The sequence below is a fragment of the Candidatus Clostridium eludens genome (genome assembly GCF_045310515.1).
Classification (GTDB): Bacteria; Bacillota; Clostridia; order Clostridiales; family Clostridiaceae; genus Clostridium_B; species Clostridium_B eludens.
In genome coordinates this window covers 1-57,671 of record NZ_JBJHZX010000019.1, presented here as the reverse complement: position 1 = coordinate 57,671, position 57,671 = coordinate 1, and the positions used below count along the sequence as shown (strand labels likewise).

The 57,671-nt window shown below is 32.4% G+C and carries 51 protein-coding genes; 48 read left to right on the top strand and 3 right to left on the bottom strand.

The genetic code is table 11. The features are described from left to right. The first annotated feature begins 761 nt into the window (after nucleotides 1-761). The gene (locus ACJDU8_RS13590) at nucleotides 762-1,505 is read left to right on the top strand and encodes an ATP-binding protein (RefSeq protein WP_406792729.1); all 744 of its coding nucleotides are present in this window, start codon (nucleotides 762-764) and stop codon (nucleotides 1,503-1,505) included. A 135-nt stretch (nucleotides 1,506-1,640) separates the two neighbouring features. Here the strand turns inward: ACJDU8_RS13590 and iadA are convergent, their stop codons facing one another. Next, nucleotides 1,641-2,807 (bottom strand): beta-aspartyl-peptidase, encoded by a 1,167-nt coding sequence (iadA, locus tag ACJDU8_RS13585; RefSeq protein WP_406792692.1) that lies wholly within the window; start codon nucleotides 2,805-2,807, stop codon nucleotides 1,641-1,643. Between the two features lie 91 nt (nucleotides 2,808-2,898). Further along, nucleotides 2,899-3,885 carry a biotin--[acetyl-CoA-carboxylase] ligase gene (locus ACJDU8_RS13580; RefSeq protein WP_406792691.1) on the bottom strand — a complete coding sequence of 329 codons (987 nt, stop codon included), beginning with the start codon at nucleotides 3,883-3,885 and terminating at the stop codon, nucleotides 2,899-2,901. A gap of 199 nt (nucleotides 3,886-4,084) precedes the next feature. Here ACJDU8_RS13580 and ACJDU8_RS13575 point away from each other — a divergent pair, with 199 nt between their 5' ends. The 39 genes from ACJDU8_RS13575 (at nucleotide 4,085) to carB (ending at nucleotide 51,174) form a co-directional block, all read left to right on the top strand. Next, entirely contained in the window at nucleotides 4,085-5,413 is a 1,329-nt protein-coding gene (locus tag ACJDU8_RS13575) for an alkaline phosphatase family protein (RefSeq protein WP_406792690.1), read from the top strand. A gap of 167 nt (nucleotides 5,414-5,580) precedes the next feature. Continuing rightward, nucleotides 5,581-6,450 (top strand): pyridoxal 5'-phosphate synthase lyase subunit PdxS, encoded by an 870-nt coding sequence (pdxS, locus tag ACJDU8_RS13570; protein WP_406792689.1) that lies wholly within the window; start codon nucleotides 5,581-5,583, stop codon nucleotides 6,448-6,450. 2 nt (nucleotides 6,451-6,452) lie between these two features. Next, a complete protein-coding gene (gene pdxT / locus ACJDU8_RS13565) occupies nucleotides 6,453-7,019 on the top strand; it encodes a pyridoxal 5'-phosphate synthase glutaminase subunit PdxT (RefSeq protein ID WP_406792688.1) in 567 nt (188 codons plus the stop codon). Nucleotides 7,020-7,265: 246 nt separating this feature from the next. After that, nucleotides 7,266-9,497, top strand: coding sequence for a methyl-accepting chemotaxis protein (locus ACJDU8_RS13560; protein ID WP_406792687.1), 2,232 nt, complete (start codon nucleotides 7,266-7,268; stop codon nucleotides 9,495-9,497). Between the two features lie 105 nt (nucleotides 9,498-9,602). Continuing rightward, nucleotides 9,603-9,824, top strand: coding sequence for a helix-turn-helix domain-containing protein (locus ACJDU8_RS13555; RefSeq protein ID WP_012102757.1), 222 nt, complete (start codon nucleotides 9,603-9,605; stop codon nucleotides 9,822-9,824). Between the two features lie 153 nt (nucleotides 9,825-9,977). Continuing rightward, nucleotides 9,978-10,904 (top strand): ribonuclease Z, encoded by a 927-nt coding sequence (locus tag ACJDU8_RS13550; RefSeq protein ID WP_406792686.1) that lies wholly within the window; start codon nucleotides 9,978-9,980, stop codon nucleotides 10,902-10,904. 161 nt (nucleotides 10,905-11,065) lie between these two features. Then, nucleotides 11,066-12,244 carry a PDDEXK nuclease domain-containing protein gene (locus ACJDU8_RS13545; protein WP_406792685.1) on the top strand — a complete coding sequence of 393 codons (1,179 nt, stop codon included), beginning with the start codon at nucleotides 11,066-11,068 and terminating at the stop codon, nucleotides 12,242-12,244. A 167-nt stretch (nucleotides 12,245-12,411) separates the two neighbouring features. Further along, on the top strand, nucleotides 12,412-13,866 hold the full coding sequence (locus ACJDU8_RS13540) for an MDR family MFS transporter (RefSeq protein WP_406792684.1): 1,455 nt from the start codon (nucleotides 12,412-12,414) through the stop codon (nucleotides 13,864-13,866). A 39-nt stretch (nucleotides 13,867-13,905) separates the two neighbouring features. After that, nucleotides 13,906-14,034, top strand: coding sequence for a hypothetical protein (locus ACJDU8_RS13535; protein ID WP_406792683.1), 129 nt, complete (start codon nucleotides 13,906-13,908; stop codon nucleotides 14,032-14,034). 26 nt (nucleotides 14,035-14,060) lie between these two features. Continuing rightward, nucleotides 14,061-15,293: an NAD(P)-dependent malic enzyme gene (locus ACJDU8_RS13530; protein ID WP_406792682.1), complete on the top strand. Its 1,233-nt coding sequence runs from the start codon at nucleotides 14,061-14,063 to the stop codon at nucleotides 15,291-15,293. Between the two features lie 105 nt (nucleotides 15,294-15,398). Then, nucleotides 15,399-16,613 (top strand): PucR family transcriptional regulator, encoded by a 1,215-nt coding sequence (locus ACJDU8_RS13525; RefSeq protein WP_406792681.1) that lies wholly within the window; start codon nucleotides 15,399-15,401, stop codon nucleotides 16,611-16,613. Nucleotides 16,614-16,829: 216 nt separating this feature from the next. After that, nucleotides 16,830-17,411, top strand: coding sequence for a flavodoxin family protein (locus ACJDU8_RS13520; RefSeq protein WP_406792680.1), 582 nt, complete (start codon nucleotides 16,830-16,832; stop codon nucleotides 17,409-17,411). A 131-nt stretch (nucleotides 17,412-17,542) separates the two neighbouring features. Beyond that, nucleotides 17,543-18,043, top strand: coding sequence for a MarR family transcriptional regulator (locus tag ACJDU8_RS13515; protein ID WP_406792679.1), 501 nt, complete (start codon nucleotides 17,543-17,545; stop codon nucleotides 18,041-18,043). Between the two features lie 281 nt (nucleotides 18,044-18,324). Then, nucleotides 18,325-19,758, top strand: a complete 1,434-nt coding sequence (locus ACJDU8_RS13510; protein WP_406792678.1) for an MFS transporter — start codon at nucleotides 18,325-18,327, stop codon at nucleotides 19,756-19,758. A 324-nt stretch (nucleotides 19,759-20,082) separates the two neighbouring features. Then, nucleotides 20,083-21,231, top strand: coding sequence for an iron-containing alcohol dehydrogenase (locus ACJDU8_RS13505; RefSeq protein ID WP_406792677.1), 1,149 nt, complete (start codon nucleotides 20,083-20,085; stop codon nucleotides 21,229-21,231). A gap of 59 nt (nucleotides 21,232-21,290) precedes the next feature. Continuing rightward, a complete protein-coding gene (locus ACJDU8_RS13500; RefSeq protein ID WP_406792676.1) occupies nucleotides 21,291-22,649 on the top strand; it encodes an aminotransferase class III-fold pyridoxal phosphate-dependent enzyme in 1,359 nt (452 codons plus the stop codon). A gap of 115 nt (nucleotides 22,650-22,764) precedes the next feature. After that, the gene (locus ACJDU8_RS13495) at nucleotides 22,765-24,009 is read left to right on the top strand and encodes a Zn-dependent hydrolase (protein ID WP_406792675.1); all 1,245 of its coding nucleotides are present in this window, start codon (nucleotides 22,765-22,767) and stop codon (nucleotides 24,007-24,009) included. Between the two features lie 47 nt (nucleotides 24,010-24,056). Next, nucleotides 24,057-25,544, top strand: a complete 1,488-nt coding sequence (locus tag ACJDU8_RS13490) for an NCS1 family nucleobase:cation symporter-1 (RefSeq protein WP_406792674.1) — start codon at nucleotides 24,057-24,059, stop codon at nucleotides 25,542-25,544. A gap of 68 nt (nucleotides 25,545-25,612) precedes the next feature. Next, nucleotides 25,613-26,980, top strand: a complete 1,368-nt coding sequence (gene hydA, locus ACJDU8_RS13485) for a dihydropyrimidinase (RefSeq protein WP_406792673.1) — start codon at nucleotides 25,613-25,615, stop codon at nucleotides 26,978-26,980. A 32-nt stretch (nucleotides 26,981-27,012) separates the two neighbouring features. Further along, nucleotides 27,013-27,321, top strand: coding sequence for a hypothetical protein (locus tag ACJDU8_RS13480; RefSeq protein WP_406792672.1), 309 nt, complete (start codon nucleotides 27,013-27,015; stop codon nucleotides 27,319-27,321). Between the two features lie 208 nt (nucleotides 27,322-27,529). Then, nucleotides 27,530-28,735: an NAD-dependent dihydropyrimidine dehydrogenase subunit PreA gene (preA, locus tag ACJDU8_RS13475; protein WP_406792671.1), complete on the top strand. Its 1,206-nt coding sequence runs from the start codon at nucleotides 27,530-27,532 to the stop codon at nucleotides 28,733-28,735. Between the two features lie 309 nt (nucleotides 28,736-29,044). Continuing rightward, on the top strand, nucleotides 29,045-29,632 hold the full coding sequence (locus ACJDU8_RS13470) for a protein kinase (RefSeq protein WP_406792670.1): 588 nt from the start codon (nucleotides 29,045-29,047) through the stop codon (nucleotides 29,630-29,632). Between the two features lie 119 nt (nucleotides 29,633-29,751). Then, nucleotides 29,752-30,585 (top strand): 5'-methylthioadenosine/S-adenosylhomocysteine nucleosidase family protein, encoded by an 834-nt coding sequence (locus ACJDU8_RS13465; protein ID WP_406792669.1) that lies wholly within the window; start codon nucleotides 29,752-29,754, stop codon nucleotides 30,583-30,585. Beyond that, the gene (locus ACJDU8_RS13460) at nucleotides 30,551-31,564 is read left to right on the top strand and encodes an SPL family radical SAM protein (protein ID WP_406792668.1); all 1,014 of its coding nucleotides are present in this window, start codon (nucleotides 30,551-30,553) and stop codon (nucleotides 31,562-31,564) included. Before ACJDU8_RS13465 ends, ACJDU8_RS13460 begins: the two co-directional genes overlap by 35 nt. A gap of 23 nt (nucleotides 31,565-31,587) precedes the next feature. Further along, nucleotides 31,588-32,283 carry an SDR family oxidoreductase gene (locus ACJDU8_RS13455; RefSeq protein ID WP_406792667.1) on the top strand — a complete coding sequence of 232 codons (696 nt, stop codon included), beginning with the start codon at nucleotides 31,588-31,590 and terminating at the stop codon, nucleotides 32,281-32,283. Nucleotides 32,284-32,417: 134 nt separating this feature from the next. Then, nucleotides 32,418-32,789, top strand: a complete 372-nt coding sequence (locus ACJDU8_RS13450) for a four-helix bundle copper-binding protein (RefSeq protein ID WP_406792666.1) — start codon at nucleotides 32,418-32,420, stop codon at nucleotides 32,787-32,789. 147 nt (nucleotides 32,790-32,936) lie between these two features. Next, nucleotides 32,937-33,929, top strand: coding sequence for an ABC transporter substrate-binding protein (locus ACJDU8_RS13445; RefSeq protein ID WP_406792665.1), 993 nt, complete (start codon nucleotides 32,937-32,939; stop codon nucleotides 33,927-33,929). Continuing rightward, nucleotides 33,892-34,635, top strand: a complete 744-nt coding sequence (locus tag ACJDU8_RS13440) for an ABC transporter permease (protein WP_406792664.1) — start codon at nucleotides 33,892-33,894, stop codon at nucleotides 34,633-34,635. The genes ACJDU8_RS13445 and ACJDU8_RS13440 overlap by 38 nt, the downstream gene beginning before the upstream one ends. Nucleotides 34,636-34,747: 112 nt before the next feature. Next, nucleotides 34,748-35,362, top strand: coding sequence for an ATP-binding cassette domain-containing protein (locus ACJDU8_RS13435; RefSeq protein WP_406792663.1), 615 nt, complete (start codon nucleotides 34,748-34,750; stop codon nucleotides 35,360-35,362). Nucleotides 35,363-35,593: 231 nt separating this feature from the next. Then, the gene (locus ACJDU8_RS13430) at nucleotides 35,594-36,877 is read left to right on the top strand and encodes an MFS transporter (RefSeq protein WP_406792662.1); all 1,284 of its coding nucleotides are present in this window, start codon (nucleotides 35,594-35,596) and stop codon (nucleotides 36,875-36,877) included. Nucleotides 36,878-37,078: 201 nt separating this feature from the next. Continuing rightward, entirely contained in the window at nucleotides 37,079-38,986 is a 1,908-nt protein-coding gene (locus ACJDU8_RS13425) for an acyl-CoA dehydrogenase family protein (RefSeq protein WP_406792661.1), read from the top strand. A 294-nt stretch (nucleotides 38,987-39,280) separates the two neighbouring features. Beyond that, nucleotides 39,281-40,480, top strand: a complete 1,200-nt coding sequence (locus tag ACJDU8_RS13420; protein WP_406792660.1) for an FprA family A-type flavoprotein — start codon at nucleotides 39,281-39,283, stop codon at nucleotides 40,478-40,480. A 190-nt stretch (nucleotides 40,481-40,670) separates the two neighbouring features. Continuing rightward, entirely contained in the window at nucleotides 40,671-41,423 is a 753-nt protein-coding gene (locus tag ACJDU8_RS13415; RefSeq protein ID WP_406792659.1) for a hypothetical protein, read from the top strand. Between the two features lie 216 nt (nucleotides 41,424-41,639). Then, nucleotides 41,640-43,799: a DNA helicase RecQ gene (gene recQ, locus ACJDU8_RS13410; protein WP_406792658.1), complete on the top strand. Its 2,160-nt coding sequence runs from the start codon at nucleotides 41,640-41,642 to the stop codon at nucleotides 43,797-43,799. Beyond that, nucleotides 43,796-44,719 carry a fumarylacetoacetate hydrolase family protein gene (locus ACJDU8_RS13405; RefSeq protein ID WP_406792657.1) on the top strand — a complete coding sequence of 308 codons (924 nt, stop codon included), beginning with the start codon at nucleotides 43,796-43,798 and terminating at the stop codon, nucleotides 44,717-44,719. The genes recQ and ACJDU8_RS13405 overlap by 4 nt, the downstream gene beginning before the upstream one ends. Before the next feature lie 307 nt (nucleotides 44,720-45,026). Next, a complete protein-coding gene (locus tag ACJDU8_RS13400) occupies nucleotides 45,027-45,827 on the top strand; it encodes an ABC transporter substrate-binding protein (RefSeq protein ID WP_406792656.1) in 801 nt (266 codons plus the stop codon). A 17-nt stretch (nucleotides 45,828-45,844) separates the two neighbouring features. Beyond that, nucleotides 45,845-46,855, top strand: coding sequence for an ornithine carbamoyltransferase (argF, locus tag ACJDU8_RS13395; protein WP_406792655.1), 1,011 nt, complete (start codon nucleotides 45,845-45,847; stop codon nucleotides 46,853-46,855). 14 nt (nucleotides 46,856-46,869) lie between these two features. After that, complete coding sequence (carA, locus tag ACJDU8_RS13390) at nucleotides 46,870-47,934, top strand: glutamine-hydrolyzing carbamoyl-phosphate synthase small subunit (protein WP_406792654.1); 1,065 nt, start codon at nucleotides 46,870-46,872, stop codon at nucleotides 47,932-47,934. A gap of 21 nt (nucleotides 47,935-47,955) precedes the next feature. Then, nucleotides 47,956-51,174: a carbamoyl-phosphate synthase (glutamine-hydrolyzing) large subunit gene (carB, locus tag ACJDU8_RS13385; protein WP_406792653.1), complete on the top strand. Its 3,219-nt coding sequence runs from the start codon at nucleotides 47,956-47,958 to the stop codon at nucleotides 51,172-51,174. A gap of 135 nt (nucleotides 51,175-51,309) precedes the next feature. Here the strand turns inward: carB and ACJDU8_RS13380 are convergent, their stop codons facing one another. Continuing rightward, nucleotides 51,310-51,471, bottom strand: coding sequence for a hypothetical protein (locus tag ACJDU8_RS13380; protein ID WP_406792652.1), 162 nt, complete (start codon nucleotides 51,469-51,471; stop codon nucleotides 51,310-51,312). A gap of 240 nt (nucleotides 51,472-51,711) precedes the next feature. On the opposite strand from ACJDU8_RS13380, the gene ACJDU8_RS13375 reads away from it, so the two are divergent. The 8 genes from ACJDU8_RS13375 (at nucleotide 51,712) to ACJDU8_RS13340 (ending at nucleotide 57,597) form a co-directional block, all read left to right on the top strand. After that, nucleotides 51,712-52,110, top strand: coding sequence for a helix-turn-helix domain-containing protein (locus ACJDU8_RS13375; RefSeq protein WP_406792651.1), 399 nt, complete (start codon nucleotides 51,712-51,714; stop codon nucleotides 52,108-52,110). Nucleotides 52,111-52,300: 190 nt separating this feature from the next. Continuing rightward, nucleotides 52,301-53,197 (top strand): M15 family metallopeptidase, encoded by an 897-nt coding sequence (locus ACJDU8_RS13370; RefSeq protein WP_406792650.1) that lies wholly within the window; start codon nucleotides 52,301-52,303, stop codon nucleotides 53,195-53,197. Between the two features lie 150 nt (nucleotides 53,198-53,347). Beyond that, nucleotides 53,348-54,445, top strand: a complete 1,098-nt coding sequence (locus ACJDU8_RS13365) for an amidase domain-containing protein (protein ID WP_406792649.1) — start codon at nucleotides 53,348-53,350, stop codon at nucleotides 54,443-54,445. Nucleotides 54,446-54,633: 188 nt separating this feature from the next. Then, nucleotides 54,634-55,086: an MBL fold metallo-hydrolase gene (locus ACJDU8_RS13360; RefSeq protein ID WP_406792648.1), complete on the top strand. Its 453-nt coding sequence runs from the start codon at nucleotides 54,634-54,636 to the stop codon at nucleotides 55,084-55,086. A 180-nt stretch (nucleotides 55,087-55,266) separates the two neighbouring features. Next, a complete protein-coding gene (locus ACJDU8_RS13355) occupies nucleotides 55,267-55,635 on the top strand; it encodes a GntR family transcriptional regulator (protein WP_406792647.1) in 369 nt (122 codons plus the stop codon). Nucleotide 55,636: 1 nt separating this feature from the next. Beyond that, complete coding sequence (locus tag ACJDU8_RS13350) at nucleotides 55,637-56,338, top strand: ABC transporter ATP-binding protein (protein ID WP_406792646.1); 702 nt, start codon at nucleotides 55,637-55,639, stop codon at nucleotides 56,336-56,338. Then, nucleotides 56,331-57,116: a hypothetical protein gene (locus tag ACJDU8_RS13345; protein ID WP_406792645.1), complete on the top strand. Its 786-nt coding sequence runs from the start codon at nucleotides 56,331-56,333 to the stop codon at nucleotides 57,114-57,116. Before ACJDU8_RS13350 ends, ACJDU8_RS13345 begins: the two co-directional genes overlap by 8 nt. Nucleotides 57,117-57,369: 253 nt before the next feature. Further along, the gene (locus ACJDU8_RS13340) at nucleotides 57,370-57,597 is read left to right on the top strand and encodes an alpha/beta fold hydrolase (protein WP_406792644.1); all 228 of its coding nucleotides are present in this window, start codon (nucleotides 57,370-57,372) and stop codon (nucleotides 57,595-57,597) included. The last annotated feature ends 74 nt before the right edge of the window (nucleotides 57,598-57,671 follow it).

Genomic DNA, 57,671 nt, shown 5'->3' with positions numbered 1-57,671 from the left:
ACTATTTTGTAAAAAATTATATGGGTATTGATAGCTTCACTATATAGTAAAAAATAAAAGTAACATTTATACCACTGATTAATATTATATAAGTATAGAACACATGATGAAAAAAAAGAGTACCTAAATAAATTATTTTGAAGATGACAAGGAGGGATCTTTATGTCAAGATGTGGTCGTAGATTTGATGGTGGTTGCGGATTAGGACATGGAAAAGAAGTAGTAGTTATAATAATACTCTTATTATTATGTTGTGGCATTAATTGCTAAAGAAGATGTTTTAAAATGACCAAGGAAGTAAAAAAAAGATTTAGTAAAGATACGTATGCTTTTTATTAAATAGTTTTTGTGATTTACTAATTGATCTTATAGGCTTAATTAAGGCAATAAGATACAGAACAGATGATAGATTAGGTAACTTAAAATAGTATATATTTAAGATAACAAGGAGGGATCTTTATGTCACGTAGATGTGATGTTGGTTGCGGTGGATTCGGACGCGGAAAAGAAGTGGTAATAATAATAATATTATTATTATTATGCTGTGGATGCGGATGCGGTTCTTGGTAATCAATAAATTATTAAAGGGAAACGAAAAAATTTTTCGTTTCCCTTTTTTAAAATAATAGAGTTCTTTCACCATCTTCAATTATCTAATATCATATTTTAAAATTTAATTATTGTATATGGTAACATAGGATACAGATATTACACTTATATTTTATTATAATAGATATATCAAAACAAGGGAGGAAAATATGATGATAAGAAAAATTGTTGATATAAATGAAAAAAAATGTAACGGGTGTGGACTGTGTGCTGATGCATGTCATGAAAATGCCATTGAATTAGTAAATGGAAAAGCCCGACTTATAAGTGATGAATACTGTGATGGTTTAGGGGATTGTCTTCCAGAGTGTCCTACTGGAGCTATAACTATAATTGAAAGGGAAAGTAAAGCTTATGATGAAGAATTAGTTATGAAGAAAATTGGAGAAATAAAAAAATCAAAAGAACAGGATGTAATGGCTTGCGGATGTCCTGGTACAGCTGCAAAAAAAATAGAGAGGATTCCTAGTGAAAGTAAAGACAAATCTAAACATATAGAGGACATAACATCTAATTTTAAGGTTACATCCCAATTAACTCAATGGCCTGTTCAGTTAAAACTTATAAATAGCAATGCACATTATCTTAAGGAAGCAAATTTACTTGTAGCAGCTGACTGCACTGCTTATGCATATGGAAACTTTCATAAAGACTTTATAAAAGATCATATTACAGTAATAGGATGTCCTAAATTAGATGATATTAAATATTACGAGGATAAATTTATAGAAATTATAAAAAATAACCAGCTAAAGAGCATAACTGTAGTTAGAATGGAAGTACCATGCTGCGGTGGTATTGTAAATGCAGTTAAAAATGCCATGTTAAAAACACAAACTATACTTCCATATAGAGAAGTCATAATATCTACAGAAGGAGATATTTTGAATAGTTAAAGTCTCCATTTATGAATCTTCAAATAAATAATGAGTCAATAGTGTTACTATTGTTGACTTGTTATTTATTTGGAGATATCTAAACTTTGAATTTAGGATTTTTTCAACAAAGTAAACAAAAATCATCCTTAACTATTAACTTTTTTCAAAGGTTCCATAGGCTAAAGGTTTATAATTTTGAACCATAATTTTTCCTTTGCTTATAACAGTGTTAATATTTAATTTGTTATCTAATAAAATTAAGTCAGCGTCACAGCCTTCGGCTATTCTGCCTTTATGATTAAACTTTAAAAATTTTGCAGGAGATGAAGTTAGAGGTATAAGAGCTAGTTCCATAGGTATTCCCATTTCAATGGATTCTCTTATTGAATTAATATTTGTATAGGGCATACCTGCAGTTAATTTAGTTAAAGTGCCTTTATGGTCAAAGAAGGGCATACTGCCGCCTGCATCAGAACTCATAGTTACATTATAGGGAGAAATATGTTCTTTTAATATTTTATTATAGAGCTGGGATGCGCTTACAGCCTGGTCTCCTTCATTTTTAATTCCTGTAGTTATATCTACAAAGCCACCCATTTTCAAATATTCTATAGATTGTTTAGATAGTAAGCTATTTCTGTTAAGGTGTGTAGGCAGTAAATTTTCATAGGGTATATCTGAATTTTCTATTAGATCAAACACAGGAGTTAAGCCATTTTTTCCATCACCTAGGTGCATATGCAATACTCCACATTTGCCTGAAATAAGTCCTCCTACCCGGGTTTCACAGGCTAAATGCATTAAATCCTGTTCAGAAGGATGACTGCCTCTGTGGTCTGAAAGAGCTATTTCGCCGGCTCCTATTATTTTATCTATAAGTATAATATCTCCTCTTACACTATCTGTAAGAGTTCTGGTAGGTACGGCATAACATCCTGTCCAACAGTATGTAGATACGCCTTCTATTTCAAGAGCTCTTGATTTTGCCAATAAGGAACCCATATTTCTTGTGATTCCATCTGTACCTAAAAGACCTACACAAGTTGTAATTCCATTTAAGGTGAAGTCTGTAAGATTCAACTCGGGAGTACGAGTATTAAATCCTCCTTCACCTCCAGCTCCGTTTATATGTATGTGAAGGTCAATTATACCTGGAGTTGCTTTTAAGCCGTCGCCTTCTATTATTTGAATTTCGGGGAAATTACTGTGTGGAATGTCTATATTTTTAGATATATATGCTATTTTATCAAAACATATCAATATGTTTTTTTCCCCTAAAGATTCGGGAGCAAATATTTCTACATTTTTTATTAAAATCATGATTAACACATCCTGAGTATATTTTAATACTATAGTTTGCTATTTTCATATAATTTAAACATAAAATAATAAAATTTTAAAATTAAAAAGTTTATATATATCCGTTTAATCCTCGTATAGAAATTTCTCCAGATATTAAATTTTCAAGGGATCCATCTTCATGCTGCACAATTAAACCACCATTGTCATCTAAATCTAAAGCTTTTGCCAATGTTTCAGTTCCTCTTTTTATTATTTTTATATTCTTTCCTATAACTGCAGAATTAGACTTGCATATATCTATAGAAGATTTAATGGTTTGCTTTTGGTGAAATTCTTCATATAAATATTCAAATTTATTTATTAAGGCGCCTACAAAAGATTTTCTGTCCAGGGTAGATGTTGTCTCTATTTTTATGGATGTAGCTTTGTTTAATATATCTTCTTCAAAATCATCACGGGTTAAATTAGCATTTATGCCTATTCCTACAATTACATAATGTACTTTATTTAGTTCTGCATTCATTTCAGTTAAAATGCCGCATATTTTTTTCCCATTAAGTATTATATCGTTAGGCCATTTTATTTTTGCTTGTATGTTAAAAGCATTTAAGCTTTCTATTACAGCGGCAGCAGCTATTTGAGTTATTTTTGGAATTTTCATGGGATTTAAGTCTGGCCTTAGAATTATAGACAGCCATATGCCCTTGTATTTAGGAGAACACCATACTCTGCCAAGTCTTCCTCTGCCTCCTGTTTGTTCTTCGGATATGACTACAGTGCCATGGTCCTCGCCTTTATCAGCCAATTCTTTTGCTTTATTGTTTGTAGAATCTATGCTCTCCAGGTAGATAATTTTTTTGCCTATATGGCTTGTTTTTAAATAGTTTTTAATTTCTTCAAAAGACAGCGTATCTGGAGAATATAGTAGTTTATACCCCTTTTTAGAAGAGGAATCTATGATATAACCTTCTTCCTTTAGATTTTTTATATATTTCCATATGGCAGTACGGCTTACCCCCAATTTATCACTTATTAATTGACCGGATACAAATGTATTGGAATTTTCTTTTAATATATGAAGTACTTCATATTTCATATAAAAACCACCTTCTCAAGTTATTTAATGGTATTATAACACAGTTAAACACTTCTTAGCGGTGTTATGATATCATTAATTATAATATATTGTAATGCTATATTTAATTATTTTTACATGAAGTCAATATTAACATAAAGTTATACAAATATAATATATTAAAGGATTTACTAAGTTTATTATACAGGAGGTAGATTATATGCAGCGAACATCGAAATATTTATATATTATTTCATTAGATGGATTATCCTCTTTGGATTTTGAATATATTAGCAATTTGCCCAATTTTAAAAGTTTTTTAGCTACAGCATCCTATTGTAAAAATGTTTATAGTGTGTATCCTACCCTAACTTATCCGGCTCATGTATCTATTGTCACGGGAAAATATCCTAAAAATCACGGAATAATAAACAATACTTTGCTGCAGCCTAATAGAAAGTGTCCAGATTGGTACTGGTATAGAAATGAAATAAAAGGAGATACTTTTTATGATCTGGCTATAGAAAATGGCATGAAAGTGGCAGCATTACTCTGGCCCGTAACAGCTAGATCTAAAATACAGTATAATATGCCTGAAATTTTTGCCAATAGACTCTGGCAGAGCCAGGTGATAGTTTCATTATTAAATGGGGCTCCTTTATTTCAGTATGAGCTCAATAGGAAATTTGGCTATTTGAGAGATGGCATAAAGCAGCCTAACCTTGATAATTTTATTCATAAATCATTGTTGCATACTATAAAAAATAAACATGTGGATTTAACTTTGGCACATTATAGCGATTTAGACAGTATGAGGCATAAATATGGTTTTAATTCAGAAGAGGCAACACTTGCATTAAAAAGGCATGATAAAAGAATAGGAGAAATAGTACAGGCACTCAAGGAAAAAGGTATATACGAAGAAAGTACCATTATTATTTTAGGTGATCACAGTAGCTTGGATACAAATAAAGTAATTAATCTTAATGTACTTTTAAAAGACAGAGGATATATTAAAGTTAATGCAAAAGGAAAAATATCGGATTACAAGGCTATAACAAAAAGTTGTGATGGATGTGTGTATGTATATGTGAAAAATAATGATTCTAAAGTATTAAAAGAAATTAGAGAATTAATTGAAGATTTTAATGTAGTATATGAGGGTATAGAAGCAATTTATTCAAGAGAAGAAGCTTTGGAGCTTGGTGCGGATGAACAATGTTCCCTGATGCTGGAGGCCAAACTTCCTTATTATTTTCAAGATAAAATTTATGGAGAATTAATAGAGGAAATTGATAAAGAGAATTTGCAAGGAGAAGATGGGTACAAGTTATGTAATCATGGATATTCTCCTTTTAAACCTAATTATACTACCGTGTTTATGGCCTCAGGCAAAGGAATAAAAAAGGGAGTAATTATACAGCAGATGAATTTGGTTGATGAAGCACCAACTATTGCTAAGTTATTAGGATTAGAACTGAAAAATACAGATGGAAAGGTCTTGGAACATCTATTGGAGGGAAATTATATAAAGCAGGCTATTTACTAATAGTAATGCTAAAAAAAGCTTATCAGCTGTGTGATAAGCTTTTTTAGTTTGAGAAAATTCGCTTAACCTTAAAATGTATCGATACATTTGGAAAATATAATATATTAAATATAATATAACTATCTGTTCTAAAATTATTTAATAAATATTATAGGGGGAAAAATAGTATGGACAAATATGAAATAAATAAAAATTTAGCTCAAATGTTAAAAGGTGGAGTCATAATGGATGTGGTAAATAAAGAACAAGCCATTATTGCTGAAAAGGCAGGGGCTTGTGCTGTTATGGCTCTTGAGAGAGTACCCTCAGATATAAGAAAACAGGGGGGAGTTGCAAGAATGTCCGATCCTAAAATGATAAAAGAAATAAAAAAGGCTGTATCTATACCAGTTATGGCAAAAGTTAGAATAGGACATTTTGTAGAAGCCCAGGTATTACAGCAATTAAATATAGATTTTATAGATGAAAGTGAGGTTTTAACTCCGGCAGATAACTTTTATCACATAAATAAATGGGATTTTGAAGTGCCTTTTGTATGCGGAGCCAGGAATTTGGGAGAAGCACTTAGAAGAATTGGGGAAGGAGCAGCTATGATAAGAACTAAAGGAGAAGCTGGCACTGGAAATGTGGTTGAAGCTGTAACTCATATGAGAACCATGGTAGATGAAATGGGAAAAGTTAAAAGTGCAAAGGCTGAGGAACTCATGACCTTAGCAAAAGAATTTCAGGCACCGTATGATTTAATAAAATACGTATGGGAAAGTGGAAAACTTCCTGTAGTAAACTTTGCAGCAGGTGGAATTGCAACTCCTGCAGATGCAGCACTTATGATGCAGCTGGGAGCTGAAGGCGTATTTGTAGGTTCGGGAATATTTAAATCTGAAAATCCAGAAAAAAGAGCCCATGCTATCGTACTTGCCACAACCTATTACAATGATCCTAAGGTAATACAGGAAGTTTCAGAAGATATTGGAGATGCAATGCCTGGAATTGAGATTGAAAACTTAAAAGAGAAATATGCAGGACGGGGCTGGTAGATATGAGAATTGGAGTACTGTCATTCCAAGGGGGAGTAATAGAACATATTCATCATATTGAATCACTTAAAGCTATTCCTGTAGAAGTAAAGAATAAATATGAGTTAGATAATATTGATGGTATTATACTTCCTGGTGGAGAGAGTACTACTATGGGTAAACTTTTAATAGATACAGATATGCTTAGGCCTTTAAGAGAAAAAATACTTAAGGGACTGCCTGTCTGGGGAACTTGTGCCGGTATGATATTACTTGCAAATTCTATAGAGAATTCAGATAAAAGTTATCTCAAGGTCATAGATATTAAGGTAAGGAGAAATGCATATGGAAGCCAAATAGATAGTTTTTATTGTGACACCTTAATTCCAGAAGTATCACCTTCTAAGGTACCTTTAGTTTTTATAAGAGCTCCTTTTATTACGTACTTGGGCAGCAGTGTAAAGAGTTTATGTAGTGTAAAAGGCAATATAGTTGCTGCAAGGTATAAAAATATTGTTGTGACTTCATTTCATCCTGAGCTTACAGAGGATTTAAATTTTCATAAATATTTTTTATCTATGTGCAGATAACAAAAGACTTAGGCATTTACTTAAAGCCTAAGTCTTTAATATCTTATTATGAAGTTTCATAGTATAAAATATCAATTCAAGTTAAATATAGGTTAAGTTTAAGTTAAGTTTAGAATAAGAATCCAATTTCTTAACCATAAGTTAAAATTCATGTATTAAAATTGTCATAGTAGATAATGCCATTTAAGGTATCTTTGGCTTATTTGCTTTCATATACCTAAGAGTAAACGTATTGGAGGAGTTGGAGTGTTTAAAATAAAGTATTCTAAATTGTTAAACTTACTTGATAAAATCAAGATGAAAATTAGTAAATTTAATTTGCCATTTAGAAATAAGATAAAAGTTAGTAAATTTAATCTTCCATTTAGAAATAAGATAAAAATCAGTAAATTAAATCTGCCATTTGGGAATAAGATAAGAATTGGCAAATTTAATTTGTCATTTCCAAAAATAAAAAAATTTAATTTATTATTTTTGAATAGTGTAGTTGTGAAAATAATTGCCCAAATAGGGATATTAGTTATATTAATTTGTGGTGTTCTTGGGGTGATAGCTTGTTATAGTTCTTACAGAACAATGGAAAAAAGCATAGATTCTTCACTTAGAGATAGAGCAGTGGAATCATCCAAGCTGATAGCATCTATGTTAAAACAGGAGTCTAGGGTTATGACTGAAATAGCAGACAGGGAAGAGATAAAATCCATGGTTCCCGACCTTCAAATTCCTGTTCTGGCAAAAAGGGCACAGGAATTGAATTATGCAAGCCTTAATGTAATGGACTTAAATGGTTTAGCTTATATGCAAAGCGGAGGAAAAACACAGATAAATTTAGACAGCAGTGATTCAAAGTATCTTAAAAGTGCGTTAAATGGAAATGTAGAAATTGAAGGACCTTACTTTAATGTTAACGGAGATCAGATAATTGCGGTGGCAGTTCCTATAAAAAATGATAATAATAAAGTTGTTGGAGTATTATTTTCAAATATAAGTATGGTGGAATTGAATAAACTTGTTCAAAGTATGAAAATTGGACAGAGCGGATATTGTTTTATAATTGATAAAGATGGAACTAAAGTAGTTCATAAAAATCTGACTTTGGTTCTAAATAAAGATAATACCATAAAAAATGCCCAAAAAGATAAATCCCTTACTGCTCTTGCAGATCTAGAAAAAAATATGATAAATGGCAAAAGCGGATCAGGCTATTATAGTGAAGACGGAAAAGGTATGTTTATGGCATATTCGCCTATACCCAATTCAAATTGGTCTTTAGGTCTTACAATAGATCAAAAAGAAATATTTAGTGAAGTACAGGTACTTAAATATAAGATAATCTCTATGACTGTTGTATTTATACTAATAGGATTGTTCATAGGATTGTTTATAGCTGGAACTATAAAGAAACCTTTATTAAAAATAAGAAAATATGCACTGGAGTTATCTAAGTTTAATTTAGGATATAGAATTAAAATTAAAGAAAAGGATGAATTTGGAGATACAGCAGCAGCATTAAACTATGCAATGGATGATATAGCAGGTATTATAGAGCAGGTAGAAAAGCAAAGCAGCCAAACTTTGGAATCTACTAATAATGTGAATGAAATGTTTGAAAAATCCAACGTAGAGTTAAGAATGGTGTCGGATAAATCTTCTCAAATATCCTCTAATATGGAAAAAACATTGTTCTCAGTGGAGGAAGTAAATAAAAAAATTTTGAAAGTAAAAGATAAAATACAAAATGTGGTAGAAGAAGCTGATGAAGGCTTAGTTCTTACAGAAAATATAAAGAAAAAAGCGGCATATATTAAAAAAAATACGGAAAATTCCAAGTATAGTTTAGAAAGCTATTATGTTAAATCCAGTAAAGAATTAAGAAGAGCACTAGAATCAGTAAAGGTTGTAAGTACTGTTTCTGAAATGGCTGAAAAAATAAGAAATATATCAAAACGTACAAATTTATTAGCATTGAATGCCCGTATTGAAGCTGTAAGAGCAGGGGAATACGGCAAAGGATTTATGGTAGTGGCAGAAGAGGTGAGAAAACTTGCAGTACAGTCTTCCGATATGGTAAACAGTATACAGGAAAATGTAAAAGATATTCTAATATCAGTGGTAGAGTTATCAGATTCAGCGGAAGGAATATTAAAAATGATAGAGAACAATATTTTATCAGATTATGAGAAAGTTATAAAAATCAGTAATGAATATGAAGAAGACGGAATGCGATTTAAATTGGTGATACAAAGATTTTCTGAACTTACAGAAAATATAAATCAGTCATCTATGGAAATTAATGAAATAATGTGTTCAATAGTAGATTCTGTAAACCAGTGTACAAATGCATCCATAGATATTTCAGATAACATAGGCGAAATAGAAAATGAGAATAAATCTATATCAATTTATACCATGGAAAATGAATCAAGAGCTAAAGAACTATTACATATTTTAAATAATTTAATGCTAAAAAACAAATAATGGAATGTGAGAACATAGCTAAAAATGAAATTTGACTACAAATTTTTATGAGAAAGTAGTATAATAAAATTTATAAAAGTTAATATTAAATTAGGGGGTTTTCTTATGTTAAACGGAAAAAAAATTCGTGATATAAGGGTAAGCTTAGGATATACTACTCAGGATATTCAAAATATTACTAGAAATACCAAATTTAAGACTTCGATTTCAAAATCTTATTTAGAAGAATTGGAGAGAGGAGATAAGAAAAATCCAAGCCTTGAAAAAGTTGCTGTAATTGCAAAAATACTTGGCTGTAAGATTGATGATTTAATATTAAGCGCATAAACTTTTTAATTACTTAATTTTTATAAAATTGTATTTATGAATATTAATTGAAGTTGTAACATATAAGACTTTATATTATTGGAATGTAAGCTGCAGGTATTTCTGCAGCTTTAATTATTGAATATCAAGTTAAAGAAAGGAAACCATAGATTTATGTTAGATGTGTGTTTATTAGGATGTGGAGGAAGTATGCCTGTGCCTGACAGGAATCTGACTTCAATGATAGCTTCTTATAAAGGAAGAAAATTGCTTATAGATTGCGGTGAAGGTACCCAGGTTAGTTTAAAAATATTGGGATGGAAAATTGGGAATATAGATGTAATTTTATTTACACATTTTCATGCAGATCATATAGCAGGGCTTCCAGGATTATTGCTTACCATAGCCAATTCAGGCAGATTAGAACCTATTACCATAATAGGGCCTGCTGGACTAGGTCAGGTTGTTACAGGACTTAGGGTAATAGCTCCAGCACTTCCCTACGATATAAATTTAATTGAATTTCATGGAAGTGGTCAGTGTTCTCAAAAAGTAGGGCATTTTAATATAAATGTAGTGTCTGTGGATCATGGAATACCTTGCTTTGCATATTCCATAGTTATAGAAAGAAACAGAAAGTTTCATAAGGAGAAGGCCTTAAAAAATAAAGTACCATTGGCGTTTTGGAGTAAGCTTCAAAAAGGAGAAGAAGTAAAACAGGGTGATAGTTTGTATACTCCTGATATGGTACTTGGACATAGTCGTAAAGGATTAAAAATATCCTATTGCACAGATTCAAGGCCTACTGAAGAACTAATGGGGTTTGTAAAAGAATCTGATGTATTCATATGTGAAGGCATGTATGGAGATGGTGAAGATATCTCTAAGGCTATTCGATATAAGCATATGATCTTTTCAGAAGCAGCAACTATTGCTAAAAAGGCAATGGTAGAGCAATTATGGCTCACTCATTTTAGTCCTTCTATGCCTGAGCCAGAATTATACTTAGAAAATGCTAAAAATATATTTGAAAATACTATAATAGGTCAGGACAGATACGTAAAAAGCATTAATTTTAAAGAAGAGGATGTTACGTCCTAATTTTGTTACAATATTTCATATGAGCATATTTCTATTTTAAAATGACTAAATACTCATAATTTTAGTAGAAATATTGTAGATTTTACCTTATAATATTATTATGGAGTTACTAAAGTCAAAATGATCTATATAAACAAATATCGGTTATGAGGTGGTTTTACATGTTGGAATATCATAATAATAATGATATAGGGGCACTTCTTGAAAACTTGAATATGGATATAATTCTTTCTAAAAACAAGACATATACAAATATAAGTGAGAATATGTTTAGATTATACTGGGAAATTGGAAACTTAATTTTAGCAAGGGAACACAGTGGATGTGGAGTTGAATTTATAAATATTTTATCAGATTATCTTAAGCTTAAGTTTCCTGGAAACCTGAGTTTTACAGAAAAAAATTTAAAGAATATGACTGTATTTGCAAGAGAATATGAGTCAAAAGATTTTGTGGATAAGACAGCTTCTAAAGTAAGTTGGTCCTGTAACATGATTATCTTAAATAAAATAAAAGATATAGATAAACGAACAGAATGTATAAATAAGATTCTTGAAAAAGGTTGGACAACTGAGGAGCTGATTAACAATATAGATGTAGAATATGGCATGGCAGGGGAAGAGGACGAGATTTCAAAAGCAGACATCTATTATGAGGATTTACAATCTATTGAGAATAAAAGTATTATTACAGGAGAAGATGATTTTATTAAAGATAGTGAAGTAAGAGAAAACCATAGTGTAGATTCAAATGGTTCTTACTTTGTACAGGATGTGGTGATAGAAGAAAATGGTGATAAACCATCTAAAGATGAAATTAAAAATTATTTTCGTGTATTAAAAGATGAATATTTAGTAGATTTTATGGAAATTTCAGATGAAGTAAAGGAAAAATATTTTCAAGGACAGTTTATGAAAAATGTGACGGAATTTTTTTTGGAGCTAAATAGAGGTTTTGCATTAGTGGGGAAAAAATATCACATAGAACTTTCAGGTGGAGATTATTATGTGGATTTGCTCTTTTATAATTTAAAACTAAAGTGTTATTTAATTGTTGAATTTAAGATAGGAAAGTTCAGACCTGAGTATCTTGGAATTCTAACTTTTCATCTTTCTATAGTAGATGACTCAATTAAGAATGATGAGGACAACCCGTCTATAGGTATAATTCTTTGTAAAGATGGAGAAAAATTAATTGTACAGTATGCCTTTAAAGATCAGGGGGATCCTGGAAATGGAGAGTATGGACTTCATGGAGATATTCCAGAACAATTTAAAGAAATACTTCCTACAGTGCAGGAAATAGGTTCCGGAATTAAAATGAAGCTGAAAGTAGAGTGAATTATTGGACGGTAAAATTATTTTAGAGTACATAACACGTATTTACATGAAACTATTTGTTTTCTAACATCTAAAGTACAAAGCTTCAGGCTCATAAGAGAACCTGAAGTTTTTTAGGGAGCACTTTTTGTGTTTAAGGTATGTATGGAAAGGAAGTGAAATTTAATATGGAATTAGAAAAGAGGAACATAGTTATAGCTAGCATGGTGGCTATGTTTCTTGCGGCTGTGGAAGGAACTGTTGTAATTACGGCTGTGCCTACTATAGTAAAAAATCTAAATGGATTTTATCTTATGAGTTGGGTGTTCTCTACATATTTGCTTACATCAACTGTGACCACACCTATATATGGTAAATTAGCAGATTTATATGGAAGAAAAAATACTCTGACTTTAGGCATAGTAATATTTTTAGCAGGAAGTTTTTTATGCGGATTATCTCAAAATATGTATTTTCTTATAATGTCCCGTGCTATCCAGGGAATAGGAGCAGGTTCAATATTTACCTTGACATATACTATAATAGGAGATGTATTCTCTGTTTCTGGAAGGGCTAAAGTTCAAGGCTGGCTAAGTACAGTATGGGGAGCTGCAAGTTTAATAGGACCTTTTTTGGGAGGGTTTTTAATAGATACTCTGTCCTGGCACTGGATTTTTTTTATAAACATACCTTTTGGAATAATATCTGTGATACTTATTCAAAAAAATCTTAAAGAAAATTTTGAAAAGAGAGATGTACATATAGATTATCTAGGAATAATAATTTTAACTATTTCTATTGTACTTTTATTATATGGATTTTTAGCTGGAGGGAATAAAGAAAGTGTATTTTTTGTACTTATATGTGTTTTAGTATCTTTTATTTTTCTTAGTATCTTTTATTTTGTGGAAAAAAGAGCAAAAGAACCTATTATACCTTTTGAAATATTTACCAAAGCCAATGTTATAGTGAATACAATAAGTTTTCTACAGTCGGCTGTATTAATTGCAATAGATGTATATATAGTTTTGTATATGCAAAATGTACTGGGGTTTGGTGCTACTATTTCTGGACTTTGTATGGCACCTATGTCCCTTGCGTGGCTTATGTCTTCAATATTTTTAGGCAAGTATATAACTAAATATAGTAAAAAAAATATAGTTTTAGTAAGTTCCTTTATAGTATTGCTGGGGAGTGTGTTATTACCTGCTCTTAATATGAATTCTTCATTAATTTTGGTAATACTTTCTGTATTAATACTAGGTTTTGGATTTGGAGGTAATACTACTACCCAGACAATAGTTATACAAACTTCAGTAGATTATTTTATGAGAGGAGTAGCGGTGGCATCTAATACACTTCTCAGGAATTTAGGTCAGACCATAGGAATAAGTGTATTTGGAAGTATATTTAACTTAAGTATAATAAGATACTTTCAAAATTTGGGTATTAACGGTATAGAGCCTAGTAATTTGTACAATACGCAGGTTTTAAATAATAATATTTCGGCTGAACTTGTAAAAGAGTCTTTAAATTCAGGATTACACCTATTATTCTTATGTTTTATTATAGTAAATATAGTTTCACTGATACTTTGTTTATTTTTGCCTAAAAGGTTTAAGGGAGAGCAGCTGGATGTATAGTCAATTCACAGTGTGCAATTTAAGGATGCAGCTGCCACTTTGAAGAAGTCAGTGGCGTTAGTAATGATAGGGTTTTATATAAAAGTATCTATGACATGGATTAAAAATAATGATATACTAACTTTTATAGCAATAAGACATTTAGACTATTTCATATGTCTAAATTAAATAAATTTTAGGAGGACATTTTATATATGGATGATTTGAAGGAAAGGGCCTTAAAATTTCACAGTGAAAATGAAGGCAAAATTGCACTAGAATGTAAAGTGCCTGTAAAAAACAAGGATGATTTAACTCTTGCATATACACCAGGAGTTGCAGAACCTTGTTTGGAAATTAAAAAAGATGAAGGAAGAATATATGAATATACTTCCAAAGGCAATTGGGTGGCTGTAGTTACAAACGGAACAGCAGTACTTGGACTAGGAGATATAGGAGCGGCAGCAGGGCTTCCTGTTATGGAAGGAAAGTGTGTATTATTTAAAGCTTTTGCAGGGGTAGATGCTTTTCCTATATGTTTGGATACAAGAAATGTACATAAAGTTATAGAAGCTGTGAAACTTATGGAACCAACATTTGGAGGAGTAAATTTAGAGGATATAAAGGCTCCGGAGTGTTTTGAGATCGAATCAAAATTAAAGGAAATAAGTAACATTCCTATATTTCACGACGATCAACACGGTACTGCAGTAGTTTCCTTAGCTTGTATTATAAATGCACTTAAAATTGTCAATAAAAAATTTCAGGATATAAAGGTAGTGGTAAATGGTGCAGGTGCAGCAGGTACTGCTATTACAAAGTTGCTTTTAAAGATGAAAGTAAAAGATATAATACTTTGCGATAGTAAGGGCACATTATATAAAGGCAGAACCCTGGGAATGAATAAATATAAAGAAGAAATGGCAGATGTAACTAATAAATCCCTTATAAAAGGAGAATTAAAGGAAGCATTAAAAGGGGCGGATGTATTTTTAGGAGTATCTAAAGCTAATTGTGTCAGTGAGGAAATGGTGAAATCAATGAATGAAAATGCAGTAATAATGGCAATGGCCAATCCAAATCCTGAGATATTGCCAGAGGCGGCTTTAAAAGCTGGAGCCAAAATTGTATGTACTGGAAGATCTGATTTTCCAAATCAAGTTAACAATGTATTGGCTTTTCCTGGAATATTTAGAGGAGCCTTAGATGTTCGAGCTTCACAGATAAATGATGAAATGAAGGTAGCTGCAGCTTATGCCATAGCAGAGTTAGTAGGGGAAGATAAACTTTCTCCACAGTATGTTATACCAGAGGCTTTTGATCTTAGAATAGCTCCTAAGGTAGCGGCTGCAGTAGCTAAAGCCGCTATTGATACAGGGGTTGCTAGAAACATAAATATTACTCCAGAACAAGTTGAGCAGCATACTAAAAATCTTTTAGGAATATAATAGGAATATAGTTTTAGCAAAAATTTTAGCTTGACATTAGGGACAACTGCTAACTTTAGTTGTCCCTTAGATTCTTAAATTTATTTTTTGTGGAGAGTGAGAGGTATGTTTGTAACTTGTAAAAACATATTGAATCTACCAGGGCTTGAAAAAATGCAAGTTGTAGCAGGAAGGGAAGGCCTAAACAAAGTAATTAGATGGGTTCATGTTGCTGAAATTCCAGATGTGTCTAATTGGGTAAAGGGTGGAGAGCTTCTATTTATCACGGGAGTAGCCATAAAGGATGATACAGAGGCGCTATTAAAATTTGTAAAGGATATCAATATGAGGAAATTATCAGGGCTTGTTATAAATATAGGACCTTATATCAAAAAAACACCTAAAGAAGTTATAGATTTTGCAGATAGCGTAGATTTTCCTGTATTTGAACTGCCTTTTGAAGTGAAGTTAATAGATGTAACCCAAAATATTTGCAGGACTATTTTTACAGAAAAATTGCAAAAAGAATCCATGAACAATTTTATGAGAGAAATAATTTTTGAAGATATAAATATTACTGAGGAAATATTAAACAGGGCTACTTTGTATGGATATAATGAAAATAAGAACTATTGTGCCATAGTAGTGGATATTGATGCTTTTAGTTCCTATTTAAAGAAAAATAAATTATATGATGAAGATGTAATTTTAAATATAAAAAATCGTATTCAGGAAGTTATTGAATATGTAATGTATAAAAATAATAAAAAATGTCTTTATGCTATGCAAAGTGATGCTTTTTTTTTCATGGTTCCTATAGAAAAAAATAATAATAATATAGAGTATATTGCGGAATGTGTAAAAAAACAAATAAATACCAGGATGGATTTTATTACAGTTAGTATAGGCATAGGGGGAATTTGTGGAGATTTAAAAAGTTTTAACAAAGTTATTTTAGAGGCAAGAAAAGCTTTGGAGATGGCAAAGCTTTATGGAAAAAATAATTGTATTATAAATTATAGTAACCTGGGCATATTTAGATTATTTTTTGAGATAAATAATTATGATGAAATGAAAAAATTATTTGATGAAAACTTGTTGAAATTAAAAGAATATGATGAAAAAAATTCTTCGAACTTATTAGAAACTTTAATTGTATATTTAAAAGAAAATAGGAATTTAGGTAAAACTGCAGAAATACTATATATTCATAGAAACACCATAAAATATAGAGTAAAAAGAATAGAAGAAATATTAAATTGTGACTTAAAAGATGAAGAAGTAATATTTAATATTAAGCTTTGTATAAGGATAGGATTGTTCCTAAAGTTAATCAAGTGATTTTTAGGTTTAGGAAAAAATAAAGGGGCTGTATCAAAACGCTGAAACATCAGCGTATGATACAGCCTTGCTTTATTATTGACAAGGAAACAATAAGATGATAGAATAATTATGTTGACAAGGAAACATAATTATTTTTTCGAGAGGTGAAAATTTAAAATGAACACACAATGTACAGAACAAACCGTAAACACACCAGACGTGAATGGAGGAAAGATGAAAGTCATGGGATTTATTGCAAGTCCGCGGAAAGAAGGCAATACCGCCTGGATAGTAAACGAAATACTGGAAGGTGCGAAAGAACAGGGCGCTGAAATTCAATCCTGGTATTTCAGCGATCTGGATATAAAACCGTGCCAGAGTTGTTACGGCTGCAAACAGGGCCATGGAGGTTGTATTATCAACGACGACATGCAGAAACTTTATGATGCCATTGAGCATAACGATGCCATTGTTCTCGGCTCGCCGGTTTACATGGGGCAGATGAGTGCCCAGGCGAAGATATTCACCGACAGGTTGTTTGCACGATTCTCTCCGCGATTCTCTCCGCATTTCAAAGAAGAAAATGCCGCGAAAAAAAAGCTGGTTCTTGTGTTTAATCAGGGTAATCCTGATTCCAGCATGTTCCAGGTATATTTTGATTATACGAAAAGTATGTTTCAGCTGCTGGAATTTGATGTTAAAGGGGTACATGTGGTTACTGGTATGCGAAATGGACCGGCGCATGAAAGAAAAGATCTGCACACTGTCATGAAGGATATCGGTTCATCGTTAGTTTCGGAACGATTCCCGGAATAATGATGATATTGCAATTGCGGAGGGGTATGCTTTGTAGCTCAATTCTTAGAATAATTACTTTCACATTGTTGAAATAGAAACAATGGTGTAATATAATATTGTTAATACACCAACGTGTGGGAGGGCAGGCCATGAACAAAGATGAACAGGTCATGATGGGTTTAAGAGACTTATTAAACAAGTGGATTTTTCTTAATAAGTTTAGGATAGAAGACAGTCTTAAGAAATACAGTCTTAATAGTTATAAGTCTTCTGAAATACATTGCATCGAATACATTGAAAGAAATGCAGACTCCAACGTGACAAAACTTGCGGAGTCTTTTTATATGACTAGGGGTGCCATAAGTAAAATAACTAAGAAGCTCATAAAAAAAGGCATTATCGAAAGCTACCAGAAGCCGAATAACAAGAAAGAAATCTATTTTCGCTTGACTTCACAAGGGAAAGTGATTAACAAAGTCCATGAAGAACTGCACAAAGAGTTTCGAGAGCGGGATAAAGTTGTATTTGAGCAGGTAACCGAGGAACAATTTGATATGATGCTTAGCTTCGTGGAAAAGTATAGTAGGCATTTGGATGCGGAAATAAAGAAGCAAGGTGTAGATACCACAAATCAAAATGATTTTGAATAATGGGGTTGTATCAATAGCCTAAAGAGGACTGTATCATATGCTGAAACATCAGCGTATGATACAGTCCTCACTTTATTATTGACAAGGAAACAATAAGATGATAGAATAATTATGTTGCCAAGGAAACATAATTATTCTTTTTTGAGAGGTGAAAATTTGAAATGAACACACAAATGTACAAAACAAAAGGTGCGAAAGAACAGGACGCCCAAACATGGAGGTTGAAGTATGAGCACAAATTATAACAAAATTCTAAAAATCAAGTGGAGGAGGACACAATAATGCAGGAAGAAAATATGAACAGTAACCGCCGTACATTTGCCTTAGTCATACTTCTGTTCGGGGCTTTTATGGATATCTTGGATACCATGATAATTAACATTGCCATACCTTCAATTCAAAGCAGTTTACAGGCTAGTTCATCGGCTGTTGAATGGACGGTAAACGCATATATCCTTGGATTGGCACTGATTATCATTACCGGGGGACGACTTGGGGATATTTTAGGTCGTAAAAAAATGTTCATGCTAGGCATAGCAGGGTTTACTATTGCATCTGCTTTTTCAGGTTTGGCTGTCACAATAAATATTCTGATTTTTTCCAGAGCAATACAGGGAATCATGGCCGCCATTATGGTTCCACAAGTGCTTTCTTATATACAAGTTTTATTTGCACCTAAAGAACGTGCCGTGGCGCTTGGCGCCTACGGCGGAGTCAGCGGATTTGCAACCGTTGGCGGGCCATTATTGGCAGCATTTCTGATAAAGATTAATCTTTTACAACTAGGTTGGCGTACAATATTCCTCATTAATATTCCGGTGGGAGTTTTCATTTTTATAGCCGCTGCGCTGGTGCTTGGGGAGTCAAAATCCATAAAACCGTTACGTGTAGACATACCGGGTACGCTGATGGTGATGGCTTCGCTTATAATGCTGCTGTATCCGCTGATACAGGGGAATAGCTTGGGTTGGCCTGTTTGGACATATATTTCAATGGTAGCTTCGCTCATGGTTGCCATCTTTTTTATTGTCTATGAGAGGCACCGTACGAAATTGAATAAATCTCCTTTAATGGCACTGAATCTTTTCCAGTTTAAGAGTTTTATTGGAGGGGTATCGGTATTTACCTCATTTATGATTGCCATGAGCGGCTATTTTCTCGTTTTTACATTTTACTTACAAATGGGATTACATTTTACGCCTTTGCACGCGGCCTTGACCGCATTGCCATTTTCGTTTATGGTTCCTGTAATGGCAGGGTTTTCAGTAACGAAATTGGCGCCGAGACATGGCCGCAAGGTGGTGGTATTAGGTTTGATATTATGCGCCCTTGGACTTGCAGGTGTGGAATTAGTGATGCACGGAGCCGGTACGTCCCTCAGCAATTGGCAGCTGATTCCCGTACTTCTTATGGGTGGTGGGGGCATGGGCATGGTTGTAGCGCCTATTACTGATTTTAGTATTTCACAAGTTCCACAACAGGATGCAGGTTCGGCTTCCGGTGTTCTGAACATGATGCAGCAAGTTGGCAGCAGTATCGGTATTGCTATTCTCGGTACGATTTTTTTCAATTCTATTGGAAGTTCATTTGGAATCAGCGGATTTGCTGTGGGCGTAAGATATGCCATTTGGTCTGCTGTTGGTATTTTGCTCTTAACTATACCATTTGTCTTCTTACTCCCCAAAAATATACACCAACATACTGAAAGTCTGTAAAAATAATATAGAAGATTCACGATGATGAATAAGTTGGAGTTAAGTTGGAGTTAAAAAGAAAATCTCCATTCTCGGATTATTTTTTATTTTAATGATAAAAAGGGACATCGCTGACTATTTTAAAGTAGTTTTGCGACACTCCCTTTATTTTTTGCAGAAATTTAAATATGTAATTTATAATGTACAAAGAAATAGAGGTATATTTGTACGCTGTGGATATATGATTATATTTTTAGATATGGTAAGTTATATGCATGATATTTAATATATTGTTAAAAAAGAGTAGGATAAATTAATGAATTTTAAATGAGCTGAGGTGTTTTTATGAGTTATTCTATATTTCAATGTCCTAGAGATATAATTTATGGTGAGGACGCAGTAAACTTAGTTGGAGCTAAATCTGTAAAACTAGGCAAAAAGGCTATGATAATTACAGGAAAAAATTCATCTAAGAAAACAGGGGCTTTGGATAAAGTCCTGGATAGTTTAAAACAGGTAAGTTTAAACTATGTAATATTTGATAAGGTAGAATCTGACCCCAGTGTGAATACAGTGAGGGCTGGGGTACAAACTGCCAAAGAAGAAAATGTAGATGTAATAGTAGCATTAGGAGGAGGAAGTGCACTAGATGCTTCCAAAGCCATAAGTGCAGTAACTACCAATGGAGGAGATATTTTAGATTACGAAAAAAAGACTCCAGAGGCTGATGGAATTCCTATAGTAGCGGTACCTACTACTGCAGGTACTGGCAGTGAGGTTAGTAAATACTCCATAATAACAGATACAGAGAGAAAAATTAAGATGTTGATTGCCAGCGATTTTCTTATACCTAAGGTAGCCATTTTAGATCCAAAGCTTACTAAAATGATGCCCCAAAGTGTTACTGCAGCCACAGGCATGGATGCATTTACTCACGCCATAGAAGCATACATATCTAAAGCTGCCCAGCCTATATCTGACATGTATGCAATAAAGGCCATAGAACTTATTACTGGTAATTTAGTAAAAGCAATTTTAAAAGAAGATGATATGGAGGCTAGAGGTAACATGTTACTTGCCCAAATGTATGCAGGTCTTGCTTTTAGTAATTCATCTACGGCACTTGTCCATTCTATGTCCAGGCCCCTTGGAGCCTATTATAAAGTTCCTCATGGTCTTGCAAACGCACTGCTTCTTCCGGAAGTAATGAAATTTAACAGGGCCGCATGTTCAGAAAAATTTAAAGTTGTGGCAGAGGCTATGGGGGAGAATATAGAGGGCAAATCTATAAGAGAAGCTAGCTACACAGCTATAGGATCTATAAAAAATCTATTTTTAGAAACAGGACTGCCAACAAGTTTAAAAGAAGTGGGAGTAGATAAAAACAATTTTGAGAAAATGGCTAAAGATGCCATGGAGAGCAAGACTACGGCGCTTAATCCGAGAAGACCTGAAGTAGAACAGCTTATAGAAATATATAAGACAATATACTAAGGCATGCTCAAAAAAAAGTTTGTTTTTAAAAATGTATTCATATATTAGGGGGAGTAGAAATGGAAATTTTGGAAAATGAGGAATTGGGTTTAGAAAGTAATAAAATAAAAGAATATGATAAAAAGTATAATTTACATTCATGGAGCGCACAAAAAAAATTAGATCCACTTGTGATCACAAAAGCTGAAGGAATTTACTTTTGGGATAGTACAGGTAAAAAGTATTTTGATATGTCTTCACAGCTTGTAAATTTAAATATAGGACATGGAAATAAGAAAGTAATAAATGCTATAAAAGAGCAGGCAGATAAGATGCCTTTTATGGGCCCTGGATATGCAGTTGATGTAAGGTCCAAATTGGCAGCTAAGGTTATAGAAAAAGCTCCTAAAAATATGGGAAAAGTATTTTTTACGTTAGGCGGGGCAGATTCCAATGAAAATGCTATAAAAATAGCTAAAATGGTAACAGGAAGGTTTAAAGTATTTTCCAGATATCGTTCTTATCATGGGGCAAGCTTTGGAGCTGCAAACTTAACAGGAGAACCAAGAAGATATACCTGTGAACCAGGTATACCGGGATTTGTTAAATTTTTTGATCCCTATATTTACAGAGAAAGTATAAGATTTGAAAGTGAAGAGAAAGCATGTGAATTTTATCTTGAAAAATTAAGAGAGCAATTAATTTATGAGGGAACTGAAACTGTGGCGGCTATTTTCTTGGAAACTGTAACAGGAAGTAATGGTGTAATTATTCCACCTAAGGGATATCTTCAAGGTATAAGAAAGTTATGCGATGAATTTGGAATAATCATGGTGTGCGATGAAGTTATGGCTGGATGGGGCAGAACTGGAGAATGGTTTGCCTGCAATAACTGGAATGTAGAGCCAGATATTATTACTTTTGCAAAAGGTATTACCTGCGGATATGTGCCTATGGGAGGAGTTATTGTAAGCAAAAAGATAGGTGAGTATTTTGATGATAATGTGCTTATGTGTGGACTTACTTATAATGCCCATCCACTGGGATGTGCTGCAGGATGTGCAACCATAGAAGTGTATGAAGAAGAAAACTTAATAGAAAATTCTAAAAAGATGGGTGTTATTTTAGGACAAAAACTGGAAGACATAAAACAAAAACATGCAAGTGTAGGAGATGTTAGATATATAGGTCTATTTTCCGCAGTAGAATTGGTTAAAGATAAAAGTACAAGAGAAGCATTAGTGCCTTATGGAAAGGATACTGAAGGGATAATGCCTAAAATTGTGGGAATGTTAAAGGAAAGAGGGTTTTCAACCTATTCTCATGAAAACTGTATAATGGTAGCCCCTCCACTTATTATTAAAAAGGAAGAACTGGAAGAGGCAATGGATATTTTAGATAAAGTATTGGATTTTGTAGATGAGTATATCAAAAAATAAAGAAAATTAAAAAAATAAGTGCCTTTTAAAATATATATAAAGACACCAATAAATTAAAACTAATCGCGTGTTATATTCTAAACCAATTTAGTGAATTTGTAAAGGAGATTTATTTATGGAAGAAGTAGAAGAAATGAGAAAAATCATTTGTAACACAGAAAGGATGGAAGATAAAATTGCCACTTTCAGTAAGTTTGGTGATACTGGAAACGGCGGTATAACAAGGTTATCCCTATCAGAGGCAGCCCTTCAGGCAAGAGGGGAATTTTCAAAAAGAATGAAAGCACTAGGTGCAGAAATTGTAACAGATGATATGGGGAATATGTATGCTACTTTCAAGGGGTCAGAAGATCTTCCGCATATTGCAATGGGCTCCCATTGTGATTCAGTAGTACAGGGCGGAAATTATGATGGAATTTTAGGTGTATTGACTGCAATGGAAGCAGCTGAAACTATAGTTACAGAAAATATTCCACATCGTCATCCAATTACAGTTATGATCTGGACTAATGAAGAAGGGGCACGTTTTGACCCTGCCATGATGTCATCAGGTGTTGTCACTGGTAAGTTTGATAAGGCAAAAATGCTGGCATCAAAAGATATAGAAGGTATAACCTTTGGAGAAGCTTTAGATGCAAGTGGGTATAAGGGTGATGAAAAAAATAGGATAAATCCCAAGGATTATAAAGCTCTTCTTGAGCTGCACATTGAACAAGGACCAGTACTTGAGTCTGCAAAAAAGGATATTGGTGTTGTAGAAGGTGTTGTTGGAATGGTTAATTATGAATTTGAATTTACAGGTCAGGCTGGACATGCAGGAACTGTTCCACAAAAAATGAGAAAGGATGCCCTTTTAGCTGCTTCTGAGGCCATTTTGTATCTTCATAGAGAACTTGACAAATTTGATGACAAGTTAGTTTATACTACTGGCAGAATTAACTGCTCGCCCAATGTACACACAATTATACCAGAACATGTTAAGTTTACTTTAGATGCAAGGCATCAAGAGCCAAAAGTAGTAGAACAAGTAGTTGAAATTATCAGAAGCATTCCTGAAGAACTTGCAGGCTGCAAAGTCAGCTTCCAGGAATTGTGGGCACGTAAAACTGTCAGCTTTAATAAAGACCTAGTAAATTTGGTTGAAAAAAATGCAAATCTTTATGGATATTCCAATATGAGAATGTACAGCGGTCCCGGACATGATGCTCAGTTTGCAGCGGATATGCTGCCTGTAACTATGATATTTGTCCCAAGTGTTGGTGGACACAGCCATTGTGAAATAGAAAAGACTCCTCTTGATAACTGTGTAAAAGGTACCAATGTATTGATTCAGACTATATTAGACGTGGATAAGATGTAAAACAATGTATTCATTTATTCATTTATTAAAAGAAAGAAGGGATTATTATGGAACAACTCAGAGAAAAAGAAATATATGAATTAGATAAGTCAGATGCAAGTGTCACAGAAAGTAAACTATACAATGATGATAATGCCCCTGTACCTGTTAAAGAAAGAACCTGGAATACTTACAATTTTACTGCCCTTTGGATTGGAATGGCTCACTGCATACCTACCTATATGCTGGCAGGGAGTTTAATATCACTAGGAATGAATTGGAAGCAGGCTTTATTTACTATTACTCTTGGAAATCTTATAGTTTTAATACCTATTTTATTAAATGCTCATCCTGGAACTAAATATGGAATAAATTTTCCGGTTTTTTCAAGGGCGGCTTTTGGAGTGTTTGGCGCCAATATACCTGCAATACTTAGAGCTGTTGTAGCCTGTGGATGGTTCGGAATTAATACTTATATAGGCGGAAGTGCATTAAATGTATTATTTGCCGCTGTAATTCCGGGGTGGAAAACTATGGGTGGAAGTTTTCAAATAGCGGGATTAAGTTTGCCTGCAGCTATAACATTTATGATATTCTGGGGTATACAGATGTTTATTATATTCAAGGGAATGGAACAGCTTAAGAAATTTGAAAATTGGGCTGCACCGGCAGTAATAGTTTTAGCTGTATTTTTGGTAATTTGGGCAGTGAGTTCTGCGCATGGTTTTGGTCCTCTTTTAAGCGAGGAAAGTAAGCTTAAAACTATGGGTGATCTTATGAAGGTATTTCCAGCAGCACTTACCAGTATGGTAGGATTTTGGGCAACTCTTTCACTAAACATACCTGATTTTACAAGGTTTTCAAAAGGACAAAAAGAGCAAGTGGTAGGTCAGTCTTTAGGTCTTCCTATAACTATGACTGTATTTTCTGCAATGGGTATAATAATAACTTCTGCTACTGTAGTTGTATATGGCAAAGCTATGTGGGATCCAGTAGATATAATAGCTAAATTTACTAATCCTATAGCATTATTAGTTGGATTTTTTGGAATAGTGGTAGCTTCTCTTTCTGTTAATATAGCTGCAAATATTGTTTCACCGGCAAATGATTTTTCAAACATAGCACCTAAACACATAAGTTTTAAAATGGGAAGTCTTATTACAGGTATTATCGGCATACTTATAATGCCATGGAAGCTGTTGGCTGATCCTAGCGGATATATATTCGCATGGCTTGGTACTTATTCTGGAATTTTGGGACCGGTAGCAGCTATAATTATTTGTGATTATTGGATTATTAAAAAGAAAAAATTGAATCTTAAAGATCTTTATCTCACAAAAGGGGAGTATACCTATAATAAAGGCTTTAACATAAAGGCTGTTATTTCACTAGCTGTAGGTATATTTGCAGCCCTTATAGGAAAAATAATTCCAAGTTTAAGTGGATTGGCTAATTATGCATGGTTTGTAGGTTTTGCATTATCTTTTGTAGTGTACTATTTATTGAGTGCTTCTTCTAAAAAACCAGAGCCTATTGGAGAACTTGTAAATGAATAGATAACAAATAATTTGGGGAATGGTTAATAGCCTTTTCCCCTTTAGATTATTTTATGAGGTGATAAATAATGGATACAATTATAAAAAATGGTATTATAATAACGGCGTCAGATACCTATAAAGCAGATATAGGTATAAAAAATGGAAAGATTGCAGCTATAGCTGGCCAGCTTGAAAATAAAAGTGCAAAAGTAATTGATGCAGAAGGTAAATATGTACTTCCAGGTGCCATAGATGCCCATACCCATCTTGAAATGCCCTTTGGAGGAACAGTATCTGCAGATGGCTATGAAGGGGGTACAAGAGCTGCTGCCTGCGGCGGAACAACTACAGTTTTTGATTTTGCCCTTCAACAAAAGGGGCATGGACTAATTCAAACTGCCCAGGAGAGGAATAAATTATGTGAACCTGTAGCTTGTGTGGATTATGCTTTCCATGTAGTTGTGTCAGATTTGAGACCAGAAATTTTAGATGAATTTAAAGCTTGCGTAGAGTATGGAATACCTAGTTTTAAAGTATTTATGGTGTATAAAAAGGAAGGATTAATGGCAAATGATGGAGTACTATGTCAGGTACTTGAAAAATCCAAGGAGGTAGGTGCCATTATAGCAGTTCATGCAGAAAATCCAGATTTAATAGATATAAGGACAGAGCAATTTTTAAAAGAAGGAAAAACTTCTCCGTGGTATCATTACCTTTCAAGACCGGAATTTGTAGAGGCAGAAGCGGATAAAAGAGCCATACACTGGGCTAAGGCGCTAAATGCCCCTTTATATATAGTTCATCTTGCAAATAAAGAGGGAATGGAAGAAGTTAAGAAGGCTAGAGATGAAGGATATGAGATATATGCAGAAACTTGTCCTCAATATTTATATTTTACTAATCAGGTTTATAAAAGGGAAGACGGAAGAAATTTTGTATGCTCTCCACCAATAAAAGGAAAAGAAAGTCAAGATGCTTTATGGCAGGGCATAAAAACTGGAGATATTGCAACTATAGCTACAGATCATTGTCCATTTCAAACTCATGAAAAGGATTGGGGTAAGGATGATTTCACCAAAATACCAAATGGGTGCATGGGTATAGAAAATATGTATCCCTATATGTTAAGTGAAGCCAATAAAGGAAGGCTTTCTTTCAATAAAGTGGTAGAAGTGTGTTCTACAAATCCTGCTAGAATATATGGGTGTTTTCCTGAAAAAGGCAGCATTACAGTAGGCTCAGATGCGGATATTGTTGTATATGATCCCCATAAAGACTTCACTATTTCTAAGGAAAATATGCATTCAGATGTGGATCATACCATATGGGAAGGGGTAAAGTTGAAAGGATACCCGGTTATGACTTTTTCAAGGGGAAAATTAGTATTTAAAGATGGAGAGTTCTTAGGAGAACCTGGCTGGGGAAAATTCTTAAAGAGGAAAAGGAGAAAATAATCTAGAGTTTAAATTAGATGGGAGGCTTTTAAATGGAAGATAAGATAAAATTCAAACAGATAATAGAAGAAGTAACAAGATGCCTTTTATGCTATGATCCACCCTGTAGTAAAGCATGTCCAGGTAAAAAGGCTCCATCAGATATTATAATGTCTTTAAGGTTTAAAAATTACAAGGGAGCTTACTATAAAACCATGGAAGACTTAAATAGGGCAGGAGAGTGTGGTCTGGCCTGTAATAATAAGATGTACTGTCAGAGAAATTGTATAAGAGGCAAAATTGACAGACCTATAAAAATAAAGATGATACATGAATTTTTATCCGAAGGCTACCATTGCTAACCCCCCATCTTCTTCAAAGTGGGAGATAAGCACTGCTACGCCTCTGGATAAGTTCTTCCCCTAAAGGATAACGTATTCTAAGTGCTGAAGACACTAAGAATACTGTTAATAAGGTTCAGATGGAGAAAAGTATCCCTCATGAGCAAACTCCACCTGAACCTAAGAATCACTTGATATAAAAAAGCATTTAGAACAGGAGGTTAAATAAATGAAAAATCTTTCAATAGAATTTTTTGGTATAGAATGTGAAAATCCATTTTTCTTATCCTCCTCTGTAGTAGGTAATAATTTTGAGATGTGTTCCAAGGCACTGGATATGGGATGGGCAGGTGTAGTATTTAAAACTATCGGATTTTATGTTCCAAATGAAGTATCTCCAAGATTTGATGTAATAGGTAAGGAAAATGTATCTTTTGTAGGTTTTAGAAATTTAGAGCAAATTTCAGATCATCCTTTAGAAGAAAATTTGGAGCATATGAGAAAATTGAAAGAAAAATATCCCCAAAAAGTTTTGGTTGCATCCATTATGGGAGAAACTGAAGAGGAGTGGGCTAAATTAGCAGAGATGGTTACCCAAATAGGAGCAGATATAATTGAATGCAATTTTTCCTGTCCCCAAATGTCTTCACAGTCTATGGGAGCGGATGTAGGGCAGAGCCCTGAACTTGTGGAAAATTATTGTAGGGCAGTGAGAAAGGGAAGTTCCTTACCTATACTTGCCAAGATGACACCCAATCTTTCGGATATGGTGGTACCTGCAGCTGCTTCTATACGTGGAGGGGCCGATGGAATAGCTGCTATTAATACCATAAAGAGTATAACCAGGATAGATTTAAATAAATTTTCCCCTTATCCTATAATAGGGGGAAAATCCTCAGTATCTGGATATTCAGGGAAAGCTATAAAGCCTATAGCTCTTAGGTTTATACAGGATTTAGCTAAAAGTCCTGAGTTAAAGGGCATTCCTATAAGTGGTATGGGTGGAATAGAAACCTGGGAAGATGCAGTAGAGTTTATACTTTTAGGTGCTTCTAATATTCAGGTTACTACTGCAATTATGCAGTACGGATATAGAATAATAAAGGATCTAATTAGTGGGCTGTCCTATTATATGGAAGAAAAGGGTTTTGACGCATTGAAGGACTTAGTTGGATTTGCACTTAAAAATGTGGTTTCTGCAGAAGAGTTAGACAGAAGTTATATAGTGCATCCTGAATTTAGAAATTACAACTGTGTAGGCTGCGGCAGGTGCTATATATCCTGTTATGATGGAGGCCATCAGGCTATAAAATGGGACTACGAAAATAGGAAACCTTCATTATTAAAAAATAAATGTGTAGGATGTCATCTATGTTTAAATATATGTCCAGTGGAAGATATAGTATCCGGGGAGAAAAGTAAAAAGGTCATGTAATTCAGAAAAACAAAGCTGTAATAATGCAGTTTTGTTTTTATTTAAAAAGGGGACGTCCTTCACTTGTTATTTATTTTCAGATACTTAGGCATCTTCAAATAAATAACTAGCCAGTATGGCAGCCTATTTTACATAATGCTGCGTCAGCAGAACCCTATGATAGCACCACTATCAAAGGAACCTGCTTCCTTGTCTTATGTAAAATAATCTTACCATCCTTCACTTGTTATTTATTTTCAGATACCTTATCAAATTAGCATAGGAACTTTCATACAATAATAGTAACAGTAATATGGAAAGGTATAGGTTATGAGCAGGAGGGATGGATATTATATAGAACTTGACGAAATAGCTGAAAGTATGTTAAGAAAAGGGAACTTTTTGGGGTGCGGACATAACGGCATAGTATATTTACTGGAAGATAATAAAGTGATTAAAATATTTAAGAACAAAAATATTTGTAAAAATGAGTACGACCTATTGAAGAAAACTGTGGGAAGTAGATATTTTCCTAAAGTATATTTCCATGGACCCTATTATATTGTAAGAGATTATGCAAGTGGAAAGAGACTTGATCATTACATTAAAAAAAGTGGCATAAATAAACAGATATGTGGCGAAATCATTAAATTAATTATGGAATTTGAAAAACTTAATTTTAATAAACTGGATATACGGTGTAAGGATTTATATTTAAGCAGTGATTTTTCTATAAAAGTTATAGATCCCAGAAATAATTACTCTAGATGCGGCAGCTACCCGAGGCACCTTATGAAAGGATTAAATAAATTGGGAGTGTTAGATGAATTTTTAGAAATGGTAAAAAAAGAATACAATGAAGTGTATAAAGATTGGAACTTTAAAATCAAAAGATACCTATATAGAGGAATCAAGTAGTGTTATAGAAGTGCTGGATATAATTTCTTTACCCATATTGTATATTTAAGGTATAATTATTTGGAAACATGTAAATTTACAATACAAATGAAATTACAATGGGAGGATAAAAGGAAAATATGGTTTTCATAGTAACAGCATTATATTGTGAAGCAAAGCCATTTATAGATGGCTTTGCTTTAAAAAAATATAGTTCTATAAATAAAGTTCAAGTTTTTAAAAATGAAGAAATTGTTCTTGTCATAACAAAGGGTGGAGCTATAAACACAGCTTGTTCATGTATACATGTTATTGATAAGTTTGAAGCTAATGCTTATGATACTTTTATAAACATAGGTATATGCGGTAGTAAATATAAATCCGTTGAAATTGGCACAGCAGTGCTTTGTAATAAAATAACTGAAAATACATCAGATAAGGATTTTTACCCTGACATGGTTTTTAAGCATCCTTTTAGAGAAGGGCATTTGGAGAGTTTCCCTAAAATAGTTAAAGAGCATGATTTTAAGAATATACAGGGACATTTTGTAGATATGGAAGGGGCTGCTTTTTTCCAGGCAGTATCTATGTTTATACCTCCCCATAGAATACATTGTTTGAAAGTAGTATCTGATTATTTAAATAGCAATAGTTTAACTGCATCCCAGGTTACAGATTTAATTTATGGAAATTCAGAGGAAATATGCAGGTGGATACTGGACATTTGCCATCAGTATGCAAAGCCTTTTGATATACTTGATGAGAAGGATATGGATTATATAAATGAGATAATAACTAATTTAAATTTATCTGTTTCTATGCAGCATAAGTTTAAAGCACTGGCAAAAGGATATAAGCTGAGGAATGATAATTTAATACTGGCTCTTGAGCCTTTTACTCAAATTTGCTGTAAAACTAAAGGTGAAAGGAAGATGTATTTTGAAAGACTTGTATGGCAGCTGCAATTCATGTAGTTTTTCCCATATTTATGTGGAAGAAAGGGCCATTGAAAATGAGAATACCAAGCATATATTATCTAACTTTAAAAATTCTAGTATAATAAAAATACGTCACTATAAGGATGTATTTTCAAGACATAATCAGAATTTCGTACTCCAAAAGAAGAGTCCAAAACTCATATTAGCCTGTAAGGATGGAAATCTAATTTATAAAGGAGCTGATGTGTGTGAAAGCTTTGGAAATGAACATTTTTATTATACCTCTTCTATGATGAATTGTCTTTATAATTGTGAATATTGTTATCTTCAGGGTATGTATTCCTCTGCTAATATAGTGATATTTGTTAATTTAAATGATATTTTTTATAATTTACAACATATTTTAAAAAAGCATCCTGTATATCTTTGTATATCCTATGATACAGATCTTTTAGCTTTTGAAAATATAACGGGTTTTACTAGAAAGTGGATAGAATTTGCATCTCTTTATCCTCATTTAAAAATAGAAATTAGAACTAAAAGTTGCAATTTTAAAAGCATAGAAGATATAGTGCCACAGGATAATGTTATACTAGCATGGACTCTTTCTCCGGAAGAGATTGCCAGAAAATATGAAGCAAATACTCCAAGTTTAAGTTCTAGATTAAATAGTGTAAAAGATGCCCTGGATAAAGGATGGAAAGTAAGGATTTGTTTTGATCCTATTCTTTATATACACAGCTGGGAGGAGCAATATAAAAAGTGTGTAGAAGATACTTTTAAAGTTATTTCAAAAAGTAATATTGAAGATGTGAGTATCGGGGTATTTAGAATTGCAAAGGATTATTTAAAAAGAATGGTAAAAAATAATCCGCGGTCTGTTTTACTGTCATATCCCTTTAAGACCATAAATGGGGTATGCACTTATTCGCTAGAACACCATCAGTCTATGGTAGAATTTATATATAATATGATATGTGATCATGTTGAAGAAAAAAAGATATTTGTGCAATAGCTTAATACGTAAGAAGGTGAAATATGAAGACTGCAATTGTAACAGGTGCCTCTTCGGGAATAGGGCTTGAAATTTCAAAAAGACTTTTACAAATGAACTACAAAGTCTATGGCTTTGGCAGAGATTTTTCTAAAGTGAACCTTTATGATAATAATTTTGTTGAAGAAATTTGTGATATTACAGATATAGATGTACTTTTTAAAAAAGTAGACAAAATTAAAAGGGAAGAGCAGGTACATTTATTAGTGAATAATGCAGGAGTAGGATATTTTGGTCCTCATGAAGAATTGAATCCTAAAAAAATACATTTAATGGTTTCAACTAATCTGGAAATACCTATGGTACTTTGCAATATACTTCTAAGAGATTTAAAGAAAAATAAGGGTATGATTATAAACATATCCTCAGTTACTGCAAAGTATATAAGTACCTATGGCTGTGCTTATTCTGCCACAAAAGCAGGACTAACTCATTTTTCTGAAAGTCTTTTTTCAGAAGTTAGAAAAACTGGAGTTAGGGTAGTTTCCATTCATCCAGATATGACAAAGAGTAATTTTTATAGAAATGCAAATTTTTGTGAGGATGATAGTGAAAGTGACTTTTATATAAGTTCTGAAACTGTAGCGGATGTAGTAAAATCAATATTACTGCAGGATTCCAGTATAGCCATAACAGATATTACTATAAGACCCCAAAAGCATAGAATAAAGAGAAAGTGATATTCACTACACAACCACGGCAACAACATTATATTCTTTAAGTTGTTTCCGTGGTTGAATTATTATAATAATTCATACCATAAAGGAGATAATATAATTTTGTAGTAGTAATATTATTTTAGGAGGAAAAAATTATGCCAGTAACGATGAATATGCCAGCAGTATCACTTCTGTCAAGAGGACATGCAGATCAAGTATGTATAGATGTATGTGCAAAATGTGCTCAAATATGTGAGGAGTGCTTTAATCTTTGTTTACAAGAAGCTGATGTAAAAGCAAGAATGAATTGTATAAAGACTCTTCAGGACTGTGCTGAAATTTGTTCAACAGCAGTATGTTATATGTCTAGAGAAAGCGGAAATGTAAAGGATATATGTAATCTTTGTGCTGCTATTTGTGATAGGTGTGCTTTAGAATGTGATATGTTTAAAGAGCAGCATTGTCAAGCTTGTGCAGAAACTTGTAGAATTTGTGCTGATGAATGCAGGAGAATGGCAAGTATGTAATAATTGATAAAGCAGTTTGAGTGTGAAGCATTTGAGCTGCTTTTTAGAAAACGGGATTATGTTGTAATTATTCTACTGACTAATCTATAAAATAGCCAATTAATAGTGTATAATTTAAATTAATTATTTTATAGGGGAGGTATTTTTATGAAAAGAAAAATGAGTATGGTAATATCAGTATTAATATTTGCAATTTCTATTTTGTTTGTTACTAGTTGTTCTAATAATTCGAGCACTAGTGAAAGTAAAAAGGAAAAGATTAAAATAGCAGCGTTGAAAGGACCTACCGGCATGGGTATGGCAAAGCTTATGGAGGATAAAACTAACTATGACATTACTGTATATGATTCTCCAGATGAAATAGTATCCAAAATTGTAAATGGACAATTAGATGGTGCCGCTATTCCCTCTAACTTAGCATCAATATTGTATAATAAGACAAAAGGACAAGTTAAGTTAGTAGGTATAAATACTTTAGGTATTTTATATATTGTGGAAAATGGAAATACGGTAAAAGATATAAAGGATTTAAAGGGTAAAACTATTTATTCCAGTGGAAAGGGTTCCACCCCTGAATTTGTATTAAACTACATATTAAAGAAAAATGGATTAGATCCTGATAAGGATGTAACAGTGGATTATAAAATGACTCATAATGACCTGGCTGCAGCAGTAGCGGCTAAAAAAGTTAATTTGGCAGTACTGCCAGAACCTTTTGTAACTACTACCAAAATGAAAGACAGTGACTTACAAATACCTATAGATTTGACAAAAGAATGGGATAAGGCATCCCAGGGACAGAGTAAGCTGATAATGGGGACTTTAGTATTTAGAAAATCTTTTATAGACAGCAGGTCTCAAGATTTGGATAATTTCTTGAATAAGTATAAACAATCTGTAGATTTTGTAAATAGTAATAAAGTAGAGGCAGGAAAGCTTATAGAAAAGTATGGTATAATTCCTAAAGCTAAAGTAGCAGAAGAGGCAATTCCAAAGTGTAATATAGTTTTTATTAGTGCTAAAGAAGGTAAATCTTCTCTGGAAAAGTTTTATGAAATTTTAAAGGAGAATGATGCAAAATCTATTGGGGGAAAAATACCAGATGAAAATTTCTATTACAATGGAAAGACGAATAATTAAAAGAATAGCCATATTAGTATTCTGGCTATTCATCTGGGAGATATGTTCTCTTCTTATAAATGAAGAGCTTTTTTTACCTTCTCCCTTTAAAGTATTCAAGTCCCTTGTAACTCTTATGGGAGAACTTTATTTTTGGAAAAGTGTTTTTAGTAGTATAGCCAGGGTAATTGTTGGAATTTTATTGTCTGTATTTATAGGCATCTTACTAGGGTTAATTGCAGGGCTTAATAAATTTATAGAGGAGTTTTTAGAACCTATGGTAGTCACTGTAAAAGCTACTCCGGTGGTATCTATAATTATTATAGCCCTAGTATGGTTTAATTCATCCAATGTGGTTATTTTTACAGCTATACTCATATGTTTTCCAATAATATATACTAATGTGCTTCAGGGAATACGTAGTGTAGATAGAAGCCTGATACAAATGGCTAATGTGTATAAAGTACAAGGTAAATATATATTGAAAGATATATATTTACCTTGTATAAAAAACTATATTGTATCTGGAATACTTATGTGTATGGGAATCGGATGGAAGGTCTCAGTGGCCTCAGAAGTATTGAGTGTTCCAAGGTATTCTATAGGATTAAATCTCTTAAATGCTAAAACAACTCTGGAAACAGCAGAATTATTTGCATGGACTATTGTGGTGGTTATTTTAAGCTTTATATTTGAGAGAGTATTTAGGTATTATTTGCAGAAATAGTTACTAAAGTAATGTACAATTCACGATTCACAGTTCACAATTAAGGTACTGGAAGATGGAGCCTAAAAGATGTCTTGAAGCAAAATAATTTATAGGTAAAGGTGACAGAAATATGGTAACAGAATATGAACATAATTATGAGGTAATAATTAAAAATCTGAATAAGTCCTATGAAGGAACCCCAATTTTTTCTGATTTAAGTATGAATTTTATAATGGGCAAAATTACAGCTGTTCTGGGGCCGTCGGGCTGTGGAAAAACTACACTTTTGAATATTATAAGTGGTATTGAAACAAATTATAGTGGAGAAGTTATTTTAAAAAGCAAGAATATATCTTATGTGTTTCAAGAAGATAGACTTATTCCACACCTTACAGTGTATGAAAATGTTGCATTTGTATTAAAGTCTACTATGAGTAAGATAAATATGGATATAACTGCAAATGGATTTTTGGATATGGTGGAACTGTTGGAATATAAAGATAAGCTCCCTGATAAATTAAGCGGGGGAATGAAAAGAAGGGTTGCTTTTGCAAGGGCTGCTGCATATAAAAGCAATCTAATTTTAATGGATGAGCCTTTTAAGGGTCTGGACGAGAGGCTAAAGAAAAGCATAATAAAAAAATTTTTAGTTCACCAGAGAGAAACAGGTAGAACTGTTATATTAGTAACCCATGATAAAATTGAGGCAGAAATCATGGGAGATATAATTTATTCTTTAAATTAGTCTGATGGGAATATAATCGGATTTGTGTAATAACAAAATCTACTCACAATTTTACGATAGAGAGGTGACGATATGTTATGTCATTTGGTAATTAATTTAGATGATTATCTCTGTACAAGATCTAATATTGGACGAAACTTGTATAGAGATAAATAGTTACGCTGCATAAAATCGTCCACATTGGATTTTGTACTTATAAATTATCTAGAATAACTTATAAGGAGAAAACCAATGATAGATAATAAGTTTAGAAATTTCATATTATTTTGGCTAAGCCAATCAGTATCACAACTAGGAACCTCTATGACTAGTTTTGCTTTGCTTATATGGGCATATAAGCAAACCAGTTCTGTAATGTCAGTGTCTTTAATGACATTTTTTTCATACTTACCATACGTCATTGTCAGTGTTTTTGCAGGAGTATTTATCGACAATCATAAGAAGAAAAAGATTATGCTGTGGTCAGATTCCATAGCAACTATATGTTCTACGATTGTTTGGGTATTGCTTTTTACGGGAAAATTAAAAATTAATTATATTTATATTATAAATAGCATTAATGGATTTGTGAATGCTTTTCAATCACCATCATTAACAGTAGCAATTGGAATTATGGTTCCAAAAGATAAGTATTCAAAAGCAAGTGGTATGAATTCATTTGCCAATTCTTTAATCACTATAGTTGCTCCAATGCTTGCAGCATTTATAAGTTCTTTTTGGGGACTGCCAAGTATAATTCTTATTGATTTGGCTACTTTTGTTTTCGCATTTGTTGTTTTACTATTTTGCATTTCTATTCCAGAACAATTAGAGAAAAAAATGAATAATAATTATAATATTTTTTATGCTTGTAAAGAGGGAGTAGAATTTATCCTTAAACATAAAGGAATATGGTACATTTTTATGAGTATGGCATCTATGAACTTATTTTCACATTTAACATATGAAAATATTTTATCTCCTATGATATTAGCACGAAGTGGCGGTAATGACAATGTACTTGGAATTGTTAGTGGCGTACTTGGTATAGGAGGAATCGTAGGAGGCTTGATTGTTTCATTTGTAAAGCTGCCCAATGATAATTTGAAATTAATGTATTTTTCGGCGGCATTTTCATTTGCTTTTGGGGATTTATTAATGGGATTGGGTCAAAATAGTTATATTTGGTGCTTAGCTGCAATTGCAGCCAGTATACCCATGCCATTTATTAATGCAGGGCAAAATGTCATTATGTATAATATAATTCCTACAGAAATGCAAGGTAGAGTATTTGCTGTAAGAAATGCTGTTCAATATTGTACTATACCTATTGCCATATTATTAGGTGGAGCTTCAGCTGATTATATATTTGAACCATTTATGCTTTCAGATAATAAGTGTGCATTATTATTACGAAAAATTGTAGGTACAGGTGCAGGAAGTGGGATGGCAGTTATGTTTTTGTGTACAGGTATATTGGGATTTTTAACAAGTGTTTTGTGGTATCAAAATAAGAACATCAGAAAATTGATGTAGGGTTTAAGCATAATTTTTATCCTAAGACTAAAACGTTACTATATTATAATACTCCTAAATTTGTTGTAAAACTTTTTAAGGTTCTAATGAAAACTTTTGAAAGATATAATAAATTTATGAGGTTAATATATACATTAAATAAATATATTTAAAAATATGGTTTATAGTGTAAAATATATTAATTAATTAGGAGGAAAATATATGCTTTTTAAGACTAAGTTACAACACGAAAATTTCAGGAAAAAAATCAGACAATTTGCTGAAGAGGAAGTTAAACCTATTGCATTTATGTTGGATCAGGAGAATAAATTTCCCTCGGAGGCTGTTCATAAATTGACTGCCATGGGAATGATGGGGATTCCATATCCCAAAGAGTATGGCGGGGCTGATTTGGGTATAATCACCTATGCCATTGCTGTTGAGGAATTATCAAGAGTGGACGGTGGTACAGGCGTAATTCTTTCTGCCCACACATCTTTGGGGACATATCCAATTGCTGCCTACGGAACTGATGAGCAGAAGCAGAAATATTTAGTTCCCATGGCAAAGGGAGAAAAACTTGGTGCATTTGGTCTTACAGAGGAAAATGCCGGTAGTGACGCCGGAGGCACGGAGAGTACTGCTGTTCTAGAAGGTGATTATTATATTTTAAATGGTGAAAAGATTTTTATCACCAACGGAGGAGAGGCTGATATTTACGTTGTTTTTGCAGTTACTACACCCAATATAGGTACTGGTGGTATCAGTGCATTTATTGTGGAGAAGGGATGGGAAGGCTTTAGTTTCGGAAAACATTATGACAAGATGGGCATTCGTTCTTCTGCCACTGCAGAGTTGATTTTCAACGACGTGAAAGTCCCTAAGGAAAATCTATTAGGTAACGAGGGGGATGGTTTTAAGATTGCCATGTCCACATTGGATGGTGGTCGTATTGGCATTGCAGCTCAGGCTCTTGGCATTGCACAGGGGGCTTATGAGCATGCACTGGAGTATTCAAAAGAAAGAATCCAATTTGGCAAACCTATCTGCCGGCAGCAGATTATAGCATTTAAGTTGGCTGATATGGCCACAAAGCTTAGGGCAGCCAGGTTACTTGTTTACAGCGCAGCAGAGATGAAAGAAAATCATGAGCATTACAGTATGGAGGCAGCTATGGCAAAACAATATGCCTCAGATGTTTGTCTTGAGATTGTAAGCGATGCTCTTCAAATATTTGGTGGAAGCGGTTATCTGAAAGGTATGGAAGTTGAGCGTGCTTACAGAGATGCTAAGATTTGTACAATATATGAGGGAACTAATGAAATCCAGCGTGTGGTTATATCTTCTCACATTATTGGTAAGATGCCAAAGACTCAGCGGGTAGATAAAGTTTCTCAGAATGAACCTGCCACAGGTTATCGTAAGAAAGTGATTTTTAAAAAAGAAACTTCTGAAGAAAAAGTTGATGCTCTTGTAAAAGCTCTTAAGGCAGATGGCTATGATTTCACAGTTGGAATAGCTTTGGATACCCCTATCAGCAAGGCTGAAAGGGTAGTTAGTGCAGGCTTGGGTATAGGAAAAAAAGAAAATATGAAGCTTATAGAAAATTTAGCGGTTCAAGCTGGTGCTGCTGTGGGTTCCTCGCGCCCCGTAGCTGAAACACTTAAATATTTACCTTTAGATCGTTATGTTGGTATGTCGGGTCAAAAATTCAATGGAAATCTTTACATTGCCTGTGGTATTTCAGGGGCGGGCCAGCATTTGAAAGGTATAAAAGATGCTGCTACAATTGTTGCCATAAACATTGATCCTAATGCTAAAATTTTCAAGAATGCAGACTATGGTATAGTTGGTGATCTGATGGAAATATTACCATTGTTCACTGCTGCTTTAGACAATGGACAACCGAAAAAACAGGCACTACCAATGAAAAAGATGAAGAGAGCCATTCCAAAGAAAGTTGTTCCGACTTGGAGACATTATGTCTGCAACGGGTGCGGTTATGAATATGACCCTGGAGTAGGTGATAGGGAAGGAGAAGCACTTCCAGGCACACTTTTTGAAGAATTGCCTGCAGAGTGGACTTGTCCTCTTTGTGGTGAAGAAAAAAATATGTTTATAGAAGTGTGACATTTATCCGAACACTACCATTGCTAATACTCCCATCGCACTCTGTGAAAGCGATTCACACAAAATTAAAAATTTTGGTTCTCTGCTTTTCTATCAAAGTGGGAGATAAGCACTGCTACGCGCCTGGATAAGTTCTTCTCCTAAAGGATAACGTATTCTAAGTGCTAAAGACACTAAGAATACTGTTAATAAGGTTCAGATGGAGATAAGTATTTGTCTATAGCAAACTCCACCTGAACCTAAGAATCATTTGCTCCCAATAATATATTTTTAGCGTAAAGGAGGATTAAATCTATGTATTGTGTTAGAAAAATTGATGAGGACCTTTATTGGGTTGGTGGTAATGATCGCCGCCTTGCTCTCTTTGAAAACATTCATCCCATTCCACGTGGTGTTTCCTATAACTCTTATCTGCTTTTAGATGAAAATACAGTACTTTTTGATACAGTGGACTGGTCAGTTTGTCGTCAGTTTCTTGAGAATATTAAAGCGGTTCTAGGACATAGGACCTTAGATTATATGGTGATCAATCATGTGGAGCCGGATCATGCAGCGTGTATTGAAGAGATTATTCTTCGCTATCCAGATGTAAAGATTATATGTACTGAAAAAGCTTTCATGTTCATGAATCAGTTTGGTTTCCACATCCATGAGCAAACAATAAAAGTCAAAGAAGGGGATACTATGTCCTTTGGAAAACATGAGGTTATATTTGTGTATGCCCCAATGGTACACTGGCCGGAAGCTATGGTGACATATGATACTGTAAGTGGTGTGCTGTTTTCTGCTGATGCTTTCGGATCTTTTGGTGCCCTGGATGGTAAGTTGTTTAATGATGAGGTGAATTTTGACCGCTGCTGGATTGATGATGCCAGAAGATATTATACAAATATTGTAGGTAAGTATGGTCCTCATGTTCAAGCTCTGCTGAAGAAGGCCAGCAGTATCAATATTAAAATTATATGTCCTCTGCATGGACCGGTGTGGCGTAATGATTTTGGATACTTGCTTGATAAATATGACAAGTGGAGTCGTTATGAGCCCGAGGAAAAGGGTGTAATGATTGTCTATGCCACAATGTATGGTAATACAGAGGCTGCTGCTAATAATTTAGCCACAAGGTTAGTGGAAAAGGGAATGACCAATGTAGTTATGTATGATGTTTCAAAAACTCATGTTTCCTATTTAATTTCTGAGACATTCAAATATAGTCATGTAGTTCTTGCTTGTGTAACTTATAACTTGAAGATTTATCCACCTATGTTGGGATATATAATGGATATGAAGGCATTAAATCTTCAAAAACGTACTTTTGCTCTCATAGAAAATGGTTCATGGGCTCCTCAATCTGGCAAATTAATGCGTGAACTTTTGGATGAGATGAAAGAAATGACTATTTTAAACAATGAAATCTCATTGAACTCTGTGATGAAAGAAAATGATGCCAGTTCAATGGATGATCTTGCCGACAGCATTATCCAGTCAATGAGGTGATTTTAGAAAAAATATAAATCCAGTACCCATTCATGAACAGAATTTATGAGTGGGTTCTTTTTTTACAATTTATCCCTTGCTTTTGCTTGACAAGTTACATAGTGTATGATGACAATTAATGTAACAAAGTATAAATAATAAACATAATTTACAGTGAATAGCTTTATTGATTAAAGTCAAAGGAGGACATATGGATAATAACCAAAATTCAATTAGTATAAACTATTATGTTAATGGTTTAAAGTATAATCACTGGGAAATTATTGAGGATAATTGTTCAAGTCATTTTATTGATGATGGCTCTTTGGATTGTTCGGATGAAAGATATTCAGATAATAACTGCTCACATGTATATGGCAGAAACAATTACAAATCTAAATATAATTTCTGTAATATTTGTTCTCCCGGGCCCGCTGGAGTAAGTGGGTGTAAATATTGTACAGCAGGATTAAGAGCTGTTTTAGGATATTTAAAAAATGTTGGAGCAACAGATATAATAGTTGAAACAATAGCCTCTCAGCCAGCTGTAAACAATCAGAGTGTAATTAGATTTTATCCTGATGCAAATAATGTATATACGGCAAAATTAGTACAATTTTCTAATGGAGAAATTGTGTCTATTTGTCAAATTGAATTGATACAAAGTACTTTTTTAATTGATAGTTCTTCTGATTTTATGCGGAGTACTCTAAAGGCTGCATTAGATACAACTGTTTCTGAAATTCCAAAGGGATGTAAACAATGTTGTCAGGAACAATTAAGAACACTTTTTGCAAGCAATATAGGAAATGCAGTTTCTAATATAGATACAAGTAGAAATAATGTAATTTCAGGTCAGGGTAACATAGTTAGGGCAACAGGTGCAAGTACAGCAGTAATTAGTTTACCAGGGAACGATGGAGCTGCTGTGAACTTATACTTTGTATCTTCCGTGAGTTTCTGAATTGTGGGTATTTTATAATTGATTAACTCAGCATAAAGTACTAATTTGGAAACAGAATGATTGAGGAAATATAGGTTTTAAAATAGTTATGACTGTATGATACGCAGTGGTAGCTATTTTTTATAAGTTTAAGGATGGAGAATTAAGTTTGAAACACGTCTAACCCTATATATGCTATAATATATAAAATGAATTTTAATATAGAGGTGAGTAATAGTGATTAGTAATGCTGAAGAAGTTTTACATAAGTATTATGGTTATGAAACTTTTAAAAAGCATCAGAAGGAAGTAATTGAGAGTATATTAAGTGGAAGGGATACCCTTGCAATTATGCCTACAGGGGGAGGAAAATCTATATGCTATCAAATACCAGCAGTACTTTTTAAAGGAATAACTGTTGTCATATCTCCTCTAATATCACTTATGAAGGATCAGGTAGATAATATAAGTGAATTAGGTATAAATGCATCTTACATAAACAGTTCCATTTCACAGCATGAAATTTTAAGTATATTTTCCGATTTAAAGAAAGGAAATGTAAAAATACTATATGTGGCACCGGAAAGGCTAGAATCTTTGGAGTTTTATCAGCTTATAAAAACTATAGAAGTTTCTCAGGTGGCAGTAGACGAAGCCCATTGTGTTTCACAGTGGGGACATGACTTTAGGATAAGTTATACACATATATGGAAATTTATAGAGAGCTTTCCCAAAAGACCAGTAGTTACAGCATTTACCGCTACAGCCACTAAAGAAGTAAGAGAAGATATTATAAGACAGATAAAATTACATAATGAAGCTGTTTTCATATCTGGATTTGATAGGGAAAATTTAAAGATATCATGCCTTAAAATCGGAGATAGATTTCAATATTTACTGAATTATATTAAAACAAATGAAGGACAATCAGGAATAATATATGCATCTACCAGAAAAGAAGTGGATAGTCTATATGAAAAACTTAAAGCAAATAATTTATCTGTTACAAGATATCATGCAGGATTGTCTGATAAAGACAGAAAAGAAAATCAAGAGGACTTTGTATATGACAAGGTAAATATAATAATTGCTACCAATGCTTTTGGAATGGGTATTGATAAGTCCAATGTAAGATATGTTATTCATTATAATATGCCAGGAAATGTAGAAAGTTATTATCAGGAAATAGGAAGGGCAGGTCGTGATGGGGAGGCCAGTGAATGTATATTAATGTTTGCCCCTCAAGATGTAATTACCCAGAAATATTTAGTAGAAACCAGTATACAATCTCCAGGAAGGAGATTAAATGAGTATAAAAAACTTCAACATATGATAGATTTTGTTCATTATAATGGCTGTTTGAGAAAATTTATATTAAATTATTTTGGAGAATCAGTAAATTATGAGCAGTGTGATAACTGCAGCAATTGTGTGAATTCAGGGGAGTATGTAGATAAAACTGTAGATGCACAGAAAGTACTTTCATGTATATATAGGATGAAAAGAGAATTTGGAGTAAATATGATAGTGGATGTTTTAAGGGGATCTTCTCAAAAAAAGGTGCTTCAGTATGGCTTTGATAAACTATCTACCTATGGCATAATGAAGGATTATTCAAAAGAAGCATTGTCAAATTTTATAAATACTATTATAGCTCACAAGTATATTGCTTTAAAAGAAGGAGAGTATCCTACTGTAACATTAAATTCTCAATCTATAAAAGTTTTAAAAGGTGAGGAAAAGGTGATTTTAAAAGAATCAGTTAAAATAAATGAAATTACTTCCAATAATGACTTGTTTGAAGTCTTAAGAACTTTAAGACGAGAAATATCTATGGAAGAATCTATTCCTCCATATTTGGTATTTTCAGATGCAACCTTAAAGGAGCTAAGCGTAAGATATCCTGTAAATTCCCAGCAAATCACTGATATATCCGGGGTAGGGGATTTAAAGTCAAAAAAATATGGAGAAAGATTTTTAAATGTCATAAAAAAATATGTAGAGGAAAACAAAATTCAACCTAATTGGTCATTTAAAAGTGACGTTGCTAATAAAATTGAAAGAAGAAATGATAAATTAAAGACCCACCAGATAACAATTAATATGCTGAAAGACAATATAGGTATAAAAGAAATTGCACAGAAGAGACAGCTTACACTATCTACAATACTTACTCATATTACAAAATATTTTGAAGAAGAAAATGCTATGGATATAAGTATAAAATTCGAAGAGTTATTTACGGATTCAGAAGAAAGTGAAGTTTTAAAAGCCATAGATAAAGTTGGGGTATCAAAACTAAAACCGGTAAAAGAACTACTCCCAGACAGTATAAGTTATGATAAAATAAGAGCTGTTGTAATAAAAAACTATATTTTAAAAGGAGTGTTAGGATGAAATTTGTAACCTATGATTATAAAGGAAGAGAAAGTATAGGGATTTTAGAGAATAATAGTATTTTAAATTTTGAAAACATATTTAAAGAAATTGGAGAAAAAAATCCTCCTGAAACTATGCTGCAGCTTATAGAATATCTGGATAATAGTAAATTAAATGTAATAAAACAGGTTTTAAAAAATAAAAGTTCACAGGCTGTTCCACTTGATATGGTTAAATTAAAAGCTCCTATACCTTATCCCAAGAGAAATGTATTTTGTCTTGGCAAAAACTATGAAGAACATGCAAGGGAAATAAAATTAACTAAAATAGCAGGTAATGGTATACCAGATGAACCCATATATTTTACTAAAGTTGCATCTCCTGCCATAGGAAATGGATATTTTGTAGAGTTTTCAAAGGAAGTTACAGCACAAGTGGATTATGAGGTTGAACTTGGAGTTGTAATAGGAAAAGATGGCAGCAATATAAAAAAAGAGAAAGTTGAAGATTATATATTCGGTTATACCATAATAAATGACATATCTGCAAGAGATCTTCAAGGAAGGCATATCCAATGGTTCAAAGGAAAAAGCTTGGATACTTTTTGTCCCATGGGCCCTTGTATAGTTCATAAAAGTGCAATACCGTTTCCTGTAAAACTGGATATCAGGTGTTTGGTAAATGGAGAAGTAAGGCAGAATTCTAATACTAAAAATTTAATTTTTGATATACCCTACATAGTAAGCGATCTATCAAAAGGGTTGACTTTAAAGGCAGGAGATATTATATCTACAGGTACTCCCCATGGTGTAGGAATGGGATTTAATCCTATTAAGGTATTAGAACATGGAGATAGAGTAGAATGTTACATTGAGAAAATAGGATATTTGGTAAATGCCGTAATGGACACTTCCGTTGAAAACATATCAGGTAAATAAATATTCAAGGACTAAAAACATTTACTTAATATATATTCTATAAATATATATATTTTATACAGCATAATTCAAAATAAATGAATGTATATACATAGATTTATGAGGTAAATAGTATTATGAATTATAAAAAAACACCTATGGAAATAAAAAATATTTTAAAATTGTATTGAATTATTATTAGTATATATGTATAATTATAAGGAATATCAGGCAATTAATTATAAGGGTGAAGTTAAACTTCAGCAGAATAAAAAACTATTGTATAGTGTATTATGAATTGAAATTATTTGAATTTGGGGGACTGATAATGAAAAAGTTAACTGCAATTATAATTACTATTATTTTTAGCACAATGTTACTTACAGCTTGTGGGGGTAGTGCTAAAAAAGATACAAGCTCAAATTTGTTAGAAAAAATAAAGAAGTCAGGAAAGATTGTCATAGGAACTGAAGAAGGATATCCTCCTATGGAATTTAGAGATTCTAATGGCAAATTAGTAGGGTTTGATGTGGACTTTTCAAATGAGGTGGCAAAGAGACTTGGAGTAAAAGCAGAGTTTTTAGTCATGGATTTTAACGGACTTATATTAGCTCTTGACTCCAATAAGTTTGATGCTGCTATTGCATCCATAAGTATAACTGACGAAAGAAAAAAGACTACAGACTTTTCTACACCTTATGTAACAGGAGGCCAGGTTATTACAGTTAAAAACGAGACACAAAACATAACTGGAGTGAAAGATTTAAAAGGAAAAGTTATAGCTTGCGAACTGGGGACTACTGGAGAAAATGTAGCAAATGGCATAGCAGGTGTTAAAGAACTAAAAAAATATGACAAGATAACTGAAGCATTTCAGGATATGACAATAGGCAGGGTAGATGCCACTATCATAGACCAGCAGGTAGGTGGATATTATATTCAAAAGAAAAAAGGTCAGTTTAAAATGTTAGAAGGCGCATTAAGTAAAGAGCCTATGGGTATAGCTTATAGAAAAGGAGATACTTCACTAAAAGAAGAATTAGATAAAATAATTACAGATATGAAAAAAGATGGAACTCTTTCAAAACTTTCTATAAAGTGGTTTGGGTTTGATTCCTATAAAGATTAACTTAGGGAGGAGATAATTTGATTAATTTATATGGTAGGAGTTTTTTAACTTTAAGGGACTTTATGCCAGAAGAAATACAATATCTGCTGGAGCTTTCTAAAAAGCTGAAAGAGGAAAAATACAATGGGAAAGAAAAAAAGAGATTACATGGAAAAAACATTGCATTAATATTTGAAAAGGATTCTTTAAGAACAAGGTGTTCTTTTGAAGTTGGGGCTTATGATGAAGGTGCCAATGTAACTTATATAGGTTCTACAGGCAGTCATATGGGTAAAAAAGAATCTATAAAAGATACTGCCAGGGTAATGGGAAGAATGTTCCATGGTGTAGAATACAGAGGCTTTTCTCAAAAAGATATGGAGGTATTTGCCGAGTATTCAAAAATACCTGTATGGAATGGATTGTCCGATGAGGATCATCCTACCCAGGTACTAGCGGATTTTTTAACTATAGAAGAAAGTGTAGATAAGCCTTTGAAAGATATAAATTTTGTTTACATTGGCGATGGAAGAAATAATATGGCAAAGGCTCTTATGATAGGGGCTGCAAAAATGGGAATGGATTTCAGAATAATAACCCCTAAGGAACTTTTTCCAGAAGATGAATTGGTGAAAGAATGTGAAAAAATATCTAAAGAAAACGGGGGATGTATAACAATAAGCCATGATATATACAAAACTGTAAAGGGAGCAGATATTATCTATACAGATGTATGGCTTTCCATGGGTGAAGAGAAGTCCCTCTGGAAAAAAAGAATAGAAACTTTAATGCCATATCAGGTTAACATGAAATTAGTTGAAGCCTGCGAAAATAAAAAGGTTAAGTTTATGCACTGTCTTCCTGCTTTTCACAACAGAGAAACTCAAGTTTCAGAGGAAATATATAAAGAATTTGGATATGAGGCTTTGGAAGTGACAGAAGATGTATTTGAAAATGAAGAAATTTCTATAGTATTTGATGAAGCAGAAAACAGATTACATACCATAAAAGCTGTTATGGTAGCAACTTTAAGTTCTGGAAACATTTAGAAAGAGGTAATATTATGAATTCCATATTATATTTAGAAGATGGTACTGTATTTATGGGGAAGGCTATAGGTGAGATGGGGATAACTGTAGGAGAGCTGGTTTTTAATACTTCAATGACAGGGTATCAGGAAATACTTACAGATCCTTCCTATGCAGGGCAGGTAATAACTATGTGTTATCCTTACATAGGGAATTATGGCATCAACTATAACTCTAACCAATCTGAAAAAATACATGCAAAAGGCATAGTGGTAAAGAATATGTATAATGACACATCTCATTATTTAAGTGAAAATAGCTTTGAAGGATTTCTGAAGGAAAATAATATTGTAGGTATTAGTGGTATAGATACTAGAAGTATAACTAAAAAAATAAGAGCCAGTGGAACTATGAAGTGTGTCATATGTAATAAGAATGAATCTATAAATGAACTAAAGGATATATTAAATTTTTATGATGATAAAAAGTTAGTTGCACAAGTGAGTACCCCTTCTATAAAGAAGATTAAGGGAAGCGGACCTAAAGTAGCAGTTCTGGATTTTGGTATAAAAAACAATATTATTGAAAATTTAAAGTATAGAAATTGTGATATAACCATATTTCCATATAATGCCTCTTATGAAAGCATAATGAGTATAAACCCAAAAGGTATACTTTTAAGTAACGGACCGGGAGATCCTAAGGATTTATATGAGGTTGTGGAGGTTGTAAAAAAATTAATAAAAAATATTCCTATATTTGGTATATGTCTAGGGCATCAATTATTATCTCTTGCACTAGGAGGAGATACTTATAAGATGAAATTTGGACACAGAGGCGGCAATCACGGTGTATATGATAATGATACAGATAAATCTTTTATAACATCTCAAAACCATGGTTATGCGGTTAAAAAGGAAAGCCTAAATAAAGATAATATAAAAATAACCCATGTTAATTTAAATGATAATACAGTAGAAGGATTTAGACATAAGACTTTACCTATATTTTCAGTTCAGTTTCATCCTGAAGGATCTCCAGGGCCTACTGATACAAGCTATTTGTTCGATAAATTTCTAAGTTTGATGACTTTAGTATAAATAACAAGGAGAAGTGATATAATGCCGTTAAGAGAAAACTTGAAGAAGGTTTTAATAATAGGCTCAGGTCCTATAATAATAGGTCAGGCAGCGGAATTTGACTATTCAGGAACACAAGCTTGCGAAGCCATAAAAAAAGAAGGCATAGAAACGGTGCTTGTAAATAGTAATCCTGCTACTATAATGACAGATAAAAATATTGCAGATAGAACCTATGTAGAACCTTTGACTGTTGAATCACTGGAGGCAATAATAAAAAGAGAAAGACCAGATGGTATCTTAGCTGGATTTGGAGGTCAAACAGCTCTAAACTTAGCTATGGAACTTGATCAGCTTGGCGTGTTGAAAAAGTATAACGTGGAACTTCTTGGAATAAAAACTGAATCTATAAAAAATGCCGAGGACAGAGAAAGTTTCAAAAATTTAATGGAAGATATAAAAGAACCTATAGCTGTAAGTACTATTGCCGTAAATCTTGAACAATGCAAGTCTTTTTTAGATAAAGTCAGTTTACCAATTATAATAAGACCGGCATATACCCTTGGGGGAACCGGAGGGGGCATTGCAAATAATTATGAAGAATACCTGGAAATATGTAAAAATGGACTGGAGGAAAGTCCTATAAATCAAATACTCTTGGAACAAAGTGTAGCTGGATGGAAAGAACTTGAATATGAGATAATGAGAGATAAAAAAGACAATTGTATGGTAGTTTGTAATATGGAAAATCTGGATCCTGTTGGAATACATACAGGAGATAGTATAGTAGTTGCACCATCCCAGACATTGACGGATAAAGAATATCAAATGCTGAGAAGGTCTTCTATAAAAATAATAAGGACATTAAAAATAGAAGGAGGGTGCAATATTCAATTTGCACTGGACCCTGAAAGTAATGAATATGTAGTAATAGAAGTAAATCCTAGGGTAAGCAGATCAAGTGCACTGGCCTCAAAAGCAGCAGGGTATCCTATAGCTAAAATTGCAGCTAAGATAGCTCTTGGATATACTTTGGACGAATTGAAAAATTATGTTACAGGAAATTCTAGTGCCCTTTTTGAACCTGCACTGGATTATTGCGTAGTGAAAATGCCTAAATGGCCTTTTGACAAATTTAAAACCGCCAACAGAACTCTTAAGACACAAATGAAAGCCACAGGTGAAGTTATGGCAATAGACAGGAGTTTTGAAAGCGCTCTTTTAAAGGCAGTAATAAGCTTGGAAGGAAAGGTAGTAGGATTAAAATTAGATAAATTTGAAAATATGAACTTATCTCAAATAGTAGATAAGTTAAATATGGAAGATGATGAGAGACTTTTTGCTCTGGCAGAAGCTCTTAGAAAGGGAATGAGCATAGATGAGCTCTATAAAATAACTAAAATAGATAAGTGGTTTATAGGTGGAGTAAAAAACATTATAGACATGGAAAATAAACTAATGAACAATGTTCCTAATGTAGATATTATTCATCAGGCCGAACTAATGGGATTTACAGATGAGTATATCTGCAATTTAATGAGCATGAAGTTAGAGGACTTAAAGCAGCTTAGAGAAGTAAATGGTATAAGAGTGGTATATAAAATGGTAGATACCTGCAGCGGCGAATTTGAAGCTAAAACTTCATATTATTACTCCTGCTATGACCTGGAAAATGATAATGTTATTTCAAATAATAAAAAGATACTTGTAATAGGTTCCGGTCCTATTAGAATAGGACAAGGAATAGAATTTGACTACTGCTGTGTCAATGGTGTATGGGCAATAAAAAAAGCAGGATATGAGGCTATTATAATAAATAATAATCCTGAAACTGTAAGTACCGATTTTGATATTTCAGATAAATTGTACTTTGATCCTCTTTATATAGATGATGTAATGAATGTAATAGATGAAGAAAAGGTAGATGGGGTTATAGTACAATTTGGGGGACAGACTGCACTAAACTTATCTAAAAAATTAAATGACAGGGGAGTGAACTTGCTGGGCACTTCTTTTGAATCCATAGATCTGGCAGAGGATAGAGAAAAGTTTAGAGTACTCCTTAAAAAGCTTAATATAAACTCTCCTATAGGAGGATCTGTAACTAGTTTAGAGGAAGCATATGACTTAGTTTCTGACATAGGGTATCCAGTTATAGTAAGACCATCTTATGTAATAGGTGGAAGGGCTATGAAAGTGGTTTACAACCGTGAAGAGTTAGCCAAATACCTAAGAGATGCTGTGAATTTATCTAAAGAATATCCAGTACTTGTAGATAAATATATACTGGGAAGAGAAATAGAAGTGGATGCCATATCAGATGGTGAAGATTTGATAATTCCTGGAATAATGGAACATGTGGAGAGAACGGGAGTACATTCGGGGGACAGTATAGCTATATATCCTGCCACAGATTTACCTGAAAATGTATCGGAAAAAATAGAAGAGTATACAGTGAAAATAGCAAGAGAATTAAATGTTAAAGGGCTTTTAAATGTTCAATACGCTTTTGATGGAGATAATATATATGTAATAGAGGTAAACCCAAGGGCCTCAAGAACAGTACCTATTTTAAGTAAGGTTACTGATATTCCTATGGTGGAAATAGCTGTAGAAGTTATGCTGGGAAAAAAAATAAAGGAATTTAATTATAGACAGGATATGTATAAATACAGTAATATTTTTGCTGTAAAAATGCCTATATTTTCCAGTAAAAAATTACCAGGAGTAGATGTGGCCTTAGGACCGGAAATGAAATCCACAGGAGAGGTCTTAGGAGTTGATTTTGACAAAAATAAGGCCATGTATAAGGCTTTTAAGGCAGCTGGAATTGAAATTTTAAAAGAAGGTAATTTATATGTTTGTGTAAATGACAGGGATAAATATACTTCTCTAGAAGTAATTAAGAAATATAAGTCTTTGAATTTTAATATAAGTGCATCCAGTGGAACCTGGAAGTTTTTAAACGAAAATGGTGTGAAATGCAATAAACTTGATATAAAAGACGCAATATCATATATAAAAGATAATAAAATAGATGTAGTTATAAACATACCTACTCAGGGATATGATGGTATTAGAGATGGTTTTAAATTAAGACATACTGCTTTAGCACATGATAAGGTGATATTTACTTGTTTGGATACAGCTAGTGTTTATGTTGATACTATACTAGTAGACAAAGAAGGAGGACTTGTAGAATATAGGTCCATGAGTGAATATTTAAACCAAAGTGTAGATAAAAAAATTATAAATGTATAAATATAAATTAAGAGTTAAGAATTAAGAATTAAGGATGGCTTTCCTGAAAAAAATAATAAAATCGCTGATAATAAGTACACTTATCAACGATTTTATTATTTTGGATTGGATTCTACAAACTATATTTTTGAGAAGTTATTCCTTGTCTATTGTATTTTTCATATTTTTATGTATAAGCTCTCCTATAATCTTATCCAGTTTACTGTTTACTTCTAAAATTTCTTTTTCCAATTGATTTTTTTCACACATTAATAAATTTAATTTTTTTCTTAATTCATAAATTTCGTTCTTTGACAAATCTAACACTCCAAATGTATATTTTTAAGTTTAAAATTGCTATAAATACATGAACTTCTCTCTATTTACCTATAATTCCCATTTCGTTTTCAATATTAAAGTTTGCAGAGCAATTACATACTTAATTTTACACAAAAAATATGCTAAATGCAAATAATATTTGTTTACAATAAGCTTATTTATCTAATGAATTGTTATGTATAAAGTTATCTTAAGAGGTTTAGACAGGAGTGAAGACAAATGAAGAAAATAAATATAATCAATAAACAGGAAATGGGACACAGAATTCGTGAAAAAAGGGAAACATTAGATTTAACCAGAGAAAGATTTGCTGAAATTGTAGATCTTTCTACGCTTTATATTGGACAACTAGAGCGTGGGGAGAGGCAGATGAGTCTTACAGCTCTGGTTAAAATAGCTAATTCCCTTTGTGTAACCACGGATTATTTAATCTATGGAAGTGATAAATTTAAAAATAATGACAACGACAGGATGATAAAGGAAGAATTTAAAGAATATAACCCATTAAATGGAGAGCGCAGTAATAACATATTATATGATTTACTGAAAAAGTGTTCTCCCAAAGAGTTAAATTTAATTGAGAGTATGGTGAAGCTTATTCTACCTTATATTAGATAATAGCCAATGGTATAGAGATTTATACATAAAATTTTAAAAATCTCTATACCATTGGCTATATTCAAATATTAGATAGTTAAAATGAATCTCTAAAAAGTGGTAATAACTCCAATGCATAAGCTTGGCATAGAGTGTATAACCTAAACTTAAGAATCACTTGATATATTATAAAGATAGGAGGATGCATTTTATGAAAAAAATGATTTTAGCTATAATGCTGACTTGTGTATGTATAAGTCCTGCAAAAGTCCTAGCAGATAATTATGATATTACAATGAAGCAGGATATTCTATGTCTTATGATGGCATATAAAGATTATATTGTTGATATAGAAAAAGATAGTAATAAAAATGTATATTTAGTTACTAAATCTGATAAAAAGATTTTATATGATGATAAAAAGAAGAAAAATTTTGAGCAAAAGTTATATAATACAGATTTACAAGATATGATGGAACAGCCTTATCCACAGGAACCTATAGATAAAGTTATGGAAAAAGATTTGGATCCGGGAAGGTTCAGAGTGTATGCATTATTAAATGAGGTATATGGTTGTAACAAGAATTCTGTAGAATCTAACCTTAGAATGGTTAATTTAGGATATGGTAATCTTCAGTTTAATGGAAATAACGAGGCTTCAAATTGTCTTAAAAATGCTATGAAAGAACTGATTCCACTATCACGAGAAAGAACAGATATTGCAAGATGTCTATTTCCAGGTAGTGGTACTTTTAATTATAGGTGTATTTCTGGAACCAATTTATTAAGTCCTCATTCTTTTGGAATAGCTATCGATCTTGCCAGGGATAGAAGAGATTACTGGAAATGGGTATCTAAAGAAGAAGGAAATAACAGGATAAAAGAATATCCCAAAGAAATTGTAGAAATATTTGAAAAAAATAATTTTGTTTGGGGAGGAAAGTGGAGTCATTTTGATATTTTGCATTTTGAATATAGACCGGAAATAATTTTAAAAGCTAAGTATTTTAAACAACAAAACAAAAATGAAAAGTATTGGTATGAAAGTGTGCCTTGTGAAGATGAATTCGTAAAAAACTGCATAAAAAAAATAGATGAAAAATTATAGAGTAAAGTTTTTAAGTTCTGTTTCATTTGCTGTTTATTTTCGTATACCTAAAATTTACAGAGTGATTATTATTTTAATTGGGAATAATAATTATGCAAATTATATGAACTCTAAGGACTATTAAATTATGATTGTATAGGGAGTATAACTATGAAATTTTTTCTAAAAAAACGTTTTTTACAGTTTATTGTAATAATTTTATTTATATTTTGTATAGAACCTTATATAAAAGCACAGGAAGAAGAAGTGAATTCCAAGGAAGAAATTGTAAATTCCATACAAAAAATATTTGAAAATAGAAACAAAGCAATACTAAATGGGGATCTAAAATTAATAGAAGTGAGTTATGATAAAAATACAAAGTATGGTACCTGGGCTTATGAACATGAGGAGACAAAAAAGAAATATCTTGAAAATTGGGAAGAAAAACAGGGTGTGAAATTTACAGACATTGTCCCGGATATAGTAATCAAAAGAATTAGAGGAAAAGATGATAAATTTTCTGTAAATTTAATATGTTCAACAGAATACAAATATGTGTATGAAAATTCACCGGAAATTATAAACAGATGTAGAATAGGAACTTCTCATGTGCTCAATATAGTAAAAAGAGATAATAGATGGATAATAACCAAAGAGTGGTATAAAGATCCCTTTGCAGATTCCCTCAATTTGGATAATTTAAAAGTTGACTCTATGAAACAATATATCTTATCTCAAAATGCAAGAGAGCTTTCCAATATAAATGACAGAAGAAAATCTGCAGTAGAATATGCGGACAAATATTGTGGTATAGCTACAGAAAAGAAATATGGATATACTTATAATAAGCAATATAGAAATTATAATTCTCAGGGGGGAGATTGTGCGAATTTTGCATCACAGATATTACACGAGGGCGGAAAATTCAGAAAAAATTCTGGCTGGAGTTGTGATAAATCAGGAGCTACTACTTCTTGGTTAAATGCAGATTCATTTAAAAATTATATGGTATATAGTGGCAGGGCTTCGGTTATTGCTTATGGTAGTTATGAAAAAGTTTATAAAGCTTCTTATAAACTTCTTCCTGGGGATTTTGTAGCTTATGAAAAAAAGGGAGATATTACACATATTTCTGTAGTAACAGGTGCAGATAGTAGAGGCTATTCTCTGGTGAGCTGCCATAATACAGATAGAAATAAAGTACCATGGGATCTCGGCTGGAGTGATAAAAATATAAGATTTTGGCTGGTACACGTAAATTATTAAATAATTATAATTAAGTGATTCTTAGGTTCAGGTGGAGTTTGCTATAGAGAAATACTTATCTCCATCTGAACTTTAGAAGAACTGTGAATTGATAATACTAGTGTATAAATTAATAAAAATGGGATATGCTACAACTAGAAAAATATTCTAGTATTACTAAAGAAACAATATAAATAGGGGGAGAATATATGCTGTTTAAATTAGGTAAAACCCGGAAGGTAACAGGCAATGTGTATGTGGTAAGAACACTTGTTTCTAATTTTTTTATTTATTCTGATTGTAGCGCTACTGTATGTTTTAATACAGGATTTATACCTTATGTTATAAATAGGGAATTAAAAAAAATAAATATTAACCCCGAATTTGTTTCCAATATATTTCTAACTGATCCTAATTTTTATAACATGCCAGGTATTAAATTATTTAAAAATGCAGATGTTTATATGCCTAAAGATGTATTTCAGAAAAGATCAAAACATATAAAATTTAGTATAAGAAAGAAGAATAAGATAAATTGCAGGAAAGTAGAAGATGGAGATATAGTAAACATAGGAAATATAAAAATAAAAGCCATTGCATTTCCGGGGCATAAGAATGGGGCTATTTCATATATAGTCAATGACAGTATTTTATTTATATAGTTCTATAGGTGCAAATAATTTAATTACATATTTTTTAAATACTTAGAAATGATTATAGTTTATATACGGTTATAAGCTGTAATCATTTTTTATGCTTCATAAAGTATTGACTATAGTGTTAATCTAGTGTATTATTATAATAGGACACTAGATTAATATTTTCCATTGGGAGATGATAAAATGAATGATGAATTTGAACCTAATATACCAATATACATGCAAATAATGAACATTATAAAGAGAAAAATAGTAAATAAAGAATTAAAACCTGGGGATAAAATTCCTTCTGTAAGGGAGTTATCTGTCATGTTAAAGGTTAACCCTAACACTATCCAGAGAACTTATCTGGAACTGGAAAGGGAAAATATTGCTTATAAACAAAGGGGCATGGGTACTTTTTTAAGGGAGGATATATCTATGATAGAAAAGTTAAAAGAGGAAATGGCAAAAGATATTATATATAATTTTATAAAAGGAATGAAAGAACTGGGATTTTCCTCTAGTGAAATAATTAAAATTGTGGAAGAAAAAGTACAGGAGGAAATGTAAAATGGAACCACTTGTAAAATGCAAGGATTTAAAAAAATTTTATTTTAGAAAATCAGCCTTAAACGGACTTGATTTGGAAATTGAAAAGGGAAAAATAACAGGACTTTTAGGACCAAATGGAAGTGGTAAAACTACATTTTTAAAAATTGCAGCAGGAATATTAAAGCAAAGTTCTGGGGAAATACTCATAGATGGGAATAAGCCTGGGATTAAGACAAAATCTCAAGTATCATATTTGCCAGATAAGGATTATATTTTCAAATGGATGAGAATAAATGATGCTATAGATTTTTTTAAAGATATGTACCATGATTTTGATAAAAATAGGGCAGGGGAACTTTTAGAATTTATGAAACTGGATGGGGACAGTAAAGTAAAGACTCTGTCTAGAGGTATGTGTGAAAAGTTTTATCTTACATTAGTGCTTTCAAGAAAGTCAAAGCTTTATGTATTGGATGAACCTTTAGGAGGCGTAGACCCTGTGACAAGAGAGAAGATATTAGATGCAATACTTGAAAATTACACAGAAAATAGTTCCATAATTATAACTACTCACCTGGTAAGTGATATTGAGAGACTTTTTGATGATGTGGCATTTATATCTGAAGGGAAAATAATATTATCAGGTAATGCAGAAGAACTGAGGGCTGAGAGAAAAATGTCAATAGATGAAATATATAGAGAGGTGTTTAGTAATGTTTAAATTAGTAAAATATGAGCTTAAAGGATGTTTTAAAGATTTTATAATAATGGTTTGTACTATAATAATTTTGAATTTAGCATTACTTACTAGAATAAATGTATGGAGTCCTGATGCTATATTTTCTTTGAATTTACTCATAGGATTTGCAGTAGCAGTAGTAGTTATAATATGGAATATAAGGTTGTTTAGTAGAGATTTATATGAAGATACATCCTATCTTCTTTTTACAATCCCTAAAAGCGGAAAAAATATATTGATGAATAAAATAGTAACTGCAATTATTCAATGTATTATAGTATCAATTATTGTTGGTATTTTTACAGTTATTTTACTTCAGATTTTAAGGCTTACTCAAAATTTTCTTGTATTTGATGTTACAGCCTTCAGGCAATTTGTTACAGCTTTTACACCACAGTTTATTGCAGCTGGCATATTATCTAGTATGGTAGTATATATTACATTTTTACTTACGGTGTATTTAGCCATAACGCTTGGCAAAGTAGCTATAAAAAACAGGAAACTTGGCAAATTGGGAACATTCGCTATATTCATAGTATTGACCTTGGCTCAAATAAAATTAGAAGATATATTTTTAAAAATATTTCCACAAACTTTTAATTTAAAAGTAATAAATATAAAGAATGTTACTATTAACACTAATGGTATGGTATCGTCAGGAATTGATTTAAGTATATCACTTATAGTTTTATCCATAATTATAATAATAGCAATGTTTTATGCTACAGCTTACCTTATAGAAAATAAATTAGATCTATAAGTATAATACGTTTAAATAGTCAGATAGATTATATATGCAGTGTTTAATTGTATGTATCAATATCTGACTATTAACTTTAAGGGTTTTTTATTTAAGTAATAAAATTGAAAAAGAAAATGAAGTAAAAATATGTTGAATTGTTTAAATTTACTGTGAATATTTTCAGTGATATAATAGATGACAATGATAATAATTATCATTTTTGCTTTAGAACTATTTTAAATTTATTTTAGAGAGGTGATTAAATAATAATGTGTCTATACCAGAATATTATGAAGAAGTTATTATAGATTCCAATTCTGTTCCAATTGTGTTGTCAATATGGAAAAGTAAAAGAGAAGACCCTTCCATAATTTTTTTCCCGGGCACAATGACTCATCCTTTGTTTTATGAAGAATTTTTAAATTTACTTTCATTAAATGGCTTTAATGTTATTGGAGTCCATCTTGTATGTCATGGAAAAAGCCCTAGGGTAAAGTAAAATGGAACCTATATAATAGACACTTTAAAAAAGACTATTTATATAGGTTCTTTTCTTGTACAATAAAGCAGAAA

What these genes read in the sequence shown, in the direction of transcription:
- ACJDU8_RS13590 (WP_406792729.1), top strand. Translation starts at nt 762, where the DNA reads ATGATAAGAAAAATTGTTGATATAAATGAAAAAAAATGTAACGGGTGT.
- iadA (WP_406792692.1), bottom strand. Translation starts at nt 2,807, where the DNA reads ATGATTTTAATAAAAAATGTAGAAATATTTGCTCCCGAATCTTTAGGG.
- ACJDU8_RS13580 (WP_406792691.1), bottom strand. Translation starts at nt 3,885, where the DNA reads ATGAAATATGAAGTACTTCATATATTAAAAGAAAATTCCAATACATTT.
- ACJDU8_RS13575 (WP_406792690.1), top strand. Translation starts at nt 4,085, where the DNA reads ATGCAGCGAACATCGAAATATTTATATATTATTTCATTAGATGGATTA.
- pdxS (WP_406792689.1), top strand. Translation starts at nt 5,581, where the DNA reads ATGGACAAATATGAAATAAATAAAAATTTAGCTCAAATGTTAAAAGGT.
- pdxT (WP_406792688.1), top strand. Translation starts at nt 6,453, where the DNA reads ATGAGAATTGGAGTACTGTCATTCCAAGGGGGAGTAATAGAACATATT.
- ACJDU8_RS13555 (WP_012102757.1), top strand. Translation starts at nt 9,603, where the DNA reads ATGTTAAACGGAAAAAAAATTCGTGATATAAGGGTAAGCTTAGGATAT.
- ACJDU8_RS13550 (WP_406792686.1), top strand. Translation starts at nt 9,978, where the DNA reads ATGTTAGATGTGTGTTTATTAGGATGTGGAGGAAGTATGCCTGTGCCT.
- ACJDU8_RS13545 (WP_406792685.1), top strand. Translation starts at nt 11,066, where the DNA reads ATGTTGGAATATCATAATAATAATGATATAGGGGCACTTCTTGAAAAC.
- ACJDU8_RS13540 (WP_406792684.1), top strand. Translation starts at nt 12,412, where the DNA reads ATGGAATTAGAAAAGAGGAACATAGTTATAGCTAGCATGGTGGCTATG.
- ACJDU8_RS13530 (WP_406792682.1), top strand. Translation starts at nt 14,061, where the DNA reads ATGGATGATTTGAAGGAAAGGGCCTTAAAATTTCACAGTGAAAATGAA.
- ACJDU8_RS13525 (WP_406792681.1), top strand. Translation starts at nt 15,399, where the DNA reads ATGTTTGTAACTTGTAAAAACATATTGAATCTACCAGGGCTTGAAAAA.
- ACJDU8_RS13520 (WP_406792680.1), top strand. Translation starts at nt 16,830, where the DNA reads ATGAAAGTCATGGGATTTATTGCAAGTCCGCGGAAAGAAGGCAATACC.
- ACJDU8_RS13515 (WP_406792679.1), top strand. Translation starts at nt 17,543, where the DNA reads ATGAACAAAGATGAACAGGTCATGATGGGTTTAAGAGACTTATTAAAC.
- ACJDU8_RS13510 (WP_406792678.1), top strand. Translation starts at nt 18,325, where the DNA reads ATGCAGGAAGAAAATATGAACAGTAACCGCCGTACATTTGCCTTAGTC.
- ACJDU8_RS13505 (WP_406792677.1), top strand. Translation starts at nt 20,083, where the DNA reads ATGAGTTATTCTATATTTCAATGTCCTAGAGATATAATTTATGGTGAG.
- ACJDU8_RS13500 (WP_406792676.1), top strand. Translation starts at nt 21,291, where the DNA reads ATGGAAATTTTGGAAAATGAGGAATTGGGTTTAGAAAGTAATAAAATA.
- ACJDU8_RS13495 (WP_406792675.1), top strand. Translation starts at nt 22,765, where the DNA reads ATGGAAGAAGTAGAAGAAATGAGAAAAATCATTTGTAACACAGAAAGG.
- ACJDU8_RS13490 (WP_406792674.1), top strand. Translation starts at nt 24,057, where the DNA reads ATGGAACAACTCAGAGAAAAAGAAATATATGAATTAGATAAGTCAGAT.
- hydA (WP_406792673.1), top strand. Translation starts at nt 25,613, where the DNA reads ATGGATACAATTATAAAAAATGGTATTATAATAACGGCGTCAGATACC.
- ACJDU8_RS13480 (WP_406792672.1), top strand. Translation starts at nt 27,013, where the DNA reads ATGGAAGATAAGATAAAATTCAAACAGATAATAGAAGAAGTAACAAGA.
- preA (WP_406792671.1), top strand. Translation starts at nt 27,530, where the DNA reads ATGAAAAATCTTTCAATAGAATTTTTTGGTATAGAATGTGAAAATCCA.
- ACJDU8_RS13470 (WP_406792670.1), top strand. Translation starts at nt 29,045, where the DNA reads ATGAGCAGGAGGGATGGATATTATATAGAACTTGACGAAATAGCTGAA.
- ACJDU8_RS13465 (WP_406792669.1), top strand. Translation starts at nt 29,752, where the DNA reads ATGGTTTTCATAGTAACAGCATTATATTGTGAAGCAAAGCCATTTATA.
- ACJDU8_RS13455 (WP_406792667.1), top strand. Translation starts at nt 31,588, where the DNA reads ATGAAGACTGCAATTGTAACAGGTGCCTCTTCGGGAATAGGGCTTGAA.
- ACJDU8_RS13450 (WP_406792666.1), top strand. Translation starts at nt 32,418, where the DNA reads ATGCCAGTAACGATGAATATGCCAGCAGTATCACTTCTGTCAAGAGGA.
- ACJDU8_RS13445 (WP_406792665.1), top strand. Translation starts at nt 32,937, where the DNA reads ATGAAAAGAAAAATGAGTATGGTAATATCAGTATTAATATTTGCAATT.
- ACJDU8_RS13440 (WP_406792664.1), top strand. Translation starts at nt 33,892, where the DNA reads ATGAAAATTTCTATTACAATGGAAAGACGAATAATTAAAAGAATAGCC.
- ACJDU8_RS13435 (WP_406792663.1), top strand. Translation starts at nt 34,748, where the DNA reads ATGGTAACAGAATATGAACATAATTATGAGGTAATAATTAAAAATCTG.
- ACJDU8_RS13430 (WP_406792662.1), top strand. Translation starts at nt 35,594, where the DNA reads ATGATAGATAATAAGTTTAGAAATTTCATATTATTTTGGCTAAGCCAA.
- ACJDU8_RS13425 (WP_406792661.1), top strand. Translation starts at nt 37,079, where the DNA reads ATGCTTTTTAAGACTAAGTTACAACACGAAAATTTCAGGAAAAAAATC.
- ACJDU8_RS13420 (WP_406792660.1), top strand. Translation starts at nt 39,281, where the DNA reads ATGTATTGTGTTAGAAAAATTGATGAGGACCTTTATTGGGTTGGTGGT.
- ACJDU8_RS13415 (WP_406792659.1), top strand. Translation starts at nt 40,671, where the DNA reads ATGGATAATAACCAAAATTCAATTAGTATAAACTATTATGTTAATGGT.
- ACJDU8_RS13405 (WP_406792657.1), top strand. Translation starts at nt 43,796, where the DNA reads ATGAAATTTGTAACCTATGATTATAAAGGAAGAGAAAGTATAGGGATT.
- ACJDU8_RS13400 (WP_406792656.1), top strand. Translation starts at nt 45,027, where the DNA reads ATGAAAAAGTTAACTGCAATTATAATTACTATTATTTTTAGCACAATG.
- carA (WP_406792654.1), top strand. Translation starts at nt 46,870, where the DNA reads ATGAATTCCATATTATATTTAGAAGATGGTACTGTATTTATGGGGAAG.
- carB (WP_406792653.1), top strand. Translation starts at nt 47,956, where the DNA reads ATGCCGTTAAGAGAAAACTTGAAGAAGGTTTTAATAATAGGCTCAGGT.
- ACJDU8_RS13375 (WP_406792651.1), top strand. Translation starts at nt 51,712, where the DNA reads ATGAAGAAAATAAATATAATCAATAAACAGGAAATGGGACACAGAATT.
- ACJDU8_RS13370 (WP_406792650.1), top strand. Translation starts at nt 52,301, where the DNA reads ATGAAAAAAATGATTTTAGCTATAATGCTGACTTGTGTATGTATAAGT.
- ACJDU8_RS13365 (WP_406792649.1), top strand. Translation starts at nt 53,348, where the DNA reads ATGAAATTTTTTCTAAAAAAACGTTTTTTACAGTTTATTGTAATAATT.
- ACJDU8_RS13360 (WP_406792648.1), top strand. Translation starts at nt 54,634, where the DNA reads ATGCTGTTTAAATTAGGTAAAACCCGGAAGGTAACAGGCAATGTGTAT.
- ACJDU8_RS13355 (WP_406792647.1), top strand. Translation starts at nt 55,267, where the DNA reads ATGAATGATGAATTTGAACCTAATATACCAATATACATGCAAATAATG.
- ACJDU8_RS13350 (WP_406792646.1), top strand. Translation starts at nt 55,637, where the DNA reads ATGGAACCACTTGTAAAATGCAAGGATTTAAAAAAATTTTATTTTAGA.
- ACJDU8_RS13345 (WP_406792645.1), top strand. Translation starts at nt 56,331, where the DNA reads ATGTTTAAATTAGTAAAATATGAGCTTAAAGGATGTTTTAAAGATTTT.